A 56,256-nucleotide genomic window follows, 5' to 3' on the forward strand; every position below is an offset into this window, starting at 1 on the left:
CCTCGTTCGAAGCCGAGCGCAGCACGGCCAATGCCGCCACACCTATCTTCTGGGGCCACGGCACCGCCGACCCGATCGTGCCGCTGACCCGCGGCGTGCAGTCGCGCGACGTGCTGCAGGGCCTGGGCTATCCGGTGGAATGGCATACCTATGCGATGCCGCATTCGGTCTGCGCCGAGGAGATCGCCCACCTGCGCGCCTGGATGACGAAGCGCCTCACGGGCTGAGCGCGCGCCAGGACACGGCCGCGGCCGATGCGCTTGGGCATACTGTGCGCCCATGCGCCAGCCCGCCGCCAAACGCCTCGCCCAGGCCGGTCTCGAACCGAGCCCGCTGCCGGATTTCTGCAGCGCGCCGGCGCTGTTCGCGCTGCTGGTGGTGGCCGCGCTCACCGTCACCGTGATGCTGCTGGCGCCGGAAAGCAGCCGCGGCTGGCGCGGCTACAGCGTGGGCATGCTGTTCGCCGAGTGGATCGCCATGCTCACCGGCGTGGCGCTATGCAAGCTGCGCCCCGCGCTGGAAAAACTGCACGGCCTGCTGCCGTATGCGGCGGTGTGGCTGGTCATGCTGCTGATCGTGGCGCTGACCAGCGTGCTGGCCGCATGGATGGACGGCGCGCTGCACATGGGCCTGATCCGCGGCGACGACGCCTTCGAATTCGTGCGCGACAACAGCGCCATCGCGGCCCTGCTCGGCGCCGCGATGCTGCGCTACTTCTACGTGCTGGCGCAGTGGCAGGCGCGCCTGGCCGCGGTGGCGCAGGCCCAGGTGGAAGCGCTGCAGGCGCGCATCCGGCCGCACTTCCTGTTCAACAGCATGAATACGGTAGCCGCGCTGATCCGCGTCGATCCGCGCGCCGCCGAACGCACGGTGGAAGACCTCTCCGAGCTGTTCCGCGCCGCGCTGGGCCGGCACGACACGCGCGACGGCACACTGGACGAGGAACTCGGCCTGATCGAGCGCTACCTCGCCATCGAGCAGCTGCGGCTGGGGCCGCGCCTGCGCATCCGGCGCGAACTGGACGGCCTGCCCGGCGCGTTTCCGTTGCCGCATCTGCTGCTGCAGCCGCTGGTGGAGAACGCCGTGCGCCACGGCATCCAGCCGCTGCGCGAAGGCGGCGAGGTGATCCTGCGCGGGCGGCGGCTGCAGCGTGCGATCGAAATCGAAATCGACAACCCCTTGCCCGACACGCCCGCCAGCGGCGGCAACGGCCATGGCCTGGCGAATGTGCGCCAGCGCGTGGCCCACCGCTACGGCCCGCGCGCGGAAGTGAGCGCCGGCCCGCTGGGCGGGCGCTTCGTGGTGCGCCTGCTGCTACCGGAAGACAACGATGCGCGTACTGATCGCCGATGACGAACCGCTGGCGCGGGCCCGCCTTGCCGCGCTGCTGGACGAATGCGGCGAGGCGGTGGAAATCGCCGGCAGCGTCGGCGACGGCGACGCCGCGCTGGCCGCCATCGCCGAGACCCAGCCGGACCTGCTGCTGCTGGACATCAACATGCCCGGCCTCGACGGCGTCACCCTGGCCAGCCGCCTGGCCGGCAAGGAACGTCCGCAGGTGGTGTTCTGCACGGCCTACGAGAACCACGCGCTGCAGGCCTTCGAACTGGGCGCGGTGGATTACCTGCTCAAACCCGTAAGGCTGGAACGCCTGCGCGAAGCGCTGCAGCGCGCGCGCCAGCGGCTGGCCGCGCTGCCACGCGAGACCAGCTACCTGTTCGGCCGCCTGCGCGGCGAACAGGTGCGCATCGCGCTGGACGAAGTGGTGTGCCTGCTGGCCGAGGAGAAATACGTGGTGGTGCAGCACCGCGGCGGCCAGCTGCTGCTGGAGGAATCGCTGCGCCAGCTGGAAGAGGCCTATCCGGACCAGCTGATCCGCCTGCACCGCAACTGCCTGGTGCCGCCGCAGCGCCTGCTCGGCCTGAAGACCCTGGCCGACGGCCGCGTGCTGGCGCGGCTGGGCGGCACCGAACTCACCCCCGAAGTGAGCCGGCGCAACCTGCCGGCGGTGCGCAAGCTGCTGCGCATGGGCTGAGGCCGGCTGCGGCGACGCGGCACAGGACGCGGACTGCGGGACGGGCGCGGTTTACGCGACAATGGCGCCCCTTCCGCCCGGAACTAAGAAATCTCCTATGACGCCATCGATCCTGCGCATCGCCACCCGCAAGAGCGCACTCGCGCTGTGGCAGGCCGAGCACGTGGCGGCAGAACTGCGCGCCGCGCATCCGGGCCTGGCGGTGGAACTGGTGCCGATGACCACGCGGGGCGACGAGATCCAGGACCGCTCGCTCGCCACCATCGGCGGCAAGGGCCTGTTCCTCAAGGAACTGGAAGTGGCCATGCAGGAAGGGCGCGCGGACCTGGCGGTGCATTCGCTGAAAGATGTGCCCGCCGAACTGGAACCGGGCTTCACCCTGCCGGCCGTGCTGCCGCGCGCGGATGCGGCTGACGCCTTCATCAGCAACGACTACGCCGACCTCGCCGCGCTGCCGCTGGGCGCGCGCGTGGGTACTTCCTCGCTGCGGCGCCAGGCGCTGCTGCGCTCGCTGCGCCCGGACCTGACCCTGCTGGACCTGCGCGGCAATGTGGGCACGCGCCTGGGCAAGCTCGATGCCGGCCATTACGACGCGATCCTGCTGGCCTGCGCCGGCCTGGAACGCCTAGGTCTCGCCGAGCGCATCCGCGGCCGCCTCGCCGCGCCAGATTGGCTGCCCGCGCCGGGCCAGGCCGCCATCGCCATCGAAGCACGCAGCGACCAGCCCGCCACCTTGGCCTTGCTGGCCGCGCTGGACGACGAACACACGCGTATCGCGGTGGACGCCGAGCGGGCCATGAACCAGGCCCTGGGCGGCAGCTGCACAGTGCCGGTCGGTGCGTGGTGCGTGGTCACCGAACGCGGCCTGCACCTGAGCGGCCTGGTCGGCGACGTCGCCAGCGGCCGCCTCTTGCGGGCGGAAGCCGAGGGCGGCAGCGACGAAGCGCAGGCGCTGGGCCGGCGCGTGGCCGAGGCCTTGTTCGCGCAAGGCGCCTCGGCCTTCCTCGGCGAACACTGAAGCGGAACCCCGACATAAAAACGGCCCCGCCAGGCGGGGCCGTCGAAAGCGCGCGCGGGTGACGGCTTAGAAGTTGTAGACCAGGTTGGTCGTCATCAGCGTGTCGGTGTTCTTGGTGCCCGGCTGCACGTCGCTGTTGTAGCGCACCTGGTAGCCCACCTTCAGCGCCATCTTCTTGGTCATGCTGACCGAGAGGCCGATGTCGTTCTGGTAGTACTGGTTCTTCGAACCCGCTTCCAGCAGCAGTGTGTCTTCCACCGCGGTGTTGGCGGTGAGGCGGTACTTGTAGTTGACCAGGCCGCGGCCGACCACTTCGCTCTGCGTGTCCTGGCGCTGCTTCACGTCCACGCCGTCGACCTGCACGGTACGGTCGGCCGGGCGATAGCGCTTGTAACCGGGGCCGGCTTCGAAGGAGAGCTCGGTGCGGTCGGTCTTCAGCGCGATGTAGCCGTAGCCGATCGACACGATGCCCTGCCAGATGTTGGCGCCGAAGTCGTCATGCTCGTAGCGCAGCGCGCCCACGATGTAGCTGCGCGGGTCCAGCTTGTAGCCGACCGAGGCGCCGGTGTCGTAGCGGTTGGCGGTGGTGCTGAAGCGGTCGATGGTGTTGCCGGCCGAGTCCTGCACCTGGACTTCGCCCTTGGAGCGCATGCCGTTGAGGAAGAAGTTGTTCTTCCACAGCTCGTTTTCCTGGTTCAGGCCGAGCTTGGCGTTGACGTTTTCGGTGCGCGAGTTGCCGTGCGCGGAAGCGAAGCCGAATTCGCCGGAACCGCTCCAGCCGCCGTTGGCGCCCGGATTGCTGTTGCTGGCCGGGTCGGCCGGGGGCGCCGCATCCTGGGCGTGGGCGGTGAGGCTGACCAGGCTGGCCAGCAAGGCGCTGGTGATTAGGGCTTTTCTCATCGGGGAGAGATCCGTCTTGTTTGTTAAACGATTGTAATCGGGTGAAACCTTAGCGGAACGGCTTGAACTTGCTGTGAATACGCCGGCATTGGTTTCGAATGGCGCCGAAAATCCATCATATGGAGCGGAAAACGCCACCATCATGACTGGACAGCCTGCCGCATAAACGAGGTTCAACGCTTTTGCCGACCAGGCAGCTGACCGCCGCCAGCAAGAGCAGCAGCCCGCTGGAGTCCGGCCGCTGGGCCAGCACGATCAGGCAGGGAATCAGGTAGACCAGGGCCAGGAACAGCAGCCGGCCGGGCCAGCCGCGCGAGCGCACCGCGCCGTCGCGCCACCAGAACACCCCGCCGACCAGCAGCGCCAGCAGCTGCAGCGCGAAGATCCACGGCACCGAATGGATCGGCTGGTCGCCGTCCTGCGCGGCCAGGCACAGCCACAGCCACAGACCGCCGGCATAGCTGGCCGAGACCAGGCGGGCGAAGATCCGCGCGCGGCCTTCCTGGGCATCCTCGGACAAGGCGTCGATCAGGCAGGCCAGGGCACCGAGCGCCAGCGCCGCCGCGGCCAGGCGGGTGGCCCAGAAGAGGTTGTCCCCGCGTACCAGCCCTGCCACGCCCAGCATAGGCAGGTAGGCCGCCAGGGCCAGCATGGCCTTGGCGGTGGGCCGGCTGCCGCGACCGAAGCGCCAGCCCAGCCAGTCCGGCACCCGCGGCAGGCGCAGCATGGCGGCCAGCGGCGCGAAGCTCACCAGGACGCCGCCCAGGGCCAGCGGCACCAGCGCGTCGCCGCGCCCGGCCGGATACACGCCCAGCGCCAGCGCCGAGCCCAGCAACAGCCACAGGCCGTAACCGCTGCTCGCCAGCACCCGCAAAGCCCTGCTCGGCAGGCTTGGGGACGGCGCAGCAACGGTGTCTTGCATGGATGTGCGGTGGGGGAACGTGGGGTCGCCGGGCATCTCGGCTCGCTCTGCATCCTCGGATGGGCCAGGGAGCTTCCGGAGTCTAGGCGATTTCACGCCGCGATGGGCGCCGCGCATGTCAGACTCTGCGTACTTGCGACCGCCATGGGCGATGCGCATGCTAGGCGAATCTACGCGTCACCTTCCTGGGCCATGGACCGCTACGAGCGCATTCTCACCCTGCACCGGCTGCTGAAGTCGGCGCACTATCCGGTACCGCTCCCCCGCCTGATGGACGAGCTGGAGTGCTCGCGCGCGACGCTTTACCGCGACGTGGCCTTCCTGCGCGACGCCCTGGGCGCCCCGATCGAAAGCGCCGGCGGCGAGCACGCCGCCTTCCGCTATGCGGCCGGCGAGGGCGAACGCTTCGAACTGCCGGGCCTGTGGCTCACCTCGGACGAACTCGCCGCGCTGCTGGCGCTCAACGAGCTGATCGGCCGCAGCGGACCGGGCGTGCTGGCCGGCGCGCTGGCGCCGTTCAAGGCGCGCATCGAACATCTGCTGTCCGACCAGGGCAGCGGCAAGGCGCTGCCGATCGAGCGCATCCGCGTGATCGCCTGGGGCGAGCGCAAGCTCGACCAGCAGGTGTTCCGCATCGTGGCCGGCGCGGTGCTGGAGCGGAAGCAGCTGCGCTTCCGCTACCGCGCGCGCACCACCAACGCCGACAGCAAGCGCACCGTCTCGCCGCAGCGCCTGACCCACTACCGCGACAACTGGTACCTGGACGTGTGGGACCACGACCGCGAGGCGCTGCGCAGCTTCGCCGTGGACCGCATCGCCGAGCCGCTGGCGCTGGACATGCCGGCGCGCGACGTGGCCGAGGCTGAACTCAACGACATGCTGGCCTCCAGCTACGGCATCTTCGCCGGCAAGCCCAAGGCCTGGGCCACCATCCGCTTCTCGCAGCATGCGGCGCGCTGGGTGGCCGACGAGCACTGGCATTCGCAGCAGAAGGGCATGTGGCTGCCCGACGGCCGCTACGAGCTGCAGGTGCCGTATTCCAACTCCAAGGAGTTGCTGATGGACGTGCTCAAGTACGGCCCGGACGCCGAAGTGGTCGCGCCGCTGTCGCTGCGCGAGGAAATGAAGATCCAGCTGCAGCTCGCCCTCGGCGGCTACCAGCAGGCGCCGCGCTGAACGTGGCGCAGCCGGGCGTCTTCGCCGCATCCGCATGAGCAGTTCGCTCCCCGTCGACGCCGCACCCGCAGCCACGCGCAAACCCACCGTGGCGCTGGCGCTGGGCGCGGGCGGTGCGAAGGGGCTGGCGCATATCGGCGCGATCGAGGAAATCGAGCGCCACGGCTACCAGATCGTCGCCATCGCCGGCACCTCGATGGGCGCGCTGATCGGCGGCATCTATGCGATGGGCAAGCTGCAGGCCTACCGCGAGTGGGTGTCGGCGCTGGCCAAGATGGACGTGCTCAAGCTGGTCGACTGGACCTTCTCCGGCGGCGGCCTGATCAAGGGCGAGCGCATCATCGGCACCTTGCGCGAGCTGATCGGCGATGCGCGGATCGAAGACCTGCCGTTGGCCTATACCGCCGTGGCCACCGACCTGGATCGCGAGCGCGAGGTCTGGCTCACCCGCGGCTCGCTGTTCGACGCCATCCGCGCCTCCATCGCCATTCCCACCATCTTCCGCCCGCAGCTGCTGGACGGCCGGCGGCTGGTCGACGGCGGCCTGCTCAATCCGGTGCCGGTGACGCCGCTGATCCGCGAACCGGCCGACTACATGTTCGCGGTGAGCGTGGACGGCGCGATCGAAGCGGCCAAGCCCGAAGTGGCGCACGAACACCCGGTGGAAGCGCAGAACGGCTACCGCCACCGCATCGGCGAATTCATCGGCCGGCTGATGCCGCATGGCGAAGCGAAGGAAGGCGAGACGGCGCGTCCGCGTGATCCCGGCATGCTCGACCTGCTGGCGCAGTCGATGGACCTGATGCAGGCCAATCTGGCGCGGCTGCGCCTGGCGGCGTATGCGCCGGATCTGCTGATCCAGCTGCCGCGCAATATCTCCATGGCCTACGAGTTCTACCGGGCGCGCGAACTGATCGAGCTGGGCCGCGAGCGCGCCCATACCGTGCTGACCGAATGGAAGCCGCCGCACCACCGCTTCATCGGCGACACCGGCCTCAATGGGGACCGTGGCCCCTGAGCCAGGCTTCGAGATACGCCTTCAGCGCCACCGCATTGTTGTGTTCTTCGTCCTTGGCGCCGTAGACCAGGGTGACGCGGCGGTGCGCCGCTTCGCGCACCAGCTCGCGCCAGTGCTCGGTGCGCGTCTTGCCGTCCAGCTCGGTGGCGTAGCGGTGGCGGAAGGTGTCCCAGCGCGAAGGATCGTGGCCGAACCAGCGGCGCAGCGAGACCGAAGGCGCCAGTTCCTTGGCCCACATGTCCAGGGCGGCCTCGTCCTTGTTCAGGCCGCGCGGCCACAGGCGATCGACCAGCACGCGCTTGCCGTCGCTCTTGGCGGTGGGCTCGTAGACGCGCTTGATCGCGATGCTCATGGCAGTGGCCCGGGCGGAGGGAACCGGTCCACGAGCATACGCCGACCGTGCGCGCGGAACACGTCCGGGCGCACGTAAGGAACGTGAGGCTTACAACTCTTCGACGCGGGTGACCTTGCCCCGGCGCATCAGCCAGGCCACGCCGCGCAGATCCGCGATGCCCACCCACAGGCGGTCGAGCATGCCGTACTTGGACGTGCCCGCGGTGCGCGGACGATGGCCGACCGGCACGCTCTGGCTCTGGAAGCCGGCGCGCTTGACCAGGGCCGGCAGGTAGCGGTGCATGTGGTCGAAGTAGGGCAGGCGCAGGAACACTTCGCGCTCGAACAGCTTCAGGCCGCAGCCGGTGTCCGGTGTGGCGTCGCGCAGCATGCGCGAGCGCACCGCGTTGGCGATCTTCGAGGAGATGCGCTTGTTGAAGCTGTCGCGGCGCGTGGTGCGCCAGCCGGCCAGCAGGCGCACGTCCTGCGGGGCCTGGTCGCGCGCGGCGAGCAGCTTGGGGATGTCGGCCGGATCGTTCTGGCCGTCACCGTCGAGCGTGGCGATCCACGGCGAACGGGCCGCACGCACGCCGTTCCACACCGCGGTGCTCTGCCCGCTGCGGGTGAGGTGGCGCACGATGCGCAGCTCGGGGTACTTGGCCTTCTCCGCCGCCAGCACCGCCACGCTGTCGTCGCTGGAATCGTCGTCCACGTAGACGACTTCGAACTCGACCTTGCCGCGCAAGGCGGCGGCGATTTCGGCGAGCAGCGGCGGGATGTTGTCGCGCTCGTTGAACACCGGCACGACCACGGACAGTTGCGGCATGAGAGGCAGCCTTTAGCTCTTGCGGGAAGGAGGGCGCGTGGCGCCCCGGGGGCGCATTCTAGTGCGTAGGGGGTTTGGCGGCGAGCCGAGGCGCCGCGCCAGGACGTGCAGGGCCGCGGGGCGAGGCCACAGTGGGCCTCGCCGCCGGGTTTCAGCGGATCTTGCCCAGGATCCCTTCCAGCTCGTCGTTGCTGTGGTAGTGGATCACCAGCTTGCCGCGGCCGCCGCGGCCGTGGGCCACTTCCACGCGGGTGGCGAAGCGCTCGGCCAGCTCGCGCTCCAGGGCGTCGACGTTGGGGTCGCGCGCGACGGCGCTCTTGGCCTTGCCCTTGGGCGCGGTCTGCGCGCGGCGGGCGGCTTCTTCCAGCTCGCGCACGCTCCAGCCGTGGCGCGCCGCTTCCAGCGCCAGGCCCTCGGCGTCGTGCTGGGGCAGGGTGAGCAGGCAGCGGGCGTGGCCCATTTCCAGCTTGCCTTCGTCGAGCAGGCGCTTGATGGAATTGGGCAGCTCGGTGAGGCGCAGCAGGTTCGACACCGCGGCGCGCGAGCGGCCGACGGCTTCGGCGGCCTGCTGGTGGGTGAGGTCGAAATCGTCGATCAGGCGCTTGAGCGCGTCGGCTTCTTCCAGCGGGGTGAGGTCCTGGCGCTGGATGTTCTCGATCAGCGCCATCGCCGGCACGGCCACCTCGGGCACGTCCTTCACCAGCGCGGGCAGTTCGCTCAGCTGCGCGCGCTGCGCGGCGCGCCAGCGGCGCTCGCCGGCGATCAGCTCGTAGCTGTTCTTGCCGATCTCGCGCACCACCACCGGCTGGATCAGGCCCTGCGCCTTGATCGAGGCGGCCAGTTCGTCCAGCGCCTCGTCGTTCCAGTGCCGGCGCGGCTGGTACTTGCCGGGCTGGATGTACTGGATGGGCAGGGTGCGCAGCTCGCCTTCCTGCTCGATCACCGAAGGGGTATCGTCACCGCCGCCCAGCAGGGCGTCGAGCCCGCGTCCGAGGCCTCGTTTCTTCGCTGCGGCCATGCTTACTCCTGGTGAATGCCGGCGGCGGCGTCGAACGCCGTTTCGCTGCTGTCGTCGTGCGGCGCGGGGGCCGCTTCGGCGGCGGCGCCGGCGGCCAGGCCGCGTTCGCGCCGGATGATCTCGCCGGCCAGGCCGATATAGGCGATGGCGCCGCGCGAGCTGCGGTCGTAGAGATGGATCGGCTGGCCGTGGCTGGGCGCCTCGGCCAGGCGCACGTTGCGCGGGATGATCGAGCGCAGCACCTTGTCGCCGAAATGCGTAGTGAGCTGCGCGGAGACTTCGTTGCCCAGGTTGTTGCGCACGTCGTACATGGTGCGCAGCAGGCCTTCGATCTCCAGCTGCGGATTCAGGCGCTGGCGCACCGCTTTCACGGTATCGAGCAGGCTCGAAAGACCCTCCAGCGCGAAGTATTCGCACTGCACCGGAATCAGCAGCCCGTCCGCCGCGGCCAGCGCGTTGAGGGTGAGCAGATGCAGCGTGGGCGGGCAGTCGACCAGGATGGTGTGGTACTTGTCGCCGACCTTCGCCAGCTGCTCCTTCAGGCGCATCTCGCGGGCGATCGCGTCCATCAGCTTCAGTTCGGCGGCGGTGAGGTCGCCGTTGCCGGGAAGCAGGTCGTAATGCGCCTCGGTGGTGACGATGGCGCGCTCGATCGGCGCTTCGTCCAGCAGCACCTCGCAGCCGTTGGGCTTGGCCACGCGCTTGTCCACGCCGGACGCCATGGTGGCGTTGCCCTGCGGATCGAGGTCGACCAGCAGCACCTTGCGCTTGGCGGCGGCGAGCGCCGCGGCAAGGTTGACGGCGGTGGTGGTCTTGCCGACGCCGCCTTTCTGGTTGGCGACAGCGATGATGCGAGCCATGGTGTCGTCGATGCCGTGAACGTGGGAAAAGAGGGCTAGGTTACCATCGGAGCCCCGGTCCGACAGGGCTTCGCGGCTGCCCGCACCCTCAGGCCCGGCCGAGCACCACGAGGTGACGCTCCGCGTCCAAACCGGGCACGTTGAGCCCATGCGTGCCGCGCAGCGCGAAGCCGGCGGGAATGCCGGGAAATTCCTCGTCCGGCCGCTTGCCCTTCATGGCCAGCCAGATCCCTTCCGGCCCCAGCAGGTGGCCGCCCCAGCCCAGCATGTCGGCCAGGGTGGCGAAGGCGCGGGCGGTGACGCAGTCGAACTGGCCCTGCACGTCTTCCACCCGCGACTGCTCGGCGCGCACGCCTTCGAGCTTCAGGGCGCGGATCGCCTCGCGCAGGAAGCGGACCTTCTTGCCGTTGGAATCGACCAGCAGGATCTCCCGCCCCGGTGCGGCGATCGCCAGCACGATGCCGGGCAGGCCGGGGCCGGTGCCGAGGTCCGCCAGGGTCTGGCCCTGCACGTAGGGCAGGATCGCCAGCGAATCGAGCAGGTGGCGGGTGACCATCTCGGCCGGATCGCGGATGGCGGTGAGGTTGTAGGTACCGTTCCAGCGTTCGAGCAGGGCCTGGTAATCCAACAGGCGCCGCACCGCGCCCTCGGGCAGGCTCAGGCCGAGCGCGGCGATGCCTCGTTCCAGCTGGGTCTGCAAGGCGGCGCGGTCGGCCATGGACGGGATCCTGCGTGGCGAAAAGGGCGGCAGTATCCGGGCGCGCGGGCCGCGGCGCCAGCGAGCGCGCAAAGAAAAACCCGCCGAAGCGGGTTTCAAAGGCTCTCAAGTTCCCCTTTTTTCGCGGGCGCTCTAAGGCAGCCTCGCGTATGGCTTCAAGCGAAATCGAGGTCGACCCGGGTCACCATCACGCCGCGCTCGCGCAGCGCCTTGTTCATGGCCAGCTTCAGGCGAACGCCGAGATCGCGGCGGTCCGCTTCGATCGCGGCCGGTTCCTCGCGCAGCGCGGCCAGGGCGCCGCCGCGGATCAGCTGGTCGGCCTGGTCGATCACCGCGTCGGCGCGCTCCGGCTCCAGCACCTGCCAGTACACCGTGCCGCGCACGTCGTGCGCATTGGCCAGCGGCTCGCGGAATTCCAGTACCTGCCCGCCCAGGCTGATCCGATGCCCCATCCGGTCCAGCCCCGGCACCACCATGTGGGTGCCTTCCTGCAGCAGGCGGCGCGGCTTGCCGTGGCGATAGACGCTGACCACCTGGCCGGCGGGTACGCGACGGATGGCGGTGGCGGAAAGTGCCAGGAGAGCGGCGAGGATGGTCAGTAGAACGATCATGATCTTTTAGTTCAATGAGTTACACGTTGTTTCTCACGTACGCAGCAAATACATGGTACATCCGCTCGATGACACAGGGATTAACCGTGATTTAACCGCGACCTTATGGATTTTTACAATCCCCCGAAGGGGCTAAGTGCGTGAAATGCAAAGCAAGCCTCGTTCCGCCGGGGTGCTTCCGCCTGCCTCTGTTGCGTTGCCACAGTTCACGCCGTTTTGACGGATAACGGTTTTTTACGGCGTTTCCTTAAGGCAACGGTGCGCTCTGCTAGAACTTCCGGCCGATCAATTTATTGCGATGCAGCAAAGTCTTTGATTTGCAAAAGCTTTACAAGCATCGATGAAAACGTTTACGTTGCCTTCCCGGCGATTCCGGACCTCCTGGAGCGGCAATGGGTGTGACCATCAAAGACGTGGCACGCGAGGCCAAGGTGTCCGTGGCTTCCGTCTCCCGCGCCCTCAACGGCCACGGCGGTGTGACCGCCGAGACCCTGGAGCGCATCCGCGAAGTCGCGGCCCGCCTGCGCTACATCCCCCACGGCGCCGCCCGCAGCCTGATCACCCGCCGTACCCACACTATCGGCGCGCTGCTGCCGGACCTTTATGGCGAATTCTTCTCGGAGCTGATCCGCGGCATCGACCTGGCGGCCCGCGTGCACGGCCTGCAGCTGCTGGTCTCCAGCTCGCACGACGGCGCCGCCGAGGCAGCCACCGCGCTGCGCGCCATGCAGGGCCGCGTCGACGGCCTGCTGGTGATGTCGCCCCACGCCGACGCCGCCTTCCTGCGCCAGAACCTGCCGGTGGGCCTGCCCACCGTGCTGATGAACACCGTGCACGAGCGCGACGACTACGCGGCGCTGTCGGTAGACAACGCCGGCGGCGCGCGCCTGGTGGTGGAACACCTGCTCGGCGAGGGTTATCGCCGCATCGCTTTCATCCAGGGCCCCGTCGGCAACCACGACGTGGCCGAGCGCGAACAGGCCTACCGCAAAGCGCTCGCCGCACACGTGCCGGGCGTGCAGCCGATCGTGCTGCCCGGCGAATTCGACGAAGCCTCCGGCTACCGCGCCGGCCAGCGCCTGATCGCGATGAGCCCGCGCCCCGACGCTGTATTCGCCGCCAACGACATGATGGCGATCGGCTGCATGGCGGCGATCCGCGAAGCAGGCCTGCACATTCCCGAAGACATCGCCGTGGCCGGCTTCGACGACGTGCCGATGGCGCGCTACGTGAGCCCCGCGCTGACCACCGCCGGCGTGCGCATCGCGGAGCTGGGCAAGGCCGCGCTGGAACAGCTGGCCGGACAGATCGAAGGCGATGAAGCGCCCGCGGTGCATATGCGCATACCGGCGGAATTGATGGTGCGGGCGTCGACGACGCGTTCCGCGCGCAACGCTTGAACGAAACGCGCGGCCTCGGACAGCAGGCCGCGAGGTAGACCAGGGGGCCGGCCCACGAGGACCGGTTCACCGCCGACGGCGCAGGGGTGCGCAGCGGCGCCTCGACAATCACAACAAGCCGTATCGAACCCTTGAGGGAGGGTGTCCAAGCCATGGCACGCAAACACGCATTGACCCGACAGATCTCGCTGGCCCTGGCGGGCCTGCTCACCACGGCCGCGCTGTTGCCGGGCGTCGGCTTCGCACAGAACAGCACGGCAACGGTGCGCGGCCATGTAAACGCGCCGCAGGGACAGTCGCCCACCGAGGTGGTCGCGACCAACCTGGGTAACGGCTTCACCGTACGCGCACCGGTAAACGCAGCGGGCAACTACACCTTGCCCAGCCTGACGCCCGGCAGCTATCGCATCGAAGCGAAGGGCAACGGCGCGAGCGCCAGCCAGGACGTCACGGTGCAGGTCGGCCAGGCGCTGACCTTGAACCTCGACGCCGCCGCTGCCGCAAGCGCGGTGAACGCGCAGAACCTGCAAGGCGTAACCGTTACCGCCGCTTCGCTGATCGAAACGCGCACGTCGGAGGTGGGCACGAACATCACCCAGGCGCAGATCAACACGCTGCCGCAGAACGAACGCAACTTCCTCGACTTCGCCAAGCTCGTGCCGGGCGTGACGGTGTCGCGCGACCCCAACGCCAAAACCTTCTCGGCTGGCGGTCAATCAGCTGAGAATGTAAACGTTTTCATCGACGGCGCCAGCCTCAAGAACAACGTGCTCCGCGGCGGCGTCGCCGGCCAGGATTCGACCCGCGGCAACCCGTTCTCGCAGGAAGCGGTGCAGGAGTTCCGCGTGCTCACGCAGAACTACAAGGCGGAGTACGAACAGGCGGGCACGGCCATCATCACGGCCGTCACCAAGTCGGGCACCAATGAGTTCCACGGCTCGGTGTACGACTACTTCCAGAACAAATCGATGATTTCGCAGAACTCGTTCGACAAGAAGAACGACATCGAGAAGCCGGACTATCGGCGGCAACAGCGCGGCTTCTCGCTGGGCGGCCCGATCCTCAAGGACACGCTGACCTTCTTCGTCAATTACGACGAGCGCAAGGACGTCGGCAACGACACCGTGCAGATCAACGATCCGCGGTTCTCCCAGTACAACGGCACGTTCGCCGCGCCTTTCAACGAGAAAACCTTCTTCGGCAAGTTGAGCTGGCAGGTCAACCAGGACAACAACGTCGATCTCAGCCTGACCACCCGCCGCGACAACGAAGTCATCGGCTTCGGTCAGACCACGGCCTATAGCAGCCGCAGCAATCGCAAGAACAACGTCAACGACCTGTTGCTCAAATGGCAGTCGCGCGGGGATGGCTGGACCAACGATCTGTTGCTGGATGCCGGACATGCCAAGTGGAATCCCAGTGCGGCGGAGTCCGACCTGATTCAGCAGAATTACGAGCCGGGCATCGCGGTCATTGGCGGCGCCAGCAATCTGCAGAACAAAGGGCAGGATCAGGCGACGCTGCGCGACGACCTCACGCTCACTGGCCTTACCTGGCACGGTGACCACACGGTCAAGATGGGCGTCAAGTACGCGTCCTACGGCATTACGCTGGAACAGAACAACAATGCGGTACCCGCGTACTTCTATCAGGAAGGAGATGGTTACCCCGGCGGCTTCGTCATTCCCTACAAGGCGGTCTACTCGCCGATCGCCGCGAATGCCAATCTCCATACCAACCAGTTCGGCGCATATATCCAGGACGACTGGGATGTCACCGATCGTTTGCAGCTGAACCTGGGCCTGCGCTGGGACTACGAGACCAACGCACTCAACAACGACTACGTGACGCCTCTGAATCAGTACTCCACGCTTCAATACTTTGGCCTGCAGAACAACATCAGCACAGGCAAGGAACGTGACGGTTACAAGGGCGCCATCCAGCCGCGGCTTGGATTCTCCCTGGACGTGAGCAAGAACGGCGACCAGAGCACCACGATCTTTGGAGGAGCGGGACGCTATTACGACCGCACTCCATTCGACTGGATCGGCCAGGAAGCCATCCACTCCGCGGTGCCGAACTACACGGTCGAATTCAGTCCGGCGAATCCGGACGGTACGCCCAGCAAACCTGGAACCATTGCGTGGAACCCGGTTTATCTCACCAAGGCGGGCATCGATTCCTTGATTGCGTCCGGTACGCCTGGACCTGTCTCGGAAATCGACAGCATCAACAACAAGACTAAGCCTCCGTACACGGATCAGTTCAGCCTCGGTGCCCGCCAGGTATTCGGCGACTGGACCGGCTCGCTCACCCTGAGCCGCGTGCTTGGCTATCGCCAGTTCACCTGGATCTTCGTCAATCGCGCCGTCGTCCCCAACGGCTTCGAGTTGATCAAGCCGCCTGGCAGCGACTTCGGCGCCGTGCTGACCAACACCTACAAGAAGACGCAATCGAGCAGCGTGCTGATCAGCCTGGACAAGCCCTATACCGCCGCTTCCGGCTGGGGACTTGGCGTTGCTTATACCTATCAGGATGCGCGTCAGCAGGGCAACGACAACTACTCGCTCGATTACGTCAATCCCGCCGGTTATCCGGGCGGCCATGTCGGCGAGAAACACCATCTCGTGGTCAATGGCATCGTGCGCGGTCCGTGGGATACACGCTTGACGGGCGTCTTCACCTACGGCTCCGGACAGCCGTACGACGTCAGCTACACATCCAGCATTTGCGACTACAACTGCGCCTTCCAGCACTGGGGCAAGTACGGACAGAAGTATGTGAATCTCGACCTGTCCATCGCCAAGGAATTCCACTGGGGCGAGCACCAGGCACTGGAGCTTCGCCTGGATGTGATGAACGTCTTCAACCGCGACGTCTACAACGCGTACGACGGCAACTACTATCTCGGCAACAACCTCGCCACGCCGAATCCGAATTTCGGCAAGGCCACCGGGGCGGATCCCAATCAGACCCGCCGCTTCCAGGTCGGCGCCCGTTACAGCTTCTGATCGCGTAGCATCAAGGCGCTCCTTTCGAGGAGCGCCGTTTCGCCGGAAAGCCCGCTGCACGCGGGCTTTTCAAAGGCTCAAGATGTAAACGTTTACGTCTTTGCTCCCACGCGCGACTTGTTCTCAAAAGACATCACGCTCCGCACAACCCCATCGACGCAAGGCTGTTCCCCATGCCCGTGAAGATACGTACCGCACTTTCCCTCGCGCTCGCCGCCCTGCTGATTTGCGCTGCACCTCATGAGGCCCGGGCGAAAGACAGCGCAAAGCAGAGCAAGCCGACGGCCACTGCAACGACACAGGAGAAAGTGCCGCCGCTCATCGACGACCTCGAACACCGCACCTTCAACTGGTTCTGGGACAGCGCCAACCCGCAGAACGGCCTCGTCCCCGACCACTACCCCACCAAATCCTTCGCCAGCATCGCCGCCGTCGGCTTCGGCCTCACCGCCTACGGCGTAGGCGCCGAACGCGGCTACATCACACGCGACCAGGCCATCGAGCGCACGCTGGCCACGCTGCGCTTCTTCCACGACGCCCCGCAGAACGACAGCGAAGACGATGCCGCCGGCTACCGCGGCTTCTTCTATCACTTCCTCGACATGGACTCGGGCAAGCGCTTCGATCGCAACGTGGAGCTGTCCACGGTGGATACCTCGCTGCTGCTGGGCGGCGTGCTGTTCGCGCAGTCGTACTACGACCGCGACACGCCGCAGGAAAAGCAGATCCGCCAGCTCGCCGACGAGATCTACCGCCGCGTCGACTGGACCTGGGTGCAGGCGCGCAAGCCGCTGATCACCATGGGCTGGACGCCGGGCGGCAAATTCATCCCGCACGACTGGCAGGGCTATAACGAAGGCATGCTGGTCTACATCCTCGCGCTGGGTTCGCCGACGCATGCGGTGGGCGATGACGCGTGGAATGCCTGGACCTCGACCTACAACCGCACCTGGGGCGAGTTCCACGGCCAGACCTTCCTCAACTTCGCGCCGCTGTTCGGCCACCAGTTCAGCCACGTGTGGGTGGACTTTCGCGGTATCCGCGATGCATGGAATCGCGAGAAGGGCCTGGACTATTTCGAGAACAGCCGCCGCGCCACCTATTCGCAGCGCGCCTATGCCATCGCCAACCCCGGCGGCTGGACCGGCTACGGCGCCAATATGTGGGGCATCAGCGCGAGCAATGGCCCGGGCGGCCTGACGGTGAAGATCGGCGGCAAGGAACGCCGCTTCCATGGCTACGTCGCGCGCGGCGCGGGCCTGGACTACATCAGCGACGACGGCACCCTGGTACCGATGGCAGCCGGTGGCTCGATCCCCTTCGCACCGGAGATCGTGGTGCCGGCACTGGAAGAGATGAAGCAGCGCTACGGCAAGGACATCTACACCAAGTACGGCTTTGTCGATGCCTTCAATCCCAGCTTCCACAGCAAGACCGACCTGCGCACCGGCAAGCTCGTGCCTGAGCTGGGCTGGGTCGACACCGTGCACCTGGGCATCGACCAGGGCCCGATCGTGCTGATGGTGGAGAACTGGCGCAGCGGTTTCGTATGGAACGTGATGAAGAAGAACCCGTACGTGCGCAAGGGCCTGGAACGCGCCGGCTTTACCGGTGGCTGGCTGAATGAGGCGCCGCCCAAGCCATGAGCGCGCGTTCGCGCCAGCGCCGGCCGTGGCGCGTGCTGCTGCACGCGTTGGCGTGGATCTGCGCTGGTGTCGCCGCCGCGCTGTCGGCCGGTTGCCAACGTACGGATGACGCGCACACGCTGACGTTCTGGACGGTCGGCCGCGAAGGCGAAGCGGTGGCCAAGCTGCTGCCGGACTTCGAACGCGAACATCCCGGCCTGCATGTCAAAGTCCAGCAGCTGCCGCTGACCGCCGCGCACCAGAAACTGCTTACCGCCATCGCCGGTGGCTCCACGCCGGATCTCACCCAGCTCGGCAACACCTGGATTCCCGAACTCGCCGCCCTGGATGCGCTCGAACCGCTCGATGCCCGCGTGGCGTCCTCGCGGGTCGTTCGCCAGGACGACTACTTCGCCAATATCTGGACCACCAACCGCATCGGCAACACGCTGTACGGCGTGCCCTGGTATGTGGACACGCGCCTGCTGTTCTACCGCAGCGATCTATTGAAGCAAGCCGGCTTCGATGCACCGCCGCGCGATTGGGCGCAATGGCGCCGGGCATTGGCCGCGCTCAGCCATCCGGACCGCGGCAGCTACGGCATCCTGCTGCCCACCAACGAGTTCGAACAGTTGCTGGTGCTGGCGCTGCAGCAGGACGAGCCAATGCTGCGCGACGGCGACCGCTACGGCAACTTCCGCAGCGCGGGCTTCAAGCGTGCGCTGGCGTTCTACGTGGACACCTTCCGCGAACGGCAGGCGCCGGCCATCACCAATGTGGAAGCCGGCAATCCGTGGACGGAGTTCGGCCGCGGCGTCTATGCGTTCTATCTGTCCGGCCCGTGGAATATCGGCGAGTTCCGCAAGCGCCTGCCGGCCGCGCAGCAGGACGACTGGAATACGGCGCCGCTTCCCGGCGAACACGGCCCCGGCGCCTCCAACGCGGGCGGCTCCAGCCTGGTGATCTTCCGCCACTCGGCGCACAAGCAAGAAGCCTGGCAGCTGATCGAATTCCTGTCCCGCCCCGCCGTCCAGCAGCGCTTCTACGACCTGCTCGGCGACATGCCGCCGCGCCGCTCTTCCTGGGAAGGCGGTGCGCTGCGCGACGATCCCAAGGCACGCGGCTTCCGCGAACAGCTGGAACGGGTGAAGCCCACGCCGCCGATCCCCGAATGGGAGCGTATCGTGACCGAGATGCAGCTGGTCGCCGCGCAGGCGGTGCACGGCGACCTGAGCATCGACCAGGCCGCGGCCGAGATCGACCGGCGCGCCAACCTGATCCTGGAGAAGCGGCGCTGGATCCTCGACCACGCGAAACCCGCGCCATGACCGCCGGAGGCCACGCTTGAATCCACCACGCGCCGCCTGGCTGTTTCTCGCGCCCGCCCTGCTGGTGCTGGGCCTGTTCTTCCTGTTGCCGGTGATCGCGGCGCTGGTGCTCAGCCTCACCGACTACGACCTGTATGCGCTGGCGGATATCCGCAACCTGCGCTTCGTCGCGCTGGGCAATTACTGGGAGCTGCTGCACCGGCCGCTGTTCTGGTCCGCGCTGGGGCACACGCTGTATTTCGTGGTGGTGGGCGTGCCGCTGTCGATCGGCGCTTCGCTAGGTGCCGCGCTGCTGCTGAATTCGCCGCTGGCGCGCTGCAAGCCGCTGTTCCGCACCGCGCTGTTCGCACCGGTGGTGACCACGGTGGTGGCGGTGGCGGTGATCTGGCGCTACCTGTTCAATACCAAGTACGGCCTGGCCAACTACGCGCTGGACGGGCTGGGCATCCATCCGGTGGACTGGCTGGGCGATCCGCGCTGGGCGATGCCCACCATCATCCTGTTCGCGGTGTGGAAGAACTTCGGCTACAACATGATCATCTTCCTCGCCGCGCTGCAGGCGATCCCCGCCGACCTGTACGAAGCCGCGCGCATCGATGGCGCCTCGCCCGTGCGCCAGTTCCGCCACATCACGCTGCCGATGCTGGGGCCGACCCTGCTGATGGTGAGCATCCTGACCGTCTCCGGATATTTCCAGCTGTTCGCCGAACCCTTCGTGATGACCGAAGGCGGCCCGCTGCAGAGCACCACCAGCGTGCTGTACCTGATGTACGAGGAAGGCTTCAAATGGTGGAACCTCGGTTCCGCTTCCGCGGTGGCCTTCCTGCTGTTCCTGATCATGTTCGCCGTGACTGCGGTGATGCTGCGCGTGTCGCGCCGGAGAGGCGAGGCATGAATCCGCGGCTGGCCAAGGCGCTGATCAACGGGCTGCTGATCGGCGGCACCCTGGTGGCGGTGTTCCCGCTGCTGTGGATGCTGTCGGTGTCGTTCATGCGCCCGGGCGAAGCGAGCGCGTTGCCGCCGCCGCTGTGGCCGGCGCATGCCACGCTGGCCAATTATCACGAGCTGTTCGAGCGCGCCGGCATGGGGCGCTACCTGCTCAACAGCCTGGCCATTTCCAGCGCGATCACCCTGCTGTCGCTGGCGTTCAACCTGATGGCGGGCTACGCCTTCGCCAAGCTGCGTTTCGCCGGGCGCGAGCGCTTGTTCCAGATGCTGCTCGGCGGCCTGGTGATTCCGGCCCAGGTGGCGATGCTGCCGCTGTTCCTGCTGCTGAAATACCTGGGCCTGGTGAACAGCTACGCCGCGGTGGTGATGCCGGCGATGGCGACCATCTTCGGCATCTTCCTGGTCCGGCAGTATGCGCGCGGCATTCCGGATGACCTCCTGGAAGCGGCGCGCATCGATGGCGCGGGCGAGCTGCGCATCTTCGTGCAGATCGTGCTGCCGCTGCTCAAGCCCATCATGGTCACCTTGGCGATCTTCACCTTCCTCACCGCCTGGAACGATTTCATGTGGCCGCTGATCGCGCTCACCGGCCAGGAGCATTACACCTTGCCGATCGCGCTGGCCTCGCTGTCGCGCGAGCACGTGCAGGATTCGGAGCTGATGATGGCCGGCTCGGTGGTGACGGTGTTGCCGGTGCTGGTGCTGTTCCTGGCCTTGCAGCGCTATTACCTGCAAGGCCTGTTGCTGGGCAGCGTGAAAGGGTGATGCGATGAAGTGGCGCGCCGTGCTGCTGTCATGGGCCTTGCTGGCGCCTGTTGTGCACGCCGCCGACCAGGCACGCCTGATCGACGATTTCAGCCGGCCGGCCACATGGACAGCCGAAGGCACCGACGATATCGGCACGCAGTTGCGCGTAACCGACGGAAAGAACGGCAAGGCGGTCTGCCTCGACTTCGATTTTCACGGCGTCTCCGGCGGAGCCGCGCTCAAGCGCGCGCTGCCGATGGACTGGCCGGACAACTTCGCGCTCTCCTTCGACGTGCGCGGCAGCATGCCGCCCAACGACCTCCAGCTGAAGCTCGCCGATACCAGCGGCGACAACGTCTGGTGGTATCGCCGCGAGGCCTTCCAGCCCGGCGCCGACTGGCAGACCGTGGAAGTGCGCCGCAACCAGGTGGAGTTCGCCTGGGGACCCACGAAGAACCGCTCGCTGCATCGCACCGCCGCGCTCGAATTCACCATCTACGCCGGACAAGGCGGGCGCGGCGAGCTGTGCCTCAGCAACCTGCGCCTGCGCCCGCTGCCGGCGGAACCCGCCGAAATGCCGGCGCCGCGTGCGCAGGCTTCGTCCACGCTCACCGGCTACGCCGTGCAACGCATGCTGGAAGGCAAGGGCGAGTGGCGCAGCGATCCGTCCGCGGCGGGCGCGCAGAGCATCGCGCTGGACCTGGGCCTGTCGCGCGAGTTCGGCGGCCTGCTGCTGCACTGGCTGCCCGGCGCCCAAGCCTCGCGCTATGACGTAGAGCTCTCGGACGACAACACGCACTGGCGCACAGCCACGCAGGTCACCGGCGGCAATGGCGGCGACGATGCGCTGTTTCTGCCGCAAGCACAGGCCCGCTATGTGCGCCTGCGCCTGCTCGAAGGTCCCGGCAAGGCGTATGGGCTGACGCAACTCGAAGTGAAGGACCGCGCCTGGGGCGCTTCGCCGAATGTGTTCTTCCAGGAGGAAGCCAAGCGCGCGCCGCGCGGCATGTATCCGCGCGGCTTCTCCGGCGAGCAGAGCTACTGGACCCTGCTCGGCACGGATGGCGGCGCGCACGATTCCGCGCTGATCTCCGAGGACGGCGCCGTGGAAATGGGCAAGGGCGGCTGGTCGCTGGAGCCGATGCTGTTCTCCGGCCGCAACGTGATCGACTGGGCCACCGTGCGCAGCTCGCAGAGCCTGCTCGACGGCTACCTGCCGATCCCCTCGGTGCGCTGGACCGCCGACAGCCTCACCCTCGATACCACCGCCTTCGCCACGGGCGATGCCACGCATACCCAGCTGGTGCTGCGCTACACGCTCACCAATCGCACCGCGCAGCCGCAACGCGTGACCCTGGCCTTGCTGGCGCGGCCGTTCCAGGTGAATCCGCCGACGCAGTTCCTCAATACGCCCGGCGGCATCCATCGCATTCACGACCTGGCCTGGGACGGCAAGACGCTCACCGTCAACGGCGAGACTCGCGTGGTGCCGTTACAAGCCGCGGATGGCTTCGTCGCGAGCAGCCATGAAGCCGGACCCTTGCCGGAACGGCTTGCGCAGGGCGAGCGCCCCGAAGTCACGTCGTTGCACGACGGCGCGGGTTTCCTGCAAGGCGCGCTGCTGTATGCCATCGCCCTGCCCGCTCATGGCAGCCGCACACTCGGTCTGGTGGTGCCGCCGCACGGCGACAGCTTCGTGGCGCCGCGCACGCCGGAAACCTGGCTGCGCGAGCAGCTGGAACACACGGCGGCGGCATGGCGAGAGAAACTCAACCGCGTGGCGCTGCTGCTGCCGTCGTCGCAGCACGCCATCGCCGACACGGCACGCAGCGCCCTGGCGCAGATCCTGATGTCGCGCGACGGCCCCGCCCTGCAGCCCGGCACGCGCTCCTATGCACGCAGCTGGGTGCGCGACGGCGCCATGATGACCGAGGGCCTGGTGCGCAGCGGCCATGCCGAGGCCGCCGCCGACTTCGTGCGCTGGTATGCGCCGCACCAGTTCAGCAGCGGCAAGGTGCCGTGCTGCGTGGATGCGCGCGGTGCCGACCCGGTACCGGAGAACGACAGCCACGGCGAACTGATCTTCGCCATCGCGCAGCTGTGGCGCTATACGCACGACCGCGCCGCGCTGGAACGGCAATGGCCGGCCGTGCAGCGCGCCATCGCCTATATGGACCGGTTGCGCGAAAGCGAACGCGGCCCCGCCAACCAGACCGAAGAGCGGCGCGCGCTGTATGGCTTGATGCCCGCATCGATCAGCCACGAAGGCTATTCGGCCAAGCCGATGCATTCCTACTGGGACGACTTCTGGGCGCTGCAGGGCTACGACGACGCGGTGCTGCTGGCCAAGGCGCGCGGCGATGATGCGGCGGCGGCGCGGATCGCGCAGTCGCGCGACGCCTTCCGCGGCGATCTGAAAGCTTCCATCGACCTGTCCGTGCGCCAGCACCGCATCGACTACCTGCCCGGCGCGGCGGAACTCGGCGACTTCGACGCCACTTCCACCACCATCGCGCTGTCGCCCGGCGACGGCCAGACCTGGCTGCCGCCCGCGCTGCTGGAGCGCACCTTCGAACGCTACTGGCAGGGCTTCGTGGAGCGCCGCGACGGCAAGCGCGAATGGGAGGACTACACACCCTACGAGCTGCGCACTATCGCGAGTTTCGTGCGGCTGGGTTGGCGCGATCGCATCGGTGATTTACTGGCGTTCTTCTTCGCCGACCGGCGTCCGGCGGCATGGAACCAGTGGGCGGAAGTGGTGGGGCGCGATGCGCGCAAGCCGCGCTTTGTCGGCGATATGCCGCATGCGTGGATTGCTTCGGATTATCTGCGCTCGGCGTATGACCTGTGGGCCTACGAGCGGCCGGAGGACCGTGCGCTCGTATTGGCGGCGGGGATTCCGGCGGATTGGCTGAAAGGCGAGGGCGTCGGTGTTCAGCGCCTGCGCACGCCGTATGGGCTGCTGAGTTATTCGCTGCGCGAACGTGGTGGGGCGCTGGAGTTGCGGGTGGAGAAGGGGCTCGATGTGCCGCCGGGTGGGTTGGTGTTGCCTTGGCCTTATGCGGACGAGCAGGCGGGCGAGATCCGTGGCACGACGGCGGCGTGGCACCACCGCGAGCTGGTGATACGCAAACTGCCGGCGAAGGTTTTGATCGGCGTAAAGAGCCGCTGAGCTTCGACCCTCGGCTCACGGCTCCGACCGGCCCCTCACCTCAACCCTCTCTCCCACGGGGACTACCTTCGGGTCGCCCGGAGGGGAGAGGGGGCAGAAGTAAATCAGAACTTACCGTCGCGAAAATCCGCGATCGCCTGATGAATCTCCGCGGGCGTATTCATCACGAACGGTCCGTAGCGCGCCACGCTTTCGCCCAGCGGCTTGCCTGCTACCAGCAGCACGCGCGACGGCGCCTCGCGGCCGCCGATGCGCACCGAGCCGCCCTTCGATAGCACGGCCAGTTCGCTGCGGCTGAGCACGTCGCCGGCCACCTGGGCATCCGCGCCGTCGAACACGTAGGCGAAGGCGCTATGGCCTTCCGGCAGCGGCACTTCCAGCTGCGCGCCGGGCTGCAGGGCGATATCGAGATACACCGGCTGTGTGGCGATGCCGGCCACGGGGCCAGCCGCACCGAACACTTCGCCGGCGATGATCTTCACCTCCACGCCGTCCTGCGGGCGCACGGAGGGAATGCGCGCGGGGTCGATGTCCTGGTAGCGCGGCTCGGTCAGCTTGTCCTTCGCGGGCAGGTTCACCCACAGCTGGAAGCCCCACATCAGGCCGTTTTCCTGCTGCGGCATTTCCGAATGCAGGATGCCGCGGCCAGCGGTCATCCACTGCACGCTGCCGGGGCCGAGGTCGCCCTGGTTGCCGTGGTTGTCGCCGTGGCGCATATGGCCGGCGAGCATATAGGTCACCGTTTCGAAGCCGCGGTGCGGATGCTCGGGGAAGCCGGCGAGGTAATCGTCCGCGCTGTCGGAGCGGAATTCGTCCAGCAGCAGGAACGGATCCAGCATGTCCAGGCCGGGCTGGCCGATGATGCGCTTCAGGCGGACGCCCGCGCCGTCGGAGGTGTCGGTGCCGCGGATGCGGCGGATGATGCTGCGCTCGCTCATGATGGGACTCCGTAAGGAATGCGCCACATGATGGTTGCGCGGTCGGCCCGGTCCAAGCGGCGCCGCGCGAACGGATTGTTTCCTACGGCGTCAGTGCAGCCAGTGGCCGCTGCGGTGCCGCGGCGGCGCCTGGCCGCTGTCCTCGCCGCCGCCGGTACTGGCGGGGGCGGCCTGGGCCATGGCTTCCATGTCGGCCTCGGTCACCGGGTGCTGCTGCCAGTAATGCTCCACCGCGGACAGCACGGCGGGCAGCTGGGCCAGGCACTCGTCGTATTCGTCGTCGCTGAGCTTTTCGAAATCGGTCTCGGCGCTGAGGATGCCTTCGTCGACCGCCAGCGCCATCACCGGACCCAGCAGTTCCATCAGCGTAGGGTCGTCGGCCAGGCGCTTTTCCCACAGGCCGGCGCGCAGGTCGATGGCGCGGCTGAAGCCTTCGCACCAGCCGGCGGCGGACAGGGTGGGGCCGGTTTCGGTGTCGACTTCGCCCAGGATCGGCTCGTAGGCGTCGACGTCAAGTTCGGCGGCGATGGAGTCGTTGAGCTTGGCCAGCAGCGCCAGCACGCGGTTGCCTTCTTCCTCGTCGGCGAAGGGTTCGTGCAGCACTTCCGGCAGCCATTCTTCCGGCAGCACCTGCAGCGGGCCGACGGACAGCGCCGAGAGCATGCCGTGCACGCCGTCGAGCAGCAGGTCGCCGTCGCCGGAATGGGCGCGGAGATAGCGGTCCAGTTCGTCGAGCTCGTCGTCCGTGAGCGAACTGGGCCAGTCGGTCTTGTTCGTATTCATCAGATATCCAGATCCAGCGTCACCGGCGTGTGGTCCGAAGGCCTTTCCCAGCGGCGCGGCGTGCGGTCGATGGCTGCCGCCTTCGCCGCTTGTTTCAGTGCGTCGCCGACCAGGATCAGATCGATGCGCAAACCCATGTTGCGCCGGAACGCTGCCTGGCGGTAGTCCCACCAGCTGAAGTGTCCGGCTTCCTGTTGGAACAGGCGGAAGCTGTCGTGCAGCCCAAGCTCGGTGATCGCCTTGAGCGCAGCGCGCTCCGGCGGCGAGCACAGCACGTCCTCGCCCCAGGCCACCGGGTCGTAGACGTCGCGGTCGTCCGGCGCGATGTTGAAATCGCCCAGCACCACCAGGTGCGGGTGGCGCTTGTGTTCCGCTTCCAGGAAATCGCGCACCTTGGCCAGCCAGTCGAGCTTGTAGGCGTATTTCTCGTCGCCCACTGCCTTGCCGTTGACCACGTACAGATCCACCACGCGCACGCCGCCGACGGTGGCGGCGAGGATGCGCCGCTGCGGGTCGTCCAGGCCGGGGATGTCGGTGACGACGTCGGTGGGTTCCTCGCGGGCCAGGATGGCCACGCCGTTGTAAGTCTTCTGCCCGGAGTACACGGCGCGGTAGCCGGCGGCGGCCAGCTCGTCGACCGGGAACTTGGCGTCCTCCAGCTTGGTTTCCTGCAGCGCGATGACGTCGGGCTTGGCCTCGGCCGCCCACTCGGTGAGCTGCGGCAGGCGGACCTTGAGCGAGTTGACGTTCCAGGAGGCGATTTTCATGCCCGGCATTGTAGGGGGATGCCGCCGCTTCGGCACTCCGCCCGGCCCAGGGGAGGCCGGCTTGTGACCGACCTCCCGCTGCGCCCCTGCTTACAGGTGGCTGAGCACGAAGGCCCGCGCATCCCAGCCGTCGTAGTTGGACAGGCGGCCCCACCCGTTGGTCGCCATCGCATAGACCGACAGGTTCTCGGTGAATCCCGCCACCGTGCAGCCGCCGGTGCAGCCCGGCGCGGGATTGGTGGTCATCAGGTAGCCGACCGAACGCGTCTCGCTGAAGCTGCCGCCGCCCACCGCGCCGCTGTCGGACAGCACATCGCGCGCGCCACGCCGGACCAGGAAGCCATAGGTGGCGAAGCCGTGCGGATGGCTGGCCTGCCACGGCATCGTCACGTTGTCGCCGTCGGTGTGGTAGCCCAGCACGCCGCAGCAATCGTCCGCGCCGGTGCCGCCGACCATCGGCGCACCGATATGCGCCGAGCATGGCTCGTTGTTCACGTGCAAGGTGAGCACCATCGCACTGCCTTGCACCAGGCCGGCGCCCAGGCCCAGCTGCGGGTCGCTGGCCTTGATGGTGTGGATGTTGCCGCCGCCATCGACATAGGTCGGCACGTAGTAGTCGATGCCCAGCGCGCCGATGTTCACCGGCAGGCCGGCCGCATCGAACAGCTCCAGCCGCAGCTGCACCAGGCCGTCCAGGATCGGCGCGCCGCCGAGCGCGGTGGTGGTGTCGAACTTGCCGTTGGCGGTGTCTTCCACCGCGTCGGCCACGCTCCACTGGCCGGCCGGCGGCACCGCGGGCGGGATCTCGAACAGATTGCCTTCGCTGCCGGCCACCTGCGGACCGAGCGGGTACGCCGTCAGCACCAGGTCGGTGCCGATCATCTGCGCATAGTGGCGGCTGATCGCGGCATTGAGCGGCTTGTACTGGCTGTCCGGTTCGCCATCGCGCTTCCACGACAGGCGGTAGAACTTCACGCCCAGGCTGTCGCGCAACGCGTTGTCGAAGTCCAGCCGCGGCATCAGCACGCCGCCCCACGGCGCGCCACCGCCGGTTAGACCAACGTTGCCGGCATTGCTGCTGCCGGCCAGGGTCTGCGCACTGCCGCGGATGTCGTCCAGCGAATGGTTGCCGATGGCGGTGAACAGCACCCAGTTGTTGCCGGCGATCACCGGCGCGCATGGGCGGCAGGTCATGGCCAGCGGGTTGGTTACGTGCAGGGTGACTTCGGTGCCGCACTGATAATCCCACCAGGTGTGGCAGGCGACCGGCGTCGGCGCGTACAGCGTTACCTCGAAGAAACCGAACAGCCGCTGCTTCACCTTGAAGTACAGGTCTGGCTGGTCCGGATTGCGGAAGCCCTTGAAGATGAAGCGCGCGAAATGCCCGCATTCGTCAGTGGCGACGGTGCCGATCAGCTGCATGGTGACGAAGCGCGGATACAGCCAGCACAGGATCGGCCGGATCAGCTGCGCATGCTCCACCAGCGATTGCTGGAACATCTGCGCGCTGCCGCTCATCGCCGCGAAGCGCAGCTTCTGGTTGCCGGCGGCGGCGTGCAGCGCCTCCAGCGAAGCTTCGTCCACCTGGTGCGCGTTGATCTCCTCCACCGGGCCGGGCCCCGGCAGCGGACGCGGCGGCTGCCGGCCGGCGAGAATCTCGCGCAGATGGTCGATCACATACGGCGGCAGCTTCGGCAGCACGATCCACAGCGGATCGACCTCGTAGATCTCCACCGTGGCGTGACACACCGGGAAATCCACCGACACGCCGTCGCGCACCACGCGCTTGAGCACCGTGCCCTTGACCAGGCACAGCCCGAGCAACCAGTAGCGCCACACATCCGGGAACACCGGAATGCGCAGATCCGGCGCGGTGTCGCCGGGGCGCAGCGTGATGTGCCGCTCGATCGCGCCGCGGCGCAGCAGCTCGTCCAGCGCGGGCGGCTGCTTCTCTTCCGGCGCGGGTCCCAGCACCACGCGCACGGCGGAAGCTTCGCGCGCTACGGGCAGTTCGAGCTTGGTCTCGCCCTTCTCGCCCAAGGCCGCGTAGGAGAGGAGGCGGCCGCCATCGCTATAGGCGTAGGCGGCGACGGCGGGACGCTGGTCGGTGCTTTCCGCCTTGAGGAACTCGGCGGCGACGCGAAGCGTGATGGATGCATTGTCTGATTTGGCCATGACAGTAAGGCTCCGAATGGGCGGTAACAGGCGCACGCAGGCGCCGATGGCTGATCGCGAGACGATTCGTAAGACGATCAGGGCCGCTATTCGTAGCCGCGCGCGACGCGCGGAACCATTCGGCAAATGAGTTAAATCCAAGCGCTTAGAACGCTTAGCGCCAAGGCCGTAGGGGAAGGCCCACACGTTGCGCGCGAGCGTGGCGGCGAGGATGAATGTATTGAGGCGAAAAATATCGACCGGCGCACGCGCACACCGCCGTCCCGTGGCGTTGCGCCACGAGACCCATGCCGTTCGATGTAAGGGATCGCTGATGCCGCGCCGAACGTCCCGCGGCGAAACCGCGGGGCGTTCGCTTGCGCTCAGCTCAGCCCGTGGCTGCGCAGCAGCGCATCGGGTTCGGGCTTGCGGCCGCGGAAGGCGACGAAACTGTCCAGCGCCGGGCGGCTCGCGCCCACGGCCAGCACCTCGCGGCGGAAGCGCTCGCCGGTGTCGCGGTCGATCACGCTGCCGCCTGCCTGCGCGGCATCCTCGAACGCACCGAACGCATCGGCGCTGAGCAGCTCCGCCCACAGATAGCTGTAGTAACCGGCCGCATAGCCGCCCGCGAAGATATGCGTGAAGCCGTTGGGGAAGCGCTGCCAGATCGGCGGATGCAGCACCGCCACCTCGCGCCGCACTTCCTCCAGCACGGAGAGCGGACGCGCGCCCTGCGCCGCTTCGTATTCCAGGTGCAGGCGGAAATCGAACATAGCGAATTCCAGCTGGCGCACCAGAAACAGGCCGGCATGGAAATGCCGCGCGGCCAGCATGCGCTGGAACAGTTCTTCCGGCAGCGGCTCGCCGGTCTGCCAGTGGCGCGCGAACAGGTCCAGCGCCTGGCGGTTCCAGCCGAAGTTCTCCATGAACTGGCTGGGCAGTTCCACCGCATCCCATTCCACGCCGTCGATGCCGCCGATCGAAGGCAGCGCGATCTCGGTCAGCAGGTGATGCAGGCCGTGGCCGAATTCGTGGAACAGGGTCAGCACGTCGTCGTGGGTGAGCAGGGCCGGGCGGCCCTCGGTCGGAGGCGCGAAATTGCAGGTGAGGAAAGCCACCGGCAGCTGTTCCTGTGCGCCTTCGCCGAAGCGCGAGCGGCATACGTCCATCCACGCGCCGCCGCGCTTGCCGGAACGCGCGTAGAGGTCGACATAGGCGCCGGCGAACACGCGGCCGCCGGCATCGCGCACGTCGTAATAGCGCACGTCCGGATGCCACACGTCGACGCCGTCGCGCGGCGCCAGCGTCACGCCGTACAGGCGCTGCACCAGGCCGAACAGGCCGTCGATCACCGCCGGCAGCGGGAAGTAGGGCTTGAGCTGCTCTTCGTCGAGGTCGTAGCTGCGCTGGCGCAGTTTTTCGGAAGCGTAGGCAACGTCCCAGGATTCGAGGTTGTCCAGCTTCAGTTCTTTCGCGGCGAATTCGCGCAGTTCCGCCAGCTCCTTGCGCGCGACCGGACGGGCGCGCTGGGCCAGGTCGTGCAGGAACTCCATCACTTCGGTGGGCGAGGCCGCCATCTTGGTCGCCAGCGATTCTTCCGCCGCATTGGCGAAGCCCAGCAGCTGCGCGGCCTCGTGGCGCAGCGCCACGATGCGCTCGATGCGCGGGCCGTTGTCGAACTTGCCGGCATGCGGACCCTGGTCCGAAGCGCGCGTCTGGTAAGCCCAGTACACGCGCTCGCGCAAGCCGCGGTTGTCGGCATAGGTCAGCACCGCCTGCACGCTGGGCTGCTTGAGCGTGACCAGATAACCATCCAGGTTCTGCTCGCGCGCGTACTGGCGCAGCACGGCGCGGCCGGATTCGGGGATGCCGGCGAGGTCGCGCTCGTCGGTGATGTGCTGGTGCCAGGCGTCGGTGGCGTCGAGCACCGCATTGGAGAACTCGGTGGAAAGCTTGCTGAGCTCCACGCCGATCTCGCGGTAGCGCGTGCGCTCCGGTTCTTCCAGCGCCACACCGGAGAGGCGGAAGTCGCGCAGCGCATGCTCGACCAGGGTGCGCTCCGGCTGTGCCAGCGCGGCGAACTCCGGCGCGTCGGCCAGCGCCTGCACGGCCTGGTACAGCGCGCGGTTCTGGCCCAGCTCGATGCCGTGCTCGGTGAGTTTTTCCTCGGCCGGACCATAGGCCTCGCGCAGCGCTTCGCTGTCGGCCACCGAATGCAGATGCCCCACCGGCGCCCAGGCGCGCGACACGCGCTGCTCCAGGCGTTCCTGCGCCAGCATCAGGCCGGCGAAATCGCGCGGGCCACCATCGGCGGTGAGCTGGTCGATGGCGTCGCGGTAGTCGGCTAGCAGTTCGTCGATGGCGGGACCGACGTGCTGCGGCTTGATGCGCGAGAAGGCCGGTAGTTCGCCGCCGTCCAGCAGCGGGTTGTCGTGCGCCGGAGCGGCGTGCGCCTGGGTGTCCCGGGCGGTGTTTTCGTGAGCCATGCGTCTCTCCTTGGGAGCGCCAGCGTGGCGACGGGCCTGGGCGAAATCAAGGCCGGAAGGGGCGCGCTTACGCCGAGGTGTCATATAGCGCGCCCTACCATGGCCTTTATGCGTCAAACGGATTTCAGCGACCTGTTGCGTCAAAGCGACGTGTTCGGCCACCTCGGCGACGAGGCCCTGGCCGACCTCGCCGATGGCCTGGTCTGGTTCAGCCTTCCCGGCGGCCGGCCGCTGTTCAAGGCGGGCGAGGCGGCCGACGCCATGTATCTGCTGGTCAGCGGCAGCCTGGGCCTGTTCGACGAAGACGAGCCGGCACGCCTGGTGCATCTGGTCTCGGCCGGCGACAGCGTGGGCGAGATCGGCCTGGTCAGCGGCGACGCCCGCCAGCTCACCGTGCGCGCCCTGCGCGACTGCGAACTGCTGCGGCTGGACCGCGCGGCGTTCGAAGCGCTGGCCGGACGCCATCCGCAGGCCATGCTCGGCATCGCCCGCGTGGCGGTGGCACGCCTGCAGCGGCGCCTGCGCAAGGAGGAAAGCCCCGGCGTGGCGCGCACCTTCGCCCTGCTGCCGCCGGATGCCGAGGTGCCCGCGCGCACCCTCGCCATGCAGCTGGCGATGGCGCTGGAAGCGTATGGCAGCTGCATCGTGATCGACGGCGAGCAGGGCGCCGGCCGGGGCAGCGACTGGTTCGCCGCGCGCGAGGCGCAGGCCCGCTTCGTGATTTACCTGGACACCCAGGGCGACCCGCTGTGGCGCCAGCGCTGCCTGCGCCAGGCCGACGTACTGCTGCTGCCGGCCCAAGCCGCACGGCCGGCGCGGCCGTGGCCGGAAGCGGCGATTCTCGATCCCTCGCGCCTCGGGCACCGGCCACGGCATCTGATCCTGCTGCAGGCCGGCCGCCAGCCCAGCCTGGGCGCGGCGCAGCGCTGGCGCGCACCGTTCAGCGGCGAACTGCAGCACCACCACGTCGGCGGCCAGGCGGATATCGCTCGGCTGGCGCGCCTGGTCAGCGGCAACGCGCGCGGCCTGGTGCTGGCCGGCGGCGGCGCCCGCGGCCTGGCGCATCTGGGCGCGCTGCGCGCCCTGAAGGAAGCCGGCCATGAATTCGACTGCGTCGGCGGCACCAGCATCGGCGCGATCATCGGCGCCGGCGTCGCCGCCGGCTGGGGCCTGGAGGAAATGACCGAGGTCTACCGCCGCGCCTTCGTCCAAGGCCGCCCGCTCTCGGACTGGACCCTGCCCGTCGTCGCCCTGACCCGCGGCCGCCGCGCCGCCAGCATGCTGCGCCGCGCCTTCGGCGCCCTGGACATCGAAGACCTCAAGCTACCGTTCTTCTGCGTCGCCACCTGCCTGTCGGGCGACGGCATGGTGGTGCAACGCGGCGGCCCCCTATGGATGTGGCTACGCGCCTCCAGCGCTATCCCCGGCGTCCTCCCACCCGTACTGCACCGCGGCCGCGTCTACGTAGACGGCGCCCTGGTCGACAACCTCCCCACCGACGTCATGTCCACCGACGGCATCGCCCACATCACCGCCATCGACATCCGCGCCGACATCTCCCTCCTCACCACCGCCGAGGAATACAGCACCCCACCATGGTGGCGATTGATGCTGCAGCGCCAAGCCATCCAGCGCCCCGGCCTGGTGTCCACACTGGTACGCGCGGCGATGGTCAACAGCGAGGGCGCCAGCGAACACCGCCGCGGGTTGGCGGATGTACTGGTGACGCCGCCACTGGAACATGTGAGCGTGCTCGATTGGGGTGACTGGGAGAGGGCAGTGGAGGCGGGTTATCGCGAGACGATGCGGGTGCTGGAGAACTCGTAAAGCCAAGCTCACGCGCGGCCTTCGGTTAGCGATGTCGTGGCAAGCCCCGGCCCCTCACCCCGCCCTCTCCCCGGAGGGGAGAGGGAGAAGTGCGGTGACGTCGCAAACAGGAACGAAGAGCAAAAGCTGGCCTCGAGTCTTGAATCTCCTCTCGGCCACGGCACGTTGAAGAACCCGCTACGTAAACGCACCGTCGTTTCGTGTCGACTCTGGTTAATCCGTTTACCGCAGCCGTCACTGCTCCTTCTAGTCGCGTCGCGAGCCTTGGCTCTAAGGCCATTTCTTTTGGGTTACTTTTTCTTTGGGCCAGCAAAGAAAAAGTGACTCGGGCGCCGGCAGGCGCACGAAATGCCCGCTGCATAAGCGGCCAAATCGCGCTATCGCGACAATCGAACGTGGTCGTTACTGGATCCCGGCCTACGCCGGGATGACGAACTAGCGCTCCCCCCACCGCGCAAGGACAATGCGCAAATGAGCAACCTCCGCACCTACCGGGGCATCGCCCCCACCCTCGGCGCCCGCGTCTACGTAGACCCCGCCGCCACCATCATCGGCGCAGTCGAACTGGCAGACGACACCTCCATCTGGCCCGGCGCCATCCTCCGTGGCGACGTCCACCACATCCGCATCGGCCCCCGCAGCAACATCCAGGACGGCAGCATCATCCACGTCACCCACGACGGCCCCTACTCCCCCGGCGGCTTTCCCACCCTGGTCGGCGAAGGCGTCACCATCGGCCACGCCGCCGTCATCCACGCCTGCACCATCGAGGACTACTGCCTCATCGGCATGCACGCCACCGTGCTCGACGGCGCCACCGTGAAGAAATACGGCTTCGTCGCCGCCGGCGCCGTCATCCCGCCCGGCAAAGTAGTGGGCGAACGCGAACTGTGGGTAGGCAACCCTGCCAGGTGCGTGCGCCTGCTCAGCGACAAGCAGGTCGAGCAGCTGCATTACTCCGCCGACCACTACGTACGCCTGAAGGACGAGTACCTCGCCGCCGGATGAGCACGCTGCGCGTCCTGTTCCTGTGCAGCCGCAACCGGCTGCGCAGTCCCACGGCGGAACAGGTGTTCCGCAGCTGGCCCGGCGTGGAAGTGGATTCCGCCGGGCTCGCCACCGACGCCGAAACACCGGTATCGGCCGAACATATCGACTGGGCCGAACTCATCGTGGTGATGGAGAACGCGCACCGGCGCCGGCTGCAGTCGCACTATGCGCGGCAGCTCAAGGACAAGCGCGTGGTGGTGCTGGGTATTCCCGACGACTACGCCTTCATGCAGCCCGAACTGGTCGAGCTGCTGCTGCGCAAGGCCGGCCCGCTGCTGCGCTGAACCGGCCTGCGCTTATTGCGCCGGTGCCGAAGACGACGACGTCGCCTGCGACTGAATCACCGCCGCGCGCGCTTCGTCCTCGCGCACCTGGATCTGCCGCTGCGCATCGAGCTTGCCGCCGAGCAGCGCCAGTTTGTAATTGGTGCCGTCGAATTCGCGCAGCAGGCTCAGCTCGCGCTGTGCCTCGTCGAGATTGTTGTCGTTGATGGCGCGCTCGATGTCGTCCGCGGCCGGCTCGAACAATTCGTGCAGGCCCGCGGTCGCGGCGGCGTTGTCCGGTTCCAGCTGCAGCGCGCTGAGATAGAACTCGAACGCATTGGCGCCGGCCGGCGCGATCAGCCGCTTCTCGTCCACCGCGCTCTTGGCCAGGCCGAGCATGATGCCGACGCCGCTCTCTTGGCCGCCGCTGCTGGCCGCTTCGGCCGGTCCCTTGGCTTGAAGGCCCGCACCATCCATGGCGGGCGTGCGCAGGAACGCATACGCGGCAATCGCCGCGGCCGCGAGCAGCGCAATGGAAACCACAAGCAGGCCGCGTCGGGGAAACGCGGCGGGGAACGCACGGGACATGACTGCTGGCCGATGGGATGGAGCGCCCTACACGTGCATTTCACACGGCAGGACGGCGCGCCACGGTAGTCCCGGCAGATGTCAGCGATGTGACGTGCTTGGCAATCGCTTTGTGACGATCAACGGAAGCCGCCGCCGGTGATGCGACCGTCCTTGTCCAGCTCGGGAAAGTAGCGGCTGTTGTTGCTGCGCATTTCCATGGTGGTGACCATATCCGGCGTGACCAGCTGCACGTCGGGGTAGCGCGCATGGAACTGCGCGGGCGTGGGATGCGTGGCGATAAAGGCGTCGAACGCCGCCGTGTCGGTGACGAAACCGGCGACGGGTTTCGCGTCCGTCGTCGCGCCGTCATGCGTCGTGTCATGGCAGGCGCCGGTGGCGATCGCGGCGGCGAGCAGGAACAGAGCGGGCATGGCCTTGCGCATGGCGTGGTTCTCCTGGAAGCAGGCGGCAATTATGCGCCGCGCCGCGCTCTCAGATGGAATTCACTGATGGAATTCGATGCGCTGGCGCACTTCCATCGGCACCGCGTTGCCGTCGCGCGTACCCGGGGTGAATTGCCAGCGTTCCACCGCGGTGAGCGCGGAGCGGTCGAACACGTTGCGCGGCTCGGCGCCGATCACGCCGGCATGGCTGACCGAGCCGTCGGCTTCCACGGTGAAGCGCACGTCGACCCAGCCTTGCCGGCGCGTGCGGCGCGCGTCGTCCGGGTAATACGGCTCGACGCGGCGCTTGAGCACCGGCGAGGTGCTGGCCGCAACAGCAGCGGGCGCGGCCGGATGCGGTGCCGGGGTTTCCACCGGTGCGGCAGCTGCGGGATGCGCCGCCGGCGGCGGCGCATGGTTCGCCACCACCGGCGCGGGTGCGGCGGCCACCGGCGGCGCGGCGGGACGCGCCTGCGCCTTCTGCGCCGCGGCCTGCGCCAGCTGCTCTTCCTTGCGCCGCTGGTCTTCCGCCACCTGCGCCTGGGCCTGCAGCTTGGCGCGCAGGATGGTGAGCGTGTAGTTGGTCGGATCCGCGCGGGTCAGCAGGTCGATCTCGCGCTGCGCCTCGGCCGCATTACCCTGCCCGATGGTCTGCTCGGCCGCGTTGGCGGCGAACGGGAACAGCTCGCGCAGCGCGTCCTGCGCCACGCGGTTGGCCGGTTCCTGCTTCAGCACGCGCAGATACCACTCCACCGCGTTGTCGCCGGCCGGCGCCAGCAGGCGCTGCTGCGCCACCGAGGCGCGCGCGCGCTTAAGCAGGTCGGCCACGCCGCCGGGCGCGCCTTCGCGATGGATCTCGCCGCTGTCGGCGGCGGCGGTTTCGGCCGGGGCCGGCACATCGCGGTTGGCGTGCAGCAGCCAGGCGATCACGCCGCCGGCGCCGGCGAGCAGCACAACGAGGATCAGCAGGGCGTAACGGGTCGCACCAGCAGTGCGGCGGGGAGAGTCGAGCTTGGACATGGCGGCTTCGGCGTGGGGAGACGCGGGGCGCGCCAGCTTAGGGAGGCGATATTGCGGAGATGTTGCCCGCAAAAAGCAAGCGCGCGCCGCCGGAGGGCGGCGCGCGCCGATTCTTACCAGAGCACCTGCAGATTACGGCTGTCGGGCGAACCGTCCGGATGGGCGATCCACCACACCCGATTTTGCCCGCCGGGGCAGCCGGTGCCGGAGGCATAGCTGGCGAGCGCGCCGGTATCGGTGGCGAGGTCCACGCGATAGCAGCTGCCGTAGCTGTCGCGGAAGCGGTAGCCCTGCGTGCTGTGCTGGTCGGTGTGGCTGGTGAGCGCACCGCTGGCGTCGAAGTTGAGCGTGTCGCCGGTGTCGATGGTGTTGCTCAGATCCGCCGCATAGGTGGGGAAGCCCAGCCAGCGGCGTTCGGCGTGGCTGGTCAGGCCCTGGTGCACGGTGCTGGCCGCGCTGAGGCTGCCATCGGTGGCCAGCACCTGGTTGTAGTCCACGCGCAGCGGATACGAAGCCTGCTGGCGCGACTCCACCGTCAGCAGCGGCCCGATCCGGCTGCGGCTGACGCTGTCGACGCTGGTTACCTGTGCGGAGATCTGGTGGAAGGTCGACGCATTGATGACGAAGCTCTGCGTGTCGTCGAAGCCCACCGTCTGCGCCACCGTGCTGACCACGCGGCCGCTGGAGGTGGTGGTGTAGCCCTCGATCACGAACTGGCGCGAGAGCTTGGTGGTGATGTCGCCCGTCAGGTTGCCGCTGGAGTCGGTGACCAGGGTGTCGCCAATGGTCGGCGTCGGCGCCTGGCCGGCGAGCGTGTTGCGCGTAACGTGGCCGGTCACCTGCTTCGCATGCGGATCGCGATACACCAGCAGCGCCGCGGTGGCGGAGAAATAACCGTGCGCACCGGCCACGTTCACCGCCACTTCGTGCGGCGTGCCGTCGCTGAGCTGGCCGGCGAACGGCGTGAGATCCACGCGGTAGGGCATGAAGTTCAGCGTCTGCACGCCAGGCGTCGGACGCCACATATAAGGATCGATGCCGCCGGTGTAGATCCACGGATAGATCGGCGCCACGCCGGCCGGCTGGCCGTCGATGCTGACCTCGGCCTCGCGGAAATTGCCGCCGCCGCATTCCTGCGTCTGCGCGGCGTACTGGTCCGGCACGCAGGTGTACCAGAACTCGTCGCCGCTCTGGCTCTGCGCGAACACGTCCAGATAGGCGCGCACCACGTTGCGCGGCAGCGTGAGCGTCTTCGCCAGCTTGTCGGTCGGCGTATTGAGCGTGGTGGTGTTGCCGATCGGGTCGGCGCCGAGCGGATACACCGCGTCCGGCACCGGCGCGGCCGGCGCGATCAGCGAGGCGGGATAGAACAACAGGCGCGCGCTGCCGTGGATCACACCGGTGTAGGTGTCGTTGACGACATTGCCGATCACCGCCTGGCCCTTGCCGGGGCTGCGCAGCAGGGCGTCGTAGTCGGTGAGGTCGCGCTCCACGTGCCAGCTCGGCGACACCGTGGCCGAGGGTTCCTGGGTGGTGCCGAAGTAGATGTTCACGCCGCCCAGCCACAGGTTGGCGGTGCGGTCGAACTGGCGTCCGGCGGTAACCGAGAAATCCGCTTCCAGCACCACCTTCGACCACTTGCCCGCACAGCCGGCGGGCGGCGCGTAGTCGTAGGGGCGCGCACTGAAATCGTTGAAGACGTCATCGTTGAACAACTGCACCACGCACGGCGTGCCCGGCGGACGCGGCACGGCCGGATCGGCCACCACCACGCCCTTCGCACCGATCGGCGGGTCTCCCGCCGCCGCGTGCGCCGCGGCCATGCTCCCGAACATGGCAAACAGTCCGACGGCAATCGCCGGACCGAGACGTACGGAACCCTTCGACGACATGATGCTCTCTCCCCGCATGATGTGGCTCCCCCTGGTCGGCGAACGCTAGCACGCGAAGCTTCGCAGGAGCTTGCGGGATCTTGCTGGAAATCGGCATTTGGACGTCTAAATGATTTTTTAAACGTCTAAGTCGCGCGCTTCCATCAAAGCTGTTCCACCGGCGTTACGCCGTGGCCGCTTCCATCGCCGCCAGGTAGCGCAAGGCATGCGCGCTGCCGTCGCCGCACATCGCCGCTTCCGGCCGCAGCCGCGAGCACACCGCCGGCCGTTCGGGCCGGCCGAAGATGGCGCAGCGGTTGTCCCCGGTGAGCTGGATGCAGCGCACCCCGGCCGGCTTGCCCTGGGGCATGCCGGGAATCGGCGAGCTGATCGACGGCGCGATGCAGCAGGCGCCGCAGCCGGGGCGGCAGGCCAGGCTCATGGCTCAGCCGTACTGGCGGCGCAGTTCGTCGTGCACCGGGTCGGTGTCGGGGCGCTTGCCGTGCCACAGCTCGAACGCGTCGGCGGCGGTTTCCAGCAGCATGCCGAGGCCGTCGAAGGCATGCAGCGCGTTGGCCGCGCGGGCCCAGGCGACGAAGTTGGCGGCGGCCTTGCCGTAGGAGAGGTCGTAGCAGGTGGCGCGGTTGCCGACGAAGCCGAACGGCAGGTCCAGCGGCTTGCCCAGCACGCCGGCCGAGGTGGCGTTGATGATCAGGTCGAAGCTGCCGATGTCGTCCAGGTCTTCCCAGTAGCGGGTATGCGCGCGCGCCGGCTCGCCGATGGCGTCGGCCAGCGCGTCGGCGGTTTCCGGCGTGCGGTTGACGATGGTCAGCGTGCGCACGCCGGCATCCAGCAGCGACCAGGCCACGCCGCGCGCGGCGCCGCCGGCGCCCAGCAGCAAGGCGTCGTGGCCGCGCAGGTCCATGCGGTGGCGTTCGGTGAGATCGCGCACCAGGCCGGCGCCGTCGGTGTTGTGCGCGGCGATGCGGCCGTCCGGCAGCGGGGTGAGCACGTTGGCGGTGCCGGCGCGCACGGCCGCTTCGCTGCGCTCGTCGGCCAGCGTGAACGCGGCGGCCTTGTGCGGCAGGGTGACGTTGGCGCCGCGGCCGCCCTCGGCGAAGAAGCGCCGCGCACTGGCGGCGAATTCGGCCGGCGCGGCATCGATGGTGCGGTACTCCAGCGCGATGCCGAACTGCCGCGCGAAGGCCTGGTGGATCTGCGGCGACAGGGAGTGGGCGATCGGGTGGCCGAAGACGGCGAACTGCGCTGCGCTCATCGAATGCTCCTTGGAAAGAATGGCGGCCGCCGCGAGGCGGGCGGGCGACCGCAGCCGGACATTCTAATCCCGCCCGGAGGCGGTCCAAAGCGCGCCGCTGCCACGGTCGCAACCTATGAGATGAGCCACCCGCAAACTGCTCTCCATCGACCACGACGGACCGCCGCCATGCGCACGCAGACCTCCGATGCCGCCCGCCACCACCGCCTCGCCGCCGGCGCCCTGCTGTGGCTGCTGGCCGGCGCCGTGCTGCTGCTGACCACCCTGGTGCCGGCGCGTACCGACCTGCTCGGCTGGACGCCGGCGTTCTGGCTGCTGGGCGCGCCGCTGGCCCTGCTGCTGGTGCTGGACCCGCGCCTGCCGCGCGACCTGCTCGCGCTGGCGCTGCGCCGCCGGCCGCGGGCACGCCAGGCCGTGTGGCACTGATCAAACGACTTCCGCTTGGCAGTGGAGCTTTGGCGCACGGGATGTGCGCCTGAAGGGAAGCGATGGCAGTCGCCAGGGTTGGCGGTGCACCTGTCGTCGCGGCGCAGGGATCGGCGCCTTGAGCCCCGGTGATCCAGGAAGGATGCCGGGGCCGCCCGACCTCAGTCGGCGATGCCCAGCCGCTTGCGCTCCATGCGCCGCAGGAACTCCTGCATGATGCGCAGATACAGGTCCTCGCCCAGGTACGCGTCTTCGACGCCCGCATCGATCGACGGGTTGTCGTTCACCTCGATCACCACCGGCTTGCCGTCGACCTGCTTGAGGTCCACGCCGTAGAGGCCGTCGCCGATGCCCTGGGTGGCTTTCAGCGCGAGCTTGACCACGTCGCTGGGCGCGTCGCGCACGGGGATGGTCTCGAAGCCGCCGGACTTGTCCGTGCCCTTGGCGCCATGGTTGTAGATCTGCCAGTGGCCGCGCGACATGTAGTACTTGCAGGCGTACAGCGCCTCGCGATTGAGCACGCCGATGCGCCAGTCGAATTCGGTGTAGAGGAATTCCTGCGCCAGCAGCAGCGAGCTGTGCTGGAACAGTTCGCCGGCGGCCTTCTCCAGCGCCCGCTCGTCCTCCACCTTCATCACGCCACGCGAGAACGAACCGTCCGGGATCTTCAGCACCAGCGGATAGCCCAATCGCGCGGCGATCTCCTTCATGCCCTTGGCGTCTTCGCGGTACAGGATCTCGGTCTTGGGCACCGCCAGCTTGCGCGACACCATCAGGTCGTTGAGGTAGATCTTGTTGGTGCAGCGAAGAATGGAGCTGGGGTCGTCCATCACCACCATACCCTCGCGCTCGGCGCGGTGGGCGAAGCGGTAGGTGTGGTTGTCGCTGGCGGTGGTCTCGCGGATGAACAGGCCGTCGTATTCGGCCAGGCGCTGGTAGTCGTTCTTGTCGATCGGGTCGACTTCGATGCCCAGTTCCTTGCCGGCCTGGATAAAAGACTTCAGTGCCTTCTTGTTCGAAGGCGGCATCGACTCGTTCGGGTCGACCAGCATGGCGATGTCGTAGCGGTAGCGCTTGCGCGCGCGCGGCTTGCGCCACAGCTTCTTGGAGAAATGGTCCAGCGCCTCGGCGAAGGCGTCTTCCTGGGCGTCGTCCAGGCTGTGCAGGCCCACCGGCTTGATCGAGCTCACCTGCCACACGCGGTCGCGCTCGAACTCGATGCGCAGCAGTGGGCAGGGGAACAGTTCGAACACCTGGCGCGCCAGGTCCTGCAGCGCGGTGTAGGCGGTCTCGCCGAAGTACACCAGGATGCCGAAGTCGGTGGTATCGCGCCCGCCGGCCGGCAGGAAGTGGGTGAGCTTCTGGTTGAGGTCTTCGATGTCCAGGCCGTACAGCGAGCGGCGGCGCAGGTCGTTCACCGTGCGCACCGACGGCATCACCTTGTGGCCGCGCGCCTCGCCCAGCAGCGACACGTAGTAGCCGGTGCCCAGGTACTTGTAGCTGCGGCAGAGGTTGATCACCTGCGTGCGCTCGTCGTCGGCGGAGACCGGCTCGCGCAGGTAGTCCATCGCCGTGACCACGTCGACGGACGGATAGTAGGAACTCCAGTCGGAGGCTTTCTCGACGACGATGACGAGCCGGGCCATGGCACCTTGGGCTTGGGCAGACGAGGGTGTCGTCTCGTCAATGGAACGGGGCGGCACGGAGCGCGCAGTTTCGCACAGGCCGGAGCGTGCACAAGAGAGCGGGATGACTCTCGTCTAAACGCCTCCGCGCCCGCCATGACGCACGGGCGATTGCGAGGCGACCGCCACGGGACTAGAGTGCCGCGCTTCGTTTCGTCCCTCCGCCCCTCGCCGCCGCGTTACCGCTGCACCGGAATCCACCGCCGATGACCCCCATGCCCGCGACCGCCGCCGTGCGTGTGCGACGTGCCGAGCTTTCCGACCTGGACGACCTGGTCGCGCTGGAGGAGCAGAGCTTCGCCGGCGACCGCCTGAGCCGCGCCCAGTACCGCCGCCACCTGGACAGCGAAAGCGCGCAGGTGCTGGTCGCCAGCGCCAATCACCGGCGTTTCCTCGGCACCGCGGTGGTGTTCTTCCGCAAGGGCAGCAAGGTGGCGCGGCTGTATTCCATCGCCACCCAGGCCGAGGCGCGCGGCAAGGGCGTGGGCTCGGCGCTGATCGAAGCGGCCGAGCTGGCCGCCCGGCGCAAGCGCCGGCATGCGCTGCGGCTGGAAGTGCGCACCGACAACCACGCGGCGATCCGCCTGTACGAGCGGCTGGGCTACGCACGCATCGGCCATTACGCGAGTTATTACGAAGACGGCGCCGATGCGTGGCGCTACGAGAAAGCGCTCGGCTGAAACTGAGGCGGCGGCTCAGCCGCCGAACGGCTGGCCGAGCCTGCGCTCGGTGGCCTCGTCCGGCCGCGCCACCAACGCGCCGGTGCGCATCAGGCTCACGCTGTAATGCCCTTCGTCGACCAGCGGCAGGAAGGCGCCGCTGCCGAACACCGTGTCCACGCCCGGCAGCCAGTGCGGCAGGTCGAAGGCGCCGGCCTGATCGAAGCCGATCACCGTGCGCGGCGCCTGCGCTTCCTGTTGCGCGTCGTCGTAGCGGCCGCTGAGGCGGTCCAGCCGGTACAGCGGCGGCAGGCCGGCCAGCAGGGCCGGCGTCTTCCACTTCAGCACCACCGCTTCCACGCGCCACGCATCGCCGGCCAGCTGCACCTGGCGCGTGCTGCCGTCGGGCCAGCGCAGGGTGAGCGCCCAGCGCTGCGGCGACAGGATGCGTGCGTCGATATCCACCACCGGCGCTTCCTCGGACAGCAGCCGATAGCCGCGCAGGCTCCAGCCCATGCCGGCCAGCAGCAGGGTGAGCGCGAAACCGGCCAGCAGCAGCAAGCTGCGCAACGCGGCGGCGCCGCGCTGGCGCGCCTCCAGGCGTGCGCGCAGGGCGATCAGCTGGGCCAGGGTGAACAGCAGGGCGATCGCGGCGAGCGCCAGCAGGATTGTGCTGGGCAGGCGCAGCAACGTGGTCCAGTCCATCGTCGTTCGGATCTCTCGGTGCCGCCGTGCGGCCGGTGCGCGCATGATAGCGACTCGCGCCGGCAGCTCCGTGCAGCGCCGTGCGCAGCGCGTCATGGAATGCGGACGCGGACGGTTCATGCAGCCCGGCGGCCACGGCTCGCTATACTGCCGCGGACTCCGTAGGAACCCACCCCCATGCGCCGATCGATCCTGCTGCTTCCGCTGCTCTGCGTCGCCGCCGCCGCGCTCTCGGGCTGCGGCAACAAGGGCCCGCTGTACATGCCGCCGCCGAAGCCGGCGCCCGCACGGGCCAACACCGTGCCGCCGCAGCCGACGCAGACGCCTACCACCATGCCGCCGGCCCCGGCCGCCAGCGCGGCGCAGCCGGCTTCGCACTGAGGCGCGCGATGACGCTGCGCTTCTCCAAGATGCACGGCATCGGCAACGACTTCGTCATGGTCGATGCCCGCGCGGCCGGCTTTGCGCTGGACGCCGAACAAATCCGCGCCATGGCCGACCGCCACGGCGGCGTGGGCTTCGACCAGCTGATCAGCATCGAGGCGCCGCGCGATCCGTCCTGCCGCTTCTATTACGGCATCTGGAACGCCGACGGCACGCCCTCGGGCCAGTGCGGCAATGGCGTGCGCTGCGTGGCAGCGTGGCTCCACCGCGCGGGCGAGCTGCCGCTGGGCGAGACGGTGCGGCTGGAAAGCCCGTCCGGTCCGGTCGCCGTGCGCCTGCTCGCGGCGGACCGCGTCACGGTGGACATGGGCGAGCCGGCCTTCGCGCCGGCGCAGATTCCCTTCGACGCCGCCGCAGCGGCCGAACGCTACACGCTGGACGCCGACGGCCACACGCTGGAGATCGGTGCCGTGTCGATGGGCAATCCGCATGCGGTGGTGGCGGTGGACGACCTGGGCGCGCCCGAGCTTTTCCGCCTGGGCCCCGCGCTGACCGCGCATGCGCGCTTCAAGCAGGGCGTCAACGCCGGCTTCGTGCGCATCGTGGACCGTGCCCATCTGCGCCTGCGCGTGCACGAGCGCGGCAGCGGCTGGACGCGCGCCTGCGGCACCGGCGCCTGCGCCGCGATGGCGGTGCTGCGCCAGCGCGGCGAGGTGGACGACAGCGTGCAGGTGGACCTGCCCGGCGGCCGCCTGCAGATCGATTGGCAAGGGCCCGGCCACACCTTGTGGATGACCGGGCCGGCCGCCTTCGCGTTCGAAGGCGAATGGCTGGGCGGGGCGCATTGAAGCGCCGCCCGGGCCAGCACACACTCCGGACCGGGCAGCGAACCGGCCGCACCGGTTGACGAGGTACCCCGCATGACCGACACCGCTCTGGACGACACCCTCACGGCCAACGAGGTGGCGGCCTATCTGCGCCGCCATCCGGGCTTCCTCAATGAATTCCCCGAACTGGCCGGGCAGCTGGAGCTGCCGCGCGAACAGGGCCAGGTCGCCTCGCTGGCGGCCTACCAGACGCAGAACCTGCGCGAGAAGAACGCCGAGCTGGAACGCCGGCTGGCCGAGCTGACCCGCATCGCCGCCGAGAACGAGCGGCTGATGCAGCGCATCCACGAGCTCAACGTCGCCGTGCTGCGCGCCGGCACGCCGGCGGTGGCCGCGCGCAGCGTGATCGCGCGGCTGGCCGAGGATTTCCAGACCGACCAGGTGCGCCTGCTGGTGTACGACCTGGAACTGCCGCCGGCGGACTGGCTGGTGCGCGCGCCCGGCGGTCCGAAGGCGCTGCCGGAATTCGCCGAGTTCATCGCCCATCACGAACCGGTCGCCGGCCGCCTTTCCGCCGAACGCCTGTATCGCCTGTTCGGCGACGAAGCGCCGCAGATCCACTCGTCCGCGCTGATGCCGCTGGACGGCCTGGGCATCCTGGCGATCGGCAGCCGCGATCAGGACCGCTTCCAGCCCGGCATGGGCACGGTGTTCCTGAAGATGATCGCCGCCACCGTGACCGCCGCCCTGCAACGTTCGCGGGACGGCGCCTGAGCATGGACCCGCGCGGCCAGGTCCAGGCCTGGCTCGCCCGCCTCGCCGGCGAGCGCATGGCTTCGCCGCATACGGTGGATGGCTACCGGCGGGATCTCGACAAGCTGCTGCGCTGGATGGAAGCCCAGCAGATCGATGCGTTCTCGCGCCTGGATGCGCACCGCATGCGCGGCTTCGTCGCCGCCGAGCACCGCGCCGGTCTTTCGCCCAAGAGCCTGCAGCGCCTGTTGTCGTCCTGCCGCAGCCTGTTCCGCCAGCTGCGGCGCGAGGGTCTGCTCGACAACGATCCGGTAGCCGGCGTGCGCGGACCGAAGGTGCATCGCAAGCTGCCGCAGGTGCTGGATGTGGACGAAGCCACCACGCTGGTGGAGTCGGGCGGCGAGGGCGCGCTGGGCGTGCGCGATCGCGCGATGCTGGAACTGTTCTATTCCTCGGGCCTGCGTCTTTCCGAACTGGTCGGGCTGCGCTGGCTGGACTTGGATCTCGACGCCGGCGAAGTGCGCGTGCTCGGCAAGGGCAGCAAGACGCGCATCGTGCCGGTGGGGCGGCATGCGGTAACGGCCTTGCGCGCATTGGGCGAAACCGGGCAGAAGACGCCGGAATCGCCGGTGTTCCGCGGCCGCGGCGGTGCGCCGATCAGTCCGCGTACCGTGCAGGCCCGCCTGAAACAGCTGGCGCTTGCGCAAGGTTTCGCCAAGCGCGTGCACCCGCATCTGCTGCGCCACACCTTCGCCAGCCACATGCTGGAATCCTCCGGCGACCTGCGCGCCGTGCAGGAACTGCTCGGCCACGCCGACATCGCCACCACGCAGATCTACACCCACCTGGATTTCCAGCACCTGGCCAAGGTGTACGACGCGGCGCATCCGCGGGCGAAGCGCAAGGGCTGAGCAAAAAAAAGACCACCGGCCAGCGGTGGTCAAAGGGGAGAGCCGCCACGGCGATCTTCCGCCGCCGTGGCGCTCGCGGTTGCGCTTTTACAGGCTGAAGTCGTAGCGGGCGCCGAATTGGATGTAGCGCGGCGTCTGGTACGACAGGGGCTGGGTGTAGCTGAGGTTGGGCGCACCGCTGCCGGTTTCGCCCGACTCGTTGATGCTCTGCACCGTCTGCTTGTTGAACACGTTGACCACGGTGGCGCTGAAGGTCAGGTTGTTCTTGGCGAACGACGGCGCGTACTGCACGCCCAGATCCAGGCGGTACGTCCACGGCAGGCGGCCCTGGCTGCCGCGCGGCGTCGGCTGGCCCTTGCAGTAGAAGTACGAGGCGCCGTAGTTCATGTCCGCCGGGATGTCGCCCGGGTACACGCCGATGCAGTTCTTCGGACGGCCCGACTGGATCAGCACGTTGGCGCTGACCAGCCACTCGGGGTTGATCTGGTAGTAGCCGTAGGCGCGGATCTGGTGCGTGCGGTCGTTAGCCTCGGGGCCGTTCGAGCCGATCATCAGTTCCTTGTGGTCCCAGTCCTGCGTCACCGACGGGTCGAGCTGGCCGATGTCGGACTTGAGCAGGCCTTCGGAGTTGCCGTAGCTGCGCGAGAACGTGTAGTCGAGGCGGCCGTACCACTTGCCGTCGAAGCGGTGCTCCAGGTAGGCGTCGAGCGCGTAGTACTTGCGCTTGGCTTCCGGCAGGCCGATGTCGTTCTTGCTGAGCTTGATGTCTTCCAGCTTGCCGTCGCCATCGAGGTCGATCAGGAAGCGGTTGGATGCGCCCGGATTGATGATGTAGCAGGTCGGCGACGGATTGGCGTAGTCCACGCCGTGGTCGGCGGCCCACTTGATGAACGGGCGGTCGTCGCACCAGTCGTCGATGATGCTGCGCAGCTTGCGGTAGCGCACCTTGGCGCCGAAGGTCCAGTGGTCGGCGAACTGCTTGTCGAAGCCCAGGATGTACTCGTCCTGGTAGTAGGCCTTGAGGTTCTGCGCCGAGATCGAGCGCGGGTCGGGCGGGGTGCCGTCGGCGCCGTTGGCGTAGACCACGTTTTCGATCGGATGCCAGTTCGGCGGCGTGCCGTTGGTGTTGACCGCGCCGTCGTAGGTGCCCCACTGGGTTTCGTACAGCGAGCCGGACGCGCCGCGCACCGCGACGTTGTTCGGGATCGCCAGGTGGTAGCGGCCGGCGTTGGCGTAGATCTTCAGGCTGGAATCGCCCATCACGTCCCACGACAGGCCCAGGCGCGGCGCCAGCTGGTGGCGCTGCTTGGCGAACACGTCGTTGTCGGCGTTGAGGTTCTCGAACTGCTCGTTGCGCAGGCCCACATAGGCCAGCCAGCGGTCGGTCACCTGCCAGTGGTCTTCGATGTACTGCGCCTGCTGGCGCACCTTGGCCTGGCCGATGGCGCGGAACACATAGCGCTCGACGATGCCGGTATGGCCCGCCGGCACCGCCAGGTTGCCGCGCGATTCGATCACGCCGCTGGCCGGGTTGTCGTAATAGAACCAGCCCACGCCGCCGGAGGTGTCCGAACCGTTGAGCGAGGTGACGTTGTAGTGGTCGACACCGGCGCGCAGGTCATGGCTGCCCAGGCGGTATTCCAGGTTCAGATGCCAGCCGTTGGTTTCGTCGTACGCGCCCGGCGCGGCGATGCCGCTGGAGATGTTGCAGCCCTGCAGGCGCTGCGACGGCGGCACGCTGTCGCGGTTGTCCTGGAAGTAGGTGCAGTTGGAACCGGAGGTGAGGTCGACGTGGTCGGTGCGCTCCTTGCCGTACAGCGCATCCACCGTGAGGTTGTCGGTGATGTAGCCGGTATAGCGGCCCACGTAGACCTGGCCGCCCGGCGAGGAGCCGGCCGTGCCCTGGTTCTTCTGGCTGCGCCAGCCCTTGTGGTTGTACTGGATGTCGTTGACGCCGTCGTACACGAACTGGTCGGAGTAGGTGGACGCGGTGTCGCTCAGGCCCGTCAACTCGATGATGTGGTTGTCGGTGATGTTCCAGTCGACCTTGGCCAGCCAGCGGTTGGTCTTGTTGGTGTTGTACGAGCGGGTGGTGTTCTTGCTGAGCGAGTAGGTGTCGTTCTCCGACTTGATGCGCTCGGCGGCGCCGAAGAAGAACAGCTTGTCCTGGATCAGCGCACCGCCCAGGTAGGCGGCATAGGTGGTTTCCCACAGCTTGGCCGAATGCTTGTCGCGGCCGGTGATCTGCGCGCCGTCGCCGGGGCGGTAGGTGGGCTGCTCGGTCTCGCGCAGGCCGGCGGGCGTGTACAGCACCTGCATGCCGCCCTTCCATTCGTTGGTGCCGCGCTTGGTCACGATGTTGACCACGCCGCCGGTGGAGCGGCCGTACTCGGCGCCGTAGCCGCCGGTGAACACCTGTTCCTGTTCGATCGAGTTGAACGGCAGACTGGTGGCGCCCAGGCCGGTGAGCGGATTGGTGACCGGGAAGCCGTTGACGTAGTACTGGTTCTCCGCCGCGGACGAACCGCCGAGCGAGACGGCGTTGCCGTAGCGCGCATCGGCATTCACCGCACCCGGCGCCAGCAGCACCGCGGCGTTCACCGTCTGCGGCATCGGCAGGCGGCGCAGCTGTTCGGCATTGAGCACGGTACGCGTGTCCACCGAGGACACGTCGATGGCCGGTACGGCGCTGGCCACCACGCTCACGCCTTCAAGATTCTTGGCACCGGCGCCGGCGGTAGCCGCCGCGCCGAAGGTCACTTCGGTACTGGTGCCGACGTTGACCTGGACGGCGTCGCGGCTGTCCACGGTCTGGCCGTTGCGCTGGACCATCACTTTGTAGACGCCCACCGGCAGCGAACCGGCGCGATAGCGGCCGTCCGCATCTACGGCGACATCGCGGCTGATGCCGGTGGAAGGATTCTCGACATGCACCGTGGTACCCGGTGCGGCATCGGTGCGGCCGAAGATGGCGCCCGAAGCGTTGGACTGCGCCAAGGCGACGGTGCCGACGAAACAGCTGCCCAGAGCCAGGGCCAGCACGCTCAGACGCAGCGGACCGCCCAACGATCTCCTGCTCGAATTGCTACTGCTCGACATTGGTTGTGATCTCCCCATGACACCCCTTGCGGGGCGGACCCGGCCCACCCACGCGGGCGGAAAACCGGACTTCGAGGGGTCGCTCCCGTACGGCCGGGACGCGAGCGGACGATCACTGCCTTTTGAAATCAGCCCCTTACAGATTTGAATCGATCTAAATTCCGAACTACAGAATATGGATCGATCCAAATTCCAAGCCAGATCTCTTTGTCGGCACGACTGCCCGGTTCGGTGCGGCGATTTGAGGCATCTCGCACGGCCCTGCTGGACCGTTTTCCCCGTGAGACGCCTTCCTCCCTCTCGCCCGCCACAAGTTCATGCGGCGGAACCCCTCTTCCCGCAGTAAAAAGCGTGTGAAGGCTGCTGTCAATCGCAAAAAGTCCGAAGTCCCATGCTGCGTGGCAGCAATCTTTTGCGCCGCAGCGGCCTGTGGCGGACGTCATGGACTTGGGTTTGGGCCGCGCTCTCCCCACATCCTGTGATCCGCATCCGAGGTAGCTCTCCATGGAATCGTTCCACGCCACCACCATCGTTTCGGTCCGCCGCAACGGCCGCGTCGTGATCGGCGGCGATGGCCAGGTCACCCTGGGCAATACGGTGATGAAGGCCAATGCGCGCAAGATCCGCCGCCTCGGCAAGGGCGACGTGCTGGCCGGTTTCGCCGGTGCCACCGCCGACGCCTTCACCCTGTTCGAGCTGTTCGAGGAAAAGCTGGCCAAGCACAGCGGCAACCTCACCCGCGCCGCGGTGGAAATGGCCAAGGAATGGCGCACCGACCGCCGCCTGGGCCGGCTGGAAGCCATGCTTTCGGTGGCCGACCGCGACGCCTCGCTGCTGATCTCCGGCAACGGCGACGTGCTCGAACCCGAGCACGGCCTGATCGCGATCGGTTCCGGCGGCCCCTATGCGCAGTCCGCCGCGCTGGCCCTGCTGGAAAACACCGAGCTGGACGCGCGGCAGATCGTGGAGCGCGCGCTGAAGATCGCCGGCGACATCTGCATCTATACGAACCACAACACGACCATCGAAGAGCTGTGACGATCGAAGCGCTGTGACGCTGGCCTGACCCCGCCGCCAGCCCATCCCCCGAGCCTCCAAGTTTCCCCGAGCGAAGCCATGTCCGAACTCACTCCCCGCGAAATCGTCAACGAACTCGACCGCTACATCATCGGCCAGCACGACGCCAAGCGCGCCGTGGCGATCGCGCTGCGCAACCGCTGGCGCCGCATGCAGCTGGAGCCGAACCTGCGCGACGAAGTGACGCCGAAGAACATCCTGATGATCGGCCCCACCGGCGTGGGCAAGACCGAGATCGCACGCCGCCTGGCCAGCCTGGCCAATGCGCCGTTCGTGAAGGTGGAAGCGACCAAGTTCACCGAGGTCGGCTATGTCGGCAAGGATGTGGAATCGATCGTCCGCGACCTCGCCGACGTGTCCTACAAGCTCACCCGCGAGCAGGCGGTCAAGCGCGTGCGTTCGCAGGCGGAAGATCGCGCCGAGGACCGCATCCTCGACGCCCTGCTGCCGCGCCGCCAGTCGCCCACCGACTGGTCGCAGGACCACGAGCAGGCGCCGGCGATCGAGAACGACACCCGCCAGAAGCTGCGCAAGCAGCTGCGCGAAGGCGCGCTGGACGAGCGCGAGATCGAGCTGGATTTCGCCATGAACGTGGGCGTGGAGATCATGTCGCCGCCCGGCATGGAGGAAATGGGCCAGCAGCTGCGCCAGATGTTCCAGAACATCGGCGGCGCCAAGTCGCAGAAGCGCAAGCTGGCGATCAAGGTCGCGCGCCCGCTGCTGATCGACGAGGAAGCCGGCAAGCTGCTCAACGACGACGAGATCCGCGCACAGGCGGTGTACGTCGCCGAGCAGAACGGCATCGTCTTCATCGACGAGATCGACAAGATCGCCCAGCGCTCCGAATGGGGCGGCGCCGGCGTCAGTCGCGAAGGCGTGCAGCGCGACCTGCTGCCGCTGGTGGAAGGCTCCACCGTGTCGACCAAGTACGGCCCGATCAAGACCGACCACATGCTGTTCATCGCCTCGGGCGCGTTCTCGCTGGCCAAGCCGTCCGACCTGATTCCGGAGCTGCAGGGCCGTTTGCCGATCCGCGTGGAACTGTCCGCGCTGTCGGTGGACGACTTCCAGCGCATCCTGCGCGAGCCGCACAACGCGCTGACCAAGCAGTACGTGGCCCTGCTGGGCACCGAGGGCGTGACGATCGAATTCACGGAGTCGGGGGTGAACCGCCTGGCTGAGGTCGCTTTCCAGGTGAACGAACGCACCGAGAACATCGGCGCCCGCCGCCTGCATACCGTGATGGAACGGCTGCTGGAGAAAATCTCCTTCGAAGCCGCCGATAAATCCGGCGAAAAATACCTGATCGACGCCGAATATGTCGATAAGAACCTGGCGAGCCTGGTCAAGGACGAGGACCTGAGCCGCTACATCCTGTAAACATGGGGAAAGACCCCCGCTGATAGAATTCGTGGTGTATGGGAAAGGTGATCGAACTCAAGACGACGGGCCAGCGCGCTCAGCTGCGCGAAGCGCAGCAGCAGCAACAGCTGGTCCGTCTATGGCGCGGTGAACTCGAACACGGCAGCTTCTGCGGCTATGTGGGCGGGGTCGGCCGCGAATTCTTCCTGCTGTGGGTCGTCGGCGACGCCATCACGTACGACGGCATGTATGTGATGCGGCACCGCGACATCACCGAACTGGAAGCGCCCGACAAGCACGCGCCCTTCATGGAGAAAGCCCTGGCCATGAAGCAGTTGCTGCCGCGCCCGCCGCGGGGCTTCCCCCTGGACGATATCCGCGAGGTGGTGCAGGCCGCCGCCAAGCAGGCGCCGGTGATCGGCGTGCACGTCGACAGCGAGGACGAGGCCGAGGTCTGCTACATCGGCAAGCTGATCTCCTTCGAGGACGACGGCTTCTACATGCAGGAGATCAGCCCCGACGCCGAATGGCTGCGCGAGGCTTCGTTCTTCTCCTGGGACGAGGTGTCCACCGTCAGCATCGAGGACGGCTACGCGCTGGCCCTGCTGGCCGTGGCCGGCACGGCTCCGCCGCTGGAACAGGGCGATTCGGGCGTGGGCGGCCACGCCCAGTGACCGCGCCGCGGCAGGTCCGCATTGCGTGATGGATGACGCCATGCCGGGCCGCCGCAAGCTGTACCTTCTGTTCTTTCTGATCGGCGCGGGCAGCACGGCCTGCGCCTCCAACACGCCAGGGAGCTCCATCGTCATGGCCGACACCGACAGCACCACCACGTCCACGCCGTCCCAGCCCGCCACGCGGGTGCAGCTGATCGTCAGCTTCCGCGACGGCACTCCGCTCGAATCCATGCGCACCGCCTGCGATGCCGCCGGCGCCACGTATGTGCGCGATATCGGCTGGGCGCCGGCCATCGTGGTGCTGCTGCCGGAAGGCATGTCGGCGGAAGAGGGCATGGTGCGCTTCCGCGCGCAGCCCGGAGTGATCAACGTGGAAGTGGACGGCAAGGTCCGCGCCGATCCGATCCGCGGCCCCAGCATCAACAAGTAATCCGCCGCAGCGTCCAAGAAAAAAAGCCCGCCGACCGGCGGGCTTTTTTGCTTAAGGCGCGACCGAAGCCGCGGCCGCCGGCTTCGGTGCCGCCGGCACGGCAGCGCCCTTGATCTCGCGATCGAAGAAGTTAGCGATCAGGTGATACACGTGGCTGCGCTGGCCCGGCAGGTTGAGCCCGTGCTTGGCGCCCGGGTAGGCCATGAACTGGAACTGCGTGCCGCGCTTCTGCAGCTCCGCCATCAGCTTGGTCGAGTTGACGAACAGCACGTTGTCGTCGGCCATGCCGTGCACCAGGTACAGCTTGCTGGTCAGGCCGTCGAGCCAGGCGAACGGGCTGCTGCGCGTATAGCCGGCTTCGTTGTCCTGCGGGCGGCCGAGGTAGCGCTCGGTATAGAAGGTGTCGTACAGGCGCCAATCGGTGACCGGCGCCACCGCCACGCCGCCGGCGATCTCCTTCGAGGCCTTGGCCAGCAGCATGGTGGTCATGTAGCCACCGTAGCTCCAGCCGAATACGCCGATGCGGCGCCCGTCGACCCAGGGCTGCGCCTTCAGCCAGTCGATGCCGGCGAGCTGGTCGTCCACCTCGGCGGCGCCGAGCTGTTCGTAGATCGGATCCTCGAACTTGCGGCCGCGCCGCGCCATGCCGCGGTTGTCCAGGGTGAACACCACATAGCCCTGGTTGGCCATGTACTGGTTGAAGTAGTCGCCCCAGCCATTGGCCACCAGCTGCGCATGCGGGCCGCCGTAGTAGGTGTCGAACACCGGGTACTTCTTGGTCGGATCGAAACCGGCTGGCTTGTACAGGCGGTAGTACAGCGTCTGCCCGTCGGCGCTCTTCAGCGTGCCGAATTCCGGCTTGATCAGGCTGGCGCGGTAAGGCCAGAACGGATGCTTCTCGTCGAGCTTGTTCTGCTCGATCCAGCTGAGGAAGGCGCCGTCCGGCTTGTGCACGCTCACCTGCGGCGGCGTGTCGGCGCTGGAATAGGTATCGAGATAGAACGCGGCATTCGGCGCGAACTCGGCGATATGGCTGCCGTCGCCCTTGCTGATGCGCACCGGCGCATTGGCCGTGCTGCCGTCCAGCTTCAGCGCGTAGACCTGGTGGTCCGGCACGAAGTCGCGGTTCGAACCGACGTAGACCGTGCCCGCATGCTCGTCTACTGCCAGTACGCCATCGATCTGCCAGTCGCCCTGGCTCACCGGGTGTTTGAGCTTGCCGTCGATGCCGTACAGGTACAGATGATGGAAGCCGCTGCGCTCGCTGCCCCACAGGAAGCTCTTGCCGTCCTTGAGGAAGCGCAGGTCGTCGTTGAGGTTGATCCAGGTATCGCTGGTGTCTGTGAGCAGGCTGCGCTGCGCCAGCGTCTTCGCATCCACCAGGCGCAGCTCCAGCTTCTGCTGGCTGCGCGGCATGCGCTGGTAGCTCAGGTGCTTGCCGTCCGGCAGCCAGTTCACGCGCACCAGGTAAATGTCGCTGTCCTTGCCCAGGTCCACCCAGCGCGGCGCGCCGCCGGCCGGCGCGATCAGGCCCAGCTTCACCGCCACGTTAGGGTCGCCCGCGGCGGGGTAGCGCTGCTCGATCACGTCGGTGCGGTCGGCATACACCTCGGTGCGCTTGACCACCGGGACCTTGGCTTCGTCATAGCGCTCGAAAGCGATGGCGCTGTCGTCCGGCGCCCACCAGTAGCCGCTGCTGCGGCCCATTTCCTCCTGCGCGACGAACTCGGCTTCGCCGTTGTGCACGGTGCCGCCGCCGTCGCGGGTGAGCTGGCGCGCGTCGCCGCTTTCCAGGTCGATCACCCACAGGTTCTGGTCGCGCACGTAGGACACGTAGCGGCCCTTGGGCGAGATCTTCGGATCGATCGCGTCGCCGCCGGTCTCCAGCGCGCGCGGCGCCGGCTTGGCCGCGGCCAGGTCGTACAGGTACAGCTTGCCGCCGATGGGAAACAGCAGCTGCTTGCCGTCCGGCGACCACTGATAGCTGAGGATGCCGTGCAGCCCGGCGGTGCGGGCGCGCTCGCGGCGGGCCTTTTCCGCATCCGACAGCTGCTCGCCCTGCGGCTCCAGCTTGCGCGAATCGACCAGCATGCGCGTGCTGTTGTCCTTGGGCCGGTATTCCCACAGGTCCAGCTGGAACTGGTCGTCCGGCCGCGCGCGCAGGAAGGTGATGCGGCTGCCGTCCGGCGAGATCTGCAGGCCGCGCGGCGCAGGGCCGGCGAGGCTGCCGCCGTCGAAGATGCGTTCGATGGTGAGTTTTTCGGCCATGGTCGGCAGGGTCACCATCGTGAGGGCGGCGAATAGAAGAGCGCGCATGGGTACTTCCTTGGACTGCAACGGGGGCGCAAGAACAAGCGCGGATTAAAACCCGTCATGCTGCGCGAAGCCAGCTTTTTTCCAGCGCGAAGCCAGCCTTTTCCCGGGAAAAAGTGCCGCATCGGGTTCGATGCGGCACCACGGCCTCAGCGTTTCGCACCCTGGCCGAACAGCACCTTGCGCGCGTCCTCGTCCTGGGTCAGGTCGAAGCGGTCCTTGATCGATTCGCCGATTTCATAGGCTTTTTTCGTGGCCGGCCGCTCGGCGATGGCCTGGAACCACAGCTTCAGATGCGGGAAATCCTCCAGCGACATGCCCTGCGCCTCGTGCGAAACGATCCACGGATAGCAGGCCATGTCCGCGATGCTGTAGTCCTTGCCGCCGATGAAGGCGCGCCCGTCGAGCTGCTTGTCGAGCACGCCGTACAGGCGGCGCGTTTCGTTGACGTAGCGGTCGATCGCGTAGGGGATCTTCTCCGGCGCATAGCGGTTGAAATGGTGGTTCTGCCCCAGCATCGGCCCCAGCCCGCCCACCTGCCAGAACAGCCACTGCAGCACCTTGTAGCGCTCGCGCGTGTCCTTCGGCAGGAAGCGGCCGGTCTTCTCCGCCAGGTATTCCAGGATGGCGCCGGACTCGAAGATGCTCAGCGGCCCGCCGCCATCGGCGGGCGCGGTGTCGACGATGGCCGGCATGCGGTTGTTCGGCGCGATGGCCAGGAAATCCGGCTTGAACTGGTCGCCCTTGCCGATGTTCACCGGCTTGATCTCGTAGGGCAGGCCGGCCTCTTCCAGAAAGAGCGTGATCTTGTGGCCGTTCGGCGTGGGCCAGTAGTGCAGTTCGATCATGAGGGGTTCCTCGGGCGGCAATGCACAGCGATGTTCGGGTCCGGCCCGTGCCTTTCAAGTCAACGCCCGGGCCCCGGGGGCCGTTCCCGGGCGCACCTCTCAAGGAGCTGCGCCATGAAGACCCGCCTGTGCCTGATCGCTCTCGCCCTCGCCGCCACCTTCGGCGCCCACGCCCAGGACAACGGCGCGCCGCCGCCGGACGGCCAGGCCATGCACGGCGAGCGGCGCCCGCCGGATCCGCAGGAACGCGCCCAGAAGCTGGCCAAGCACCTCGACCTCAACGCGCAGCAACAGGCCCAGGTCGCCGGCATCCTGCAGGCCCAGCAGCAGAAGATGCAGGCGCTGCGCGGCAGCGCCAGGGGCCAGGATCGCCGCGACCAGGCGCGCGCCATCATGGAAGACGGCGACCGCCAGATTCAGTCCGTGCTGAGCGACAGCCAGCGCCAGCGCTACCTGGCCATGAAGGAACGCATGATCGAGAAGCGCCAGGAAAAGCAGGGCACGGCCGAACCCTCCAAGCCGATGCCCGACACCGGGCACTGAACCGGCTCCACCGGCGCGCGCGCCATCCCGTATGCTCGAAGACTTTCACCGTCGAGTTTTCGGAGCAGGTATGGCACGCGTCGTCGTGGTCGGCAGCATCAACATGGACCTGGTCACGCTGGCTGCGCGCTTTGCCGGGCCCGGCGAGACCGTGCTGGGCGAACGCTTCCTCACCATCCCCGGCGGCAAGGGCGCGAACCAGGCCGTCGCCGCCGCGCGGCTCGGCGCCGAGGTGGCCCTGGTCGGCGCGCTCGGCGACGACGCCTTCGGCCAGCAGCTCTACGACGGCCTGGCGCGCGAAGGCATCGCGCTCGACCACGTGCAGCGCATCGCCGACTGCGGCAGCGGCACCGCTTCGATTACCGTGGCCGGCGGCGAGAACGAAATCATCGTGGTGCCCGCCGCCAACGCCCGCGTGACGCCCGCGCAGGTCGAAGCCGCCA

52 protein-coding genes (2 of these 52 running past the window's edge) are annotated in these 56,256 nt (G+C 67.8%); 28 read left to right on the forward strand and 24 right to left on the reverse strand.

Going from position 1 to position 56,256, the window contains the following annotated elements; translation table 11 throughout:
* From KK141_RS16845 to hemC, 4 genes are all read left to right on the forward strand, one after another.
* A protein-coding gene (locus KK141_RS16845) for an alpha/beta fold hydrolase (RefSeq protein WP_214571145.1) crosses the window boundary here: on the forward strand, positions 1-227 show its final stretch. The gene continues 439 nt to the left of window position 1, outside the view; the window shows 227 of its 666 coding nt (coding positions 440-666); the start codon falls outside the window, past its left edge; its stop codon occupies positions 225-227.
* Positions 228-279: 52 nt separating this feature from the next.
* A complete protein-coding gene (locus tag KK141_RS16850) occupies positions 280-1,353 on the forward strand; it encodes a histidine kinase (RefSeq protein WP_214571146.1) in 1,074 nt (357 codons plus the stop codon).
* On the forward strand, positions 1,331-2,035 hold the full coding sequence (locus KK141_RS16855; RefSeq protein WP_167252928.1) for a LytTR family DNA-binding domain-containing protein: 705 nt from the start codon (positions 1,331-1,333) through the stop codon (positions 2,033-2,035). The genes KK141_RS16850 and KK141_RS16855 overlap by 23 nt, the downstream gene beginning before the upstream one ends.
* 97 nt (positions 2,036-2,132) lie before the next feature.
* Positions 2,133-3,053: a hydroxymethylbilane synthase gene (gene hemC, locus KK141_RS16860; protein WP_214571147.1), complete on the forward strand. Its 921-nt coding sequence runs from the start codon at positions 2,133-2,135 to the stop codon at positions 3,051-3,053.
* Between the two features lie 66 nt (positions 3,054-3,119).
* Here hemC and KK141_RS16865 read toward each other — a convergent pair whose 3' ends face one another.
* The gene (locus KK141_RS16865) at positions 3,120-3,953 is read right to left on the reverse strand and encodes a DUF481 domain-containing protein (protein ID WP_214571148.1); all 834 of its coding nucleotides are present in this window, start codon (positions 3,951-3,953) and stop codon (positions 3,120-3,122) included.
* A 115-nt stretch (positions 3,954-4,068) separates the two neighbouring features.
* Entirely contained in the window at positions 4,069-4,875 is an 807-nt protein-coding gene (locus KK141_RS16870) for a hypothetical protein (protein ID WP_214571149.1), read from the reverse strand.
* Between the two features lie 192 nt (positions 4,876-5,067).
* Between KK141_RS16870 and KK141_RS16875 the strand changes: the two genes are divergently transcribed.
* Positions 5,068-6,051 (forward strand): YafY family protein, encoded by a 984-nt coding sequence (locus tag KK141_RS16875; protein WP_214571150.1) that lies wholly within the window; start codon positions 5,068-5,070, stop codon positions 6,049-6,051.
* 34 nt (positions 6,052-6,085) lie between these two features.
* On the forward strand, positions 6,086-7,069 hold the full coding sequence (locus KK141_RS16880) for a patatin-like phospholipase family protein (RefSeq protein WP_214571151.1): 984 nt from the start codon (positions 6,086-6,088) through the stop codon (positions 7,067-7,069).
* Here KK141_RS16880 and KK141_RS16885 read toward each other — a convergent pair.
* The 6 genes from KK141_RS16885 to KK141_RS16910 form a co-directional block, all read right to left on the reverse strand.
* On the reverse strand, positions 7,047-7,421 hold the full coding sequence (locus KK141_RS16885) for a DUF488 family protein (RefSeq protein WP_214571152.1): 375 nt from the start codon (positions 7,419-7,421) through the stop codon (positions 7,047-7,049). The two genes, KK141_RS16880 and KK141_RS16885, sit on opposite strands and share 23 nt — an antisense overlap.
* 90 nt (positions 7,422-7,511) lie before the next feature.
* On the reverse strand, positions 7,512-8,228 hold the full coding sequence (locus tag KK141_RS16890) for a glycosyltransferase (protein WP_167252921.1): 717 nt from the start codon (positions 8,226-8,228) through the stop codon (positions 7,512-7,514).
* 151 nt (positions 8,229-8,379) lie between these two features.
* Entirely contained in the window at positions 8,380-9,246 is an 867-nt protein-coding gene (locus KK141_RS16895) for a ParB/RepB/Spo0J family partition protein (RefSeq protein WP_214571153.1), read from the reverse strand.
* A 2-nt stretch (positions 9,247-9,248) separates the two neighbouring features.
* Positions 9,249-10,106, reverse strand: coding sequence for a ParA family protein (locus tag KK141_RS16900; protein ID WP_214571154.1), 858 nt, complete (start codon positions 10,104-10,106; stop codon positions 9,249-9,251).
* An 88-nt stretch (positions 10,107-10,194) separates the two neighbouring features.
* Positions 10,195-10,824 carry a 16S rRNA (guanine(527)-N(7))-methyltransferase RsmG gene (gene rsmG, locus KK141_RS16905; protein WP_214571155.1) on the reverse strand — a complete coding sequence of 210 codons (630 nt, stop codon included), beginning with the start codon at positions 10,822-10,824 and terminating at the stop codon, positions 10,195-10,197.
* Positions 10,825-10,979: 155 nt separating this feature from the next.
* A complete protein-coding gene (locus KK141_RS16910; RefSeq protein WP_214571156.1) occupies positions 10,980-11,435 on the reverse strand; it encodes an SPFH domain-containing protein in 456 nt (151 codons plus the stop codon).
* 392 nt (positions 11,436-11,827) lie between these two features.
* Between KK141_RS16910 and KK141_RS16915 the strand changes: the two genes are divergently transcribed.
* The 7 genes from KK141_RS16915 to KK141_RS16945 all read left to right on the forward strand — a co-directional run bounded on the left by KK141_RS16915 (position 11,828) and on the right by KK141_RS16945 (position 23,666).
* Positions 11,828-12,835, forward strand: coding sequence for a LacI family DNA-binding transcriptional regulator (locus tag KK141_RS16915; RefSeq protein ID WP_214571157.1), 1,008 nt, complete (start codon positions 11,828-11,830; stop codon positions 12,833-12,835).
* A gap of 152 nt (positions 12,836-12,987) precedes the next feature.
* The gene (locus KK141_RS16920) at positions 12,988-15,846 is read left to right on the forward strand and encodes a TonB-dependent receptor (RefSeq protein ID WP_214571158.1); all 2,859 of its coding nucleotides are present in this window, start codon (positions 12,988-12,990) and stop codon (positions 15,844-15,846) included.
* Between the two features lie 173 nt (positions 15,847-16,019).
* Positions 16,020-17,492, forward strand: a complete 1,473-nt coding sequence (locus KK141_RS16925) for a glucoamylase family protein (RefSeq protein ID WP_214571159.1) — start codon at positions 16,020-16,022, stop codon at positions 17,490-17,492.
* A complete protein-coding gene (locus KK141_RS16930; RefSeq protein ID WP_214571160.1) occupies positions 17,489-18,799 on the forward strand; it encodes a sugar ABC transporter substrate-binding protein in 1,311 nt (436 codons plus the stop codon). The genes KK141_RS16925 and KK141_RS16930 overlap by 4 nt, the downstream gene beginning before the upstream one ends.
* A 16-nt stretch (positions 18,800-18,815) precedes the next feature.
* The gene (locus KK141_RS16935; protein WP_214571161.1) at positions 18,816-19,694 is read left to right on the forward strand and encodes a sugar ABC transporter permease; all 879 of its coding nucleotides are present in this window, start codon (positions 18,816-18,818) and stop codon (positions 19,692-19,694) included.
* Positions 19,691-20,512: a carbohydrate ABC transporter permease gene (locus KK141_RS16940; RefSeq protein WP_214571162.1), complete on the forward strand. Its 822-nt coding sequence runs from the start codon at positions 19,691-19,693 to the stop codon at positions 20,510-20,512. The genes KK141_RS16935 and KK141_RS16940 overlap by 4 nt, the downstream gene beginning before the upstream one ends.
* 4 nt (positions 20,513-20,516) lie before the next feature.
* Complete coding sequence (locus KK141_RS16945) at positions 20,517-23,666, forward strand: discoidin domain-containing protein (protein WP_214571163.1); 3,150 nt, start codon at positions 20,517-20,519, stop codon at positions 23,664-23,666.
* Positions 23,667-23,770: 104 nt separating this feature from the next.
* Here KK141_RS16945 and KK141_RS16950 read toward each other — a convergent pair whose 3' ends face one another.
* The 5 genes from KK141_RS16950 to KK141_RS16970 form a co-directional block, all read right to left on the reverse strand.
* Positions 23,771-24,604 carry a pirin family protein gene (locus KK141_RS16950; RefSeq protein WP_214571164.1) on the reverse strand — a complete coding sequence of 278 codons (834 nt, stop codon included), beginning with the start codon at positions 24,602-24,604 and terminating at the stop codon, positions 23,771-23,773.
* A 90-nt stretch (positions 24,605-24,694) separates the two neighbouring features.
* Entirely contained in the window at positions 24,695-25,387 is a 693-nt protein-coding gene (locus KK141_RS16955) for a YecA family protein (protein ID WP_214571165.1), read from the reverse strand.
* Entirely contained in the window at positions 25,387-26,154 is a 768-nt protein-coding gene (gene xth / locus KK141_RS16960) for an exodeoxyribonuclease III (protein WP_214571166.1), read from the reverse strand. The genes KK141_RS16955 and xth overlap by 1 nt, the downstream gene beginning before the upstream one ends.
* Positions 26,155-26,244: 90 nt before the next feature.
* Positions 26,245-28,329, reverse strand: coding sequence for a hypothetical protein (locus KK141_RS16965; RefSeq protein ID WP_214571167.1), 2,085 nt, complete (start codon positions 28,327-28,329; stop codon positions 26,245-26,247).
* A gap of 362 nt (positions 28,330-28,691) precedes the next feature.
* On the reverse strand, positions 28,692-30,794 hold the full coding sequence (locus KK141_RS16970; RefSeq protein ID WP_214571168.1) for a M3 family metallopeptidase: 2,103 nt from the start codon (positions 30,792-30,794) through the stop codon (positions 28,692-28,694).
* Positions 30,795-30,902: 108 nt separating this feature from the next.
* Between KK141_RS16970 and KK141_RS16975 the strand changes: the two genes are divergently transcribed.
* The 3 genes from KK141_RS16975 to KK141_RS16985 all read left to right on the forward strand — a co-directional run bounded on the left by KK141_RS16975 (position 30,903) and on the right by KK141_RS16985 (position 33,955).
* Complete coding sequence (locus tag KK141_RS16975) at positions 30,903-32,621, forward strand: patatin-like phospholipase family protein (protein WP_214571169.1); 1,719 nt, start codon at positions 30,903-30,905, stop codon at positions 32,619-32,621.
* A 471-nt stretch (positions 32,622-33,092) separates the two neighbouring features.
* Positions 33,093-33,629, forward strand: coding sequence for a gamma carbonic anhydrase family protein (locus KK141_RS16980; protein WP_214571170.1), 537 nt, complete (start codon positions 33,093-33,095; stop codon positions 33,627-33,629).
* On the forward strand, positions 33,626-33,955 hold the full coding sequence (locus KK141_RS16985; RefSeq protein WP_214571171.1) for a low molecular weight protein tyrosine phosphatase family protein: 330 nt from the start codon (positions 33,626-33,628) through the stop codon (positions 33,953-33,955). Before KK141_RS16980 ends, KK141_RS16985 begins: the two co-directional genes overlap by 4 nt.
* Before the next feature lie 12 nt (positions 33,956-33,967).
* Here KK141_RS16985 and KK141_RS16990 read toward each other — a convergent pair whose 3' ends face one another.
* From KK141_RS16990 to aroE, 6 genes are all read right to left on the reverse strand, one after another.
* Positions 33,968-34,522 (reverse strand): hypothetical protein, encoded by a 555-nt coding sequence (locus KK141_RS16990; protein WP_214571172.1) that lies wholly within the window; start codon positions 34,520-34,522, stop codon positions 33,968-33,970.
* Positions 34,523-34,641: 119 nt separating this feature from the next.
* A complete protein-coding gene (locus tag KK141_RS16995) occupies positions 34,642-34,947 on the reverse strand; it encodes a hypothetical protein (protein WP_214571173.1) in 306 nt (101 codons plus the stop codon).
* A gap of 60 nt (positions 34,948-35,007) precedes the next feature.
* Complete coding sequence (locus tag KK141_RS17000; protein ID WP_214571174.1) at positions 35,008-35,967, reverse strand: energy transducer TonB; 960 nt, start codon at positions 35,965-35,967, stop codon at positions 35,008-35,010.
* Between the two features lie 113 nt (positions 35,968-36,080).
* On the reverse strand, positions 36,081-37,802 hold the full coding sequence (locus tag KK141_RS17005; protein ID WP_214571175.1) for a peptide-N4-asparagine amidase: 1,722 nt from the start codon (positions 37,800-37,802) through the stop codon (positions 36,081-36,083).
* A gap of 220 nt (positions 37,803-38,022) precedes the next feature.
* Entirely contained in the window at positions 38,023-38,280 is a 258-nt protein-coding gene (locus KK141_RS17010; RefSeq protein ID WP_214571176.1) for a YkgJ family cysteine cluster protein, read from the reverse strand.
* A gap of 3 nt (positions 38,281-38,283) precedes the next feature.
* Positions 38,284-39,114 carry a shikimate dehydrogenase gene (gene aroE / locus KK141_RS17015; protein ID WP_214571177.1) on the reverse strand — a complete coding sequence of 277 codons (831 nt, stop codon included), beginning with the start codon at positions 39,112-39,114 and terminating at the stop codon, positions 38,284-38,286.
* 168 nt (positions 39,115-39,282) lie between these two features.
* Here aroE and KK141_RS17020 point away from each other — a divergent pair, with 168 nt between their 5' ends.
* A complete protein-coding gene (locus KK141_RS17020) occupies positions 39,283-39,540 on the forward strand; it encodes a hypothetical protein (protein ID WP_214571178.1) in 258 nt (85 codons plus the stop codon).
* A 161-nt stretch (positions 39,541-39,701) separates the two neighbouring features.
* Here KK141_RS17020 and KK141_RS17025 read toward each other — a convergent pair whose 3' ends face one another.
* Entirely contained in the window at positions 39,702-41,186 is a 1,485-nt protein-coding gene (locus tag KK141_RS17025; protein WP_214571179.1) for a RimK family protein, read from the reverse strand.
* A 245-nt stretch (positions 41,187-41,431) separates the two neighbouring features.
* Between KK141_RS17025 and KK141_RS17030 the strand changes: the two genes are divergently transcribed.
* A complete protein-coding gene (locus tag KK141_RS17030) occupies positions 41,432-41,905 on the forward strand; it encodes a GNAT family N-acetyltransferase (RefSeq protein WP_214571180.1) in 474 nt (157 codons plus the stop codon).
* Positions 41,906-41,920: 15 nt separating this feature from the next.
* On the opposite strand, the gene KK141_RS17035 is transcribed toward KK141_RS17030, so the two are convergent.
* Positions 41,921-42,589, reverse strand: a complete 669-nt coding sequence (locus KK141_RS17035) for a hypothetical protein (protein ID WP_214571181.1) — start codon at positions 42,587-42,589, stop codon at positions 41,921-41,923.
* 177 nt (positions 42,590-42,766) lie between these two features.
* Here KK141_RS17035 and KK141_RS17040 point away from each other — a divergent pair, with 177 nt between their 5' ends.
* From KK141_RS17040 to xerC, 4 genes are all read left to right on the forward strand, one after another.
* Positions 42,767-42,970, forward strand: coding sequence for a lipoprotein (locus KK141_RS17040; protein WP_214571182.1), 204 nt, complete (start codon positions 42,767-42,769; stop codon positions 42,968-42,970).
* Positions 42,971-42,978: 8 nt separating this feature from the next.
* Positions 42,979-43,821, forward strand: coding sequence for a diaminopimelate epimerase (gene dapF / locus KK141_RS17045; RefSeq protein ID WP_214571183.1), 843 nt, complete (start codon positions 42,979-42,981; stop codon positions 43,819-43,821).
* Between the two features lie 72 nt (positions 43,822-43,893).
* Entirely contained in the window at positions 43,894-44,574 is a 681-nt protein-coding gene (locus KK141_RS17050) for a DUF484 family protein (RefSeq protein ID WP_214571184.1), read from the forward strand.
* A gap of 2 nt (positions 44,575-44,576) precedes the next feature.
* The gene (xerC, locus tag KK141_RS17055; protein WP_214571185.1) at positions 44,577-45,464 is read left to right on the forward strand and encodes a tyrosine recombinase XerC; all 888 of its coding nucleotides are present in this window, start codon (positions 44,577-44,579) and stop codon (positions 45,462-45,464) included.
* A gap of 87 nt (positions 45,465-45,551) precedes the next feature.
* Here the strand turns inward: xerC and KK141_RS17060 are convergent, their stop codons facing one another.
* Entirely contained in the window at positions 45,552-48,530 is a 2,979-nt protein-coding gene (locus KK141_RS17060; RefSeq protein WP_214571186.1) for a TonB-dependent receptor, read from the reverse strand.
* A 537-nt stretch (positions 48,531-49,067) separates the two neighbouring features.
* On the opposite strand from KK141_RS17060, the gene hslV reads away from it, so the two are divergent.
* The 4 genes from hslV (at position 49,068) to KK141_RS17080 (ending at position 52,109) form a co-directional block, all read left to right on the forward strand.
* Positions 49,068-49,601, forward strand: coding sequence for an ATP-dependent protease subunit HslV (gene hslV, locus KK141_RS17065; protein WP_167252887.1), 534 nt, complete (start codon positions 49,068-49,070; stop codon positions 49,599-49,601).
* A gap of 78 nt (positions 49,602-49,679) precedes the next feature.
* The gene (hslU, locus tag KK141_RS17070; protein WP_214571187.1) at positions 49,680-51,020 is read left to right on the forward strand and encodes an ATP-dependent protease ATPase subunit HslU; all 1,341 of its coding nucleotides are present in this window, start codon (positions 49,680-49,682) and stop codon (positions 51,018-51,020) included.
* Between the two features lie 38 nt (positions 51,021-51,058).
* Entirely contained in the window at positions 51,059-51,676 is a 618-nt protein-coding gene (locus KK141_RS17075) for a hypothetical protein (RefSeq protein WP_167252885.1), read from the forward strand.
* 40 nt (positions 51,677-51,716) lie between these two features.
* Positions 51,717-52,109: a hypothetical protein gene (locus KK141_RS17080; protein WP_214571188.1), complete on the forward strand. Its 393-nt coding sequence runs from the start codon at positions 51,717-51,719 to the stop codon at positions 52,107-52,109.
* A 51-nt stretch (positions 52,110-52,160) separates the two neighbouring features.
* Here the strand turns inward: KK141_RS17080 and KK141_RS17085 are convergent, their stop codons facing one another.
* The gene (locus tag KK141_RS17085; protein WP_214571189.1) at positions 52,161-54,425 is read right to left on the reverse strand and encodes a S9 family peptidase; all 2,265 of its coding nucleotides are present in this window, start codon (positions 54,423-54,425) and stop codon (positions 52,161-52,163) included.
* Between the two features lie 146 nt (positions 54,426-54,571).
* Positions 54,572-55,270 (reverse strand): glutathione binding-like protein, encoded by a 699-nt coding sequence (locus KK141_RS17090; protein WP_214571190.1) that lies wholly within the window; start codon positions 55,268-55,270, stop codon positions 54,572-54,574.
* Positions 55,271-55,384: 114 nt separating this feature from the next.
* Between KK141_RS17090 and KK141_RS17095 the strand changes: the two genes are divergently transcribed.
* Together KK141_RS17095 and rbsK are read left to right on the forward strand one after the other, a co-directional pair.
* Complete coding sequence (locus KK141_RS17095; RefSeq protein ID WP_214571191.1) at positions 55,385-55,813, forward strand: hypothetical protein; 429 nt, start codon at positions 55,385-55,387, stop codon at positions 55,811-55,813.
* 70 nt (positions 55,814-55,883) lie between these two features.
* Positions 55,884-56,256, forward strand: partial view of a ribokinase gene (gene rbsK / locus KK141_RS17100; protein WP_214571192.1) — the beginning only. The gene runs 521 nt beyond the window's last position; 373 of the gene's 894 nt are visible here — the first part of the coding sequence; the start codon lies at positions 55,884-55,886; its stop codon lies off the right edge, out of view.

The sequence above is a fragment of the Dyella sp. LX-66 genome, assembly GCF_018599165.1.
Classification (GTDB): Bacteria; Pseudomonadota; Gammaproteobacteria; order Xanthomonadales; family Rhodanobacteraceae; genus Dyella_D; species Dyella_D marensis.

What these genes read in the sequence shown, in the direction of transcription:
- KK141_RS16850 (WP_214571146.1), top strand. Translation starts at nt 280, where the DNA reads ATGCGCCAGCCCGCCGCCAAACGCCTCGCCCAGGCCGGTCTCGAACCG.
- KK141_RS16855 (WP_167252928.1), top strand. Translation starts at nt 1,331, where the DNA reads ATGCGCGTACTGATCGCCGATGACGAACCGCTGGCGCGGGCCCGCCTT.
- hemC (WP_214571147.1), top strand. Translation starts at nt 2,133, where the DNA reads ATGACGCCATCGATCCTGCGCATCGCCACCCGCAAGAGCGCACTCGCG.
- KK141_RS16865 (WP_214571148.1), bottom strand. Translation starts at nt 3,953, where the DNA reads ATGAGAAAAGCCCTAATCACCAGCGCCTTGCTGGCCAGCCTGGTCAGC.
- KK141_RS16870 (WP_214571149.1), bottom strand. Translation starts at nt 4,875, where the DNA reads ATGCAAGACACCGTTGCTGCGCCGTCCCCAAGCCTGCCGAGCAGGGCT.
- KK141_RS16875 (WP_214571150.1), top strand. Translation starts at nt 5,068, where the DNA reads ATGGACCGCTACGAGCGCATTCTCACCCTGCACCGGCTGCTGAAGTCG.
- KK141_RS16880 (WP_214571151.1), top strand. Translation starts at nt 6,086, where the DNA reads ATGAGCAGTTCGCTCCCCGTCGACGCCGCACCCGCAGCCACGCGCAAA.
- KK141_RS16885 (WP_214571152.1), bottom strand. Translation starts at nt 7,421, where the DNA reads ATGAGCATCGCGATCAAGCGCGTCTACGAGCCCACCGCCAAGAGCGAC.
- KK141_RS16890 (WP_167252921.1), bottom strand. Translation starts at nt 8,228, where the DNA reads ATGCCGCAACTGTCCGTGGTCGTGCCGGTGTTCAACGAGCGCGACAAC.
- KK141_RS16895 (WP_214571153.1), bottom strand. Translation starts at nt 9,246, where the DNA reads ATGGCCGCAGCGAAGAAACGAGGCCTCGGACGCGGGCTCGACGCCCTG.
- KK141_RS16900 (WP_214571154.1), bottom strand. Translation starts at nt 10,106, where the DNA reads ATGGCTCGCATCATCGCTGTCGCCAACCAGAAAGGCGGCGTCGGCAAG.
- rsmG (WP_214571155.1), bottom strand. Translation starts at nt 10,824, where the DNA reads ATGGCCGACCGCGCCGCCTTGCAGACCCAGCTGGAACGAGGCATCGCC.
- KK141_RS16910 (WP_214571156.1), bottom strand. Translation starts at nt 11,435, where the DNA reads ATGATCGTTCTACTGACCATCCTCGCCGCTCTCCTGGCACTTTCCGCC.
- KK141_RS16915 (WP_214571157.1), top strand. Translation starts at nt 11,828, where the DNA reads ATGGGTGTGACCATCAAAGACGTGGCACGCGAGGCCAAGGTGTCCGTG.
- KK141_RS16920 (WP_214571158.1), top strand. Translation starts at nt 12,988, where the DNA reads ATGGCACGCAAACACGCATTGACCCGACAGATCTCGCTGGCCCTGGCG.
- KK141_RS16925 (WP_214571159.1), top strand. Translation starts at nt 16,020, where the DNA reads ATGCCCGTGAAGATACGTACCGCACTTTCCCTCGCGCTCGCCGCCCTG.
- KK141_RS16930 (WP_214571160.1), top strand. Translation starts at nt 17,489, where the DNA reads ATGAGCGCGCGTTCGCGCCAGCGCCGGCCGTGGCGCGTGCTGCTGCAC.
- KK141_RS16940 (WP_214571162.1), top strand. Translation starts at nt 19,691, where the DNA reads ATGAATCCGCGGCTGGCCAAGGCGCTGATCAACGGGCTGCTGATCGGC.
- KK141_RS16945 (WP_214571163.1), top strand. Translation starts at nt 20,517, where the DNA reads ATGAAGTGGCGCGCCGTGCTGCTGTCATGGGCCTTGCTGGCGCCTGTT.
- KK141_RS16950 (WP_214571164.1), bottom strand. Translation starts at nt 24,604, where the DNA reads ATGAGCGAGCGCAGCATCATCCGCCGCATCCGCGGCACCGACACCTCC.
- KK141_RS16955 (WP_214571165.1), bottom strand. Translation starts at nt 25,387, where the DNA reads ATGAATACGAACAAGACCGACTGGCCCAGTTCGCTCACGGACGACGAG.
- xth (WP_214571166.1), bottom strand. Translation starts at nt 26,154, where the DNA reads ATGAAAATCGCCTCCTGGAACGTCAACTCGCTCAAGGTCCGCCTGCCG.
- KK141_RS16965 (WP_214571167.1), bottom strand. Translation starts at nt 28,329, where the DNA reads ATGGCCAAATCAGACAATGCATCCATCACGCTTCGCGTCGCCGCCGAG.
- KK141_RS16970 (WP_214571168.1), bottom strand. Translation starts at nt 30,794, where the DNA reads ATGGCTCACGAAAACACCGCCCGGGACACCCAGGCGCACGCCGCTCCG.
- KK141_RS16975 (WP_214571169.1), top strand. Translation starts at nt 30,903, where the DNA reads ATGCGTCAAACGGATTTCAGCGACCTGTTGCGTCAAAGCGACGTGTTC.
- KK141_RS16980 (WP_214571170.1), top strand. Translation starts at nt 33,093, where the DNA reads ATGAGCAACCTCCGCACCTACCGGGGCATCGCCCCCACCCTCGGCGCC.
- KK141_RS16985 (WP_214571171.1), top strand. Translation starts at nt 33,626, where the DNA reads ATGAGCACGCTGCGCGTCCTGTTCCTGTGCAGCCGCAACCGGCTGCGC.
- KK141_RS16990 (WP_214571172.1), bottom strand. Translation starts at nt 34,522, where the DNA reads ATGTCCCGTGCGTTCCCCGCCGCGTTTCCCCGACGCGGCCTGCTTGTG.
- KK141_RS16995 (WP_214571173.1), bottom strand. Translation starts at nt 34,947, where the DNA reads ATGCGCAAGGCCATGCCCGCTCTGTTCCTGCTCGCCGCCGCGATCGCC.
- KK141_RS17000 (WP_214571174.1), bottom strand. Translation starts at nt 35,967, where the DNA reads ATGTCCAAGCTCGACTCTCCCCGCCGCACTGCTGGTGCGACCCGTTAC.
- KK141_RS17005 (WP_214571175.1), bottom strand. Translation starts at nt 37,802, where the DNA reads ATGTTCGGGAGCATGGCCGCGGCGCACGCGGCGGCGGGAGACCCGCCG.
- KK141_RS17010 (WP_214571176.1), bottom strand. Translation starts at nt 38,280, where the DNA reads ATGAGCCTGGCCTGCCGCCCCGGCTGCGGCGCCTGCTGCATCGCGCCG.
- aroE (WP_214571177.1), bottom strand. Translation starts at nt 39,114, where the DNA reads ATGAGCGCAGCGCAGTTCGCCGTCTTCGGCCACCCGATCGCCCACTCC.
- KK141_RS17020 (WP_214571178.1), top strand. Translation starts at nt 39,283, where the DNA reads ATGCGCACGCAGACCTCCGATGCCGCCCGCCACCACCGCCTCGCCGCC.
- KK141_RS17025 (WP_214571179.1), bottom strand. Translation starts at nt 41,186, where the DNA reads ATGGCCCGGCTCGTCATCGTCGTCGAGAAAGCCTCCGACTGGAGTTCC.
- KK141_RS17030 (WP_214571180.1), top strand. Translation starts at nt 41,432, where the DNA reads ATGACCCCCATGCCCGCGACCGCCGCCGTGCGTGTGCGACGTGCCGAG.
- KK141_RS17035 (WP_214571181.1), bottom strand. Translation starts at nt 42,589, where the DNA reads ATGGACTGGACCACGTTGCTGCGCCTGCCCAGCACAATCCTGCTGGCG.
- KK141_RS17040 (WP_214571182.1), top strand. Translation starts at nt 42,767, where the DNA reads ATGCGCCGATCGATCCTGCTGCTTCCGCTGCTCTGCGTCGCCGCCGCC.
- dapF (WP_214571183.1), top strand. Translation starts at nt 42,979, where the DNA reads ATGACGCTGCGCTTCTCCAAGATGCACGGCATCGGCAACGACTTCGTC.
- KK141_RS17050 (WP_214571184.1), top strand. Translation starts at nt 43,894, where the DNA reads ATGACCGACACCGCTCTGGACGACACCCTCACGGCCAACGAGGTGGCG.
- xerC (WP_214571185.1), top strand. Translation starts at nt 44,577, where the DNA reads ATGGACCCGCGCGGCCAGGTCCAGGCCTGGCTCGCCCGCCTCGCCGGC.
- hslV (WP_167252887.1), top strand. Translation starts at nt 49,068, where the DNA reads ATGGAATCGTTCCACGCCACCACCATCGTTTCGGTCCGCCGCAACGGC.
- hslU (WP_214571187.1), top strand. Translation starts at nt 49,680, where the DNA reads ATGTCCGAACTCACTCCCCGCGAAATCGTCAACGAACTCGACCGCTAC.
- KK141_RS17075 (WP_167252885.1), top strand. Translation starts at nt 51,059, where the DNA reads ATGGGAAAGGTGATCGAACTCAAGACGACGGGCCAGCGCGCTCAGCTG.
- KK141_RS17080 (WP_214571188.1), top strand. Translation starts at nt 51,717, where the DNA reads ATGCCGGGCCGCCGCAAGCTGTACCTTCTGTTCTTTCTGATCGGCGCG.
- KK141_RS17085 (WP_214571189.1), bottom strand. Translation starts at nt 54,425, where the DNA reads ATGCGCGCTCTTCTATTCGCCGCCCTCACGATGGTGACCCTGCCGACC.
- KK141_RS17090 (WP_214571190.1), bottom strand. Translation starts at nt 55,270, where the DNA reads ATGATCGAACTGCACTACTGGCCCACGCCGAACGGCCACAAGATCACG.
- KK141_RS17095 (WP_214571191.1), top strand. Translation starts at nt 55,385, where the DNA reads ATGAAGACCCGCCTGTGCCTGATCGCTCTCGCCCTCGCCGCCACCTTC.